We start from the raw sequence: 55102 nt of genomic DNA on the forward strand, positions 1-55102 counted from the left end.
ACCGCGCCCCCTGTTGATGAGGGCGCAATCCGATGTTGCCACCGGGGCGCCCGGCGTGCTTCATCCCGTTTCCATGACCCGGAAATTCGGTCCCCTTGGACAGCCCCTTTCGGATCGTGCATTTTGAGGCCGGTAACGCGAGGCGAGACACCGCATGTCGTCCTATTCTGATGATCTCCACCAGGCGGCGCTCGCCTACCATCGTCTGCCGCGCCCTGGAAAGCTCGAGATCCAGGCAAGCAAGCCGCTTGCCAACCAGCGCGACCTTGCGCTGGCCTATTCGCCGGGCGTTGCCGCGGCCTGCACCGAGATCGCCAAGAATCCGGCCGAAGCCGCCACGCTGACCACCCGCGCCAATCTGGTCGCCGTCGTCTCCAACGGTACCGCCGTGCTCGGCCTCGGCAATATCGGCCCGCTGGCCTCCAAGCCGGTGATGGAGGGCAAGGCCGTCCTGTTCAAGAAATTCGCCGGCATCGACGTGTTCGACATCGAGATCGCCGCCGACACCATCGAGCGCGTGGTCGAGACCGTGGCGGCGCTCGAGCCGACCTTCGGCGGCATCAATCTGGAAGACATCCGCGGGCCGGAATGTTTCGAGATCGAGGCGCAGCTGAAGGAGCGCATGAAGATCCCGGTCTTCCATGACGATCAGCACGGCACCGCCATCATCGTCGCCGCCGCCGTCACCAACGCCCTGCGGCTCAACGGCAAGAAGCTGTCCGACGTCAAGATCGTGGCGTCGGGGGCAGGGGCGGCCGCGATCGCGACGCTCAATCTGCTGGTGTCGATGGGCGCGCAGCGCAAGAACATCTGGGTCTGCGACATCGACGGCCTCGTGCATGAAGGCCGCAACACCACGATGGATCGCTGGAAGGCGGTCTATGCGCAGAAGACCGACAAGCGCACGCTCGGCGACGTCATCGGCGGCGCCGACATCTTCATCGGCCTCTCGGCGCCCGGCGTGCTCAAGCCCGAGATGGCCAAGGAGATGGGCGACAAGCCGCTGATCATGGCGCTCGCCAACCCGACCCCGGAGATCATGCCGGAGGAGGCGCGCAAGGTGCGCCCCGACGCGATGATCTGCACCGGCCGCTCCGACTATCCGAACCAGGTCAACAACGTCCTCTGTTTCCCCTTCATCTTCCGCGGCGCGCTCGATGTCGGTGCCAGCGCCATCAACGAGGAGATGAAGCTCGCCGCCGTCGAGGCCATCGCGCAGCTCGCGCGCGAGGCGCCCTCGGATGCGGTCGCGCAGGGCTTCGACACCGGCGAGACGCAGGGCTTCGGCCCGGGCTCGCTGATCCCGAGCCCGTTCGACCCGCGCCTGATCCTGCGCATATCGCCGGCCGTCGCCAAGGCGGCGATGGAGTCCGGCGTCGCGACGCGGCCCATCACCAATTTCGACGAATACACCGCGCTGCTCGAACGCTTCGCCTTCCGCTCCGGCCTCGTCATGAAGCCGATGTTCGCCAAGGCCAAGACTCAGCCAGTGCGCGTGATCTACGCCGAGGGCGAGGACGAGCGCGTGCTGCGCGCGACGCAAGTGGTGCTGGAGGAGAATTTGGCGCGGCCGATCCTGGTCGGACGTCCGTCGGTCGTGGAGGCGCGCATCAAGCGCTTCGGCCTCTCGATCCGTGCCGGCAAGGATTTCGACCTCGTCAATCCCGAGGACGATCCACGCTACCGCTCCTACGTGCAGTCCTATGTCGAGGTTGCCGGCCGCCGCGGCGTGACGCCGGACGCGGCGCGCACCGTGGTGCGCACCAACAACACGGTGATCGCCGCGCTCGCGGTGACGCGCGGCGAGGCGGACGCCATGCTCTGCGGCGTCGAAGGCCGCTACATGAGCCATCTGCGCCATGTCCGCGAGATCGTCGGCTTCTCGCCCGGGATCAGCGACTACGCGGCGCTGGCGCTGCTGATCACCAGCAAGGGCGCCTTCTTCATCGCCGACACGCAAGTTCGTCCCAATCCGAGCGCGGAGGAGCTCGCCGAGATCGCGTCCCTCGCCGCGGTCCACGTCCAGCGCTTCAACATCAAGCCGAAGATCGCCTTCATCTCGCATTCGGATTTCGGCAGCTACGACACCGACTCCTCGCGCAAGATGCGGCTGGCGACCCAACTGCTAAAGGACAAGCATCCGGAGATCGAGGCGGACGGCGAGATGCAGGGCGACACGGCGCTCTCCGCCGCTGCGCGAAAAATGGTGCTGCCGCATTCCAAGCTGGAGGGCGAGGCCAACATCCTGATCATGCCGACGCTGGACACTGCCAACGTCGCCTATCAGATGATCAAGTCGCTCGCGGACGCGCTTCCCGTCGGCCCGATCCTGATCGGCCCGGCGCGCACCGCTCACATCCTCACGCCCTCGGTGACGGCGCGCGGCATCCTCAACATGACGGCGGTGGCCGTCGTCGAAGCGCAGGAGCGCGCGGCCCGGCAACAGCCGACGCTGTTTACGTAAGCGACGGGCGGCTCTTCCCTCTCTCCTCGCGGGAGAGGGCGTCTCGCCGCATGGCGGCGAAACGGGTGAGGGTCTCTCTCCGCGAGTCCCATTCTGATTTGAGCGTGTGGAGAGAGACCCCTCATCCGGAGCTTCGCGCCACCTTTTCCCGCGAGGCGAGAAGGGGCCACCGTCTCCGCCGCCTCCTTTGAATTACTTTCAGTTCTCCATTTCCCCGTTTGTAAACCGGCCCGCGACTCTCCATAATCCGCCGGCGCGTTCCGTGCTTAGTGCTTGCCAAGAGGCCGATCATGCCAGCGTTCGTGACTTTCGGGCGGATCCTGTTCGCCGTGCTGTTCATCTACACGGGCGCGACCAAGCTCTTTGCCATCCAGGCGACGGCCGACTTCATCGCCACCAAGGTCGCGGTGCCCGATGTCGTCGCGCCTTATGCCAAGCAAATCGAGACGGCCACCGCTATGACCACGCCGCAGCTGCTGGCGATCGCGGTCGGCGGGCTCGAGATCATCGCAGGCCTGATGATCGCGCTGAATTTCGGCGCAAGGTTCTTCGCGATGCTGATGATCATCTACGTCGCGGTCGCGACGGTGCTGTTCGACGATTTCTGGAACCAGGCGCCGCCCGAGAACGCGAAGATGGTGGTCGACGCGCTGAAGAACCTCTCGATCATGGGTGCCTTGTTCATGATCATGGGATACGGCCGCACCACGCGCCCGGCCGAAGCGGCGTACGGCGACGTGTAGGACTCTGCGCGAGGCGTGACCTTCATGTAGTCACGTGCAAGATGAGTCGCGCGGGAGCGCGGGGCGAACCAGATGATCGCCGCGTGAACCTTCATTCACACATTATGGCTTCGAGACCACAGGGCTCCGTAAAACCGCAGCCGCTATGAGCTGCTTGCGCCTGTCCGCTTGTGAACCCGTACCGGCGCGGAATATGACCGGTCGTCCGGTTGCATGTGGGCGGCGGTGCGGGGCTATAGGGAGCGGGACTTGGTTCATTCGAAGCGACGGGCGGCGCGTACTCTCAAAATTCTCGGTGCAGCGCATGTCGCCGCCTTTGCAGCAACGGCCGTCCATGCCGCCGATTTGCCCGTGAAGGCGCGGCCCCTCGCGGCGCCGGTCGCCAACTGGACCCAATTCTATGTCGGCGGCGGACTGGGTTTCGATTTCTCGACCGGCCGCTCGCGCCTGGCGCCGGTTGGCGGTGGCCCCGACCTGTTCACGCTCGACGGCCTGCAAGGCGCCGATCTCGGACTGTCCGCCTTCGCCGGATTTGACGTGCAGGTCGCGCCGCGCGTCGTGGTCGGCGGCTTCGTCGATTACGACTGGTCGCGCCAGCGCACGACGGCCAGTGCGTCGAGCCCGCTCTTCTTCGGGCAGAGCCTGAGCGCCACGCTGCCGTCGCTGGACCAGAGCTGGACCATCGGCGGTCGTGCCGGATTTCTGGTAACGCCCGATATCCTGCTCTACGGCCTCGCCGGCTACAGCGAGACGCGGATCAACAACTGGAATCTGAACTACGTCATCTTCGGCGGTCCCTCGTTCACGGTGCAGGAGCCTGCACTGACGTCGCACGGCTATACGGTCGGCGCAGGCGCCGAATATCGCCTCGCCAACAACGTCTCGCTGCGCGGCGAATACCGCTATGTCGCGCTTGGCCAACATACGACGGTGGATCCGCTTGGCGCGGTCTGGACCACCGACCTGTCCCAGCATGTGGTCAGTATCGGCGCGGCCTATCGCTTCGGCCAGTTCGGCGGCCCTGCGACCGCAGCGGCGGCGCCGGCGTTGAATCCGACCTGGACAGGCGTCTATGTCGGCGCAGGCATCGGCGGCGATGTCATCACGCCCCATGTCGCCGGCACCTTCGCCGGCGTGCTGGACCTCAATGCGTCCGGTCTCGGCGGCGCCGATGTCGGCGGCACCTTCACACTCGGTTACGATCGCCAGGTCGCGCCGAAATGGGTCATCGGCGCATTCGGCCTGATCGATGCCGGGACCAACGGCGGCGCCAAAATCAAGGCCTCGGCCGCAGGAGCCGGTGCCGAGATCTCGTCGGATCTTGCTGCGGTGAAGTGGGGATGGACCGTCGGCGGACGCGTCGGCTATCTCGTCTCGCCGGAGACGATGGTCTATCTGCTCGGTGGCTACAGCGGAACGACGGCGCAGTCGATCTCGTACAATTTCCTCGGCTTTCCCGGCACCGCGCCGACGCGGGAATATCACGGCGCGACGTTCGGTGGCGGCTTCGAGCGCTTCTTCACCGACAGCATCTCCGCCCGTGCGGAATATCGCGTGACGCATCTGGGGACGAGAGACGATCTGGCATCCGATTCGATGACCAGCTTGAGCGCGGGCGGCACCGTGCACACGCTGCGCGGCGTGCTGGCCTATCATTTGCCCGCGCCGTAGCGTGGATCAGCTTCGGCGCCACGGGGTGACGGTCACGCCATGCGTCGCGTCCAGCAGATAGGGCGCGCCGGGCTTCATTCCATGGGATGTCAGCACCTGTTGCGGGGGCTGCGCCGGCACGCCGACGAAACAGCCTTCGCCGCCGGGCAGGCGCACATGCGGCGCTTCCGACAGCCAGAACGTGTCGTAGCTGTCCATGAAGATCTCGAACACGGCGGGGCCGCCGATGATGGCGACCATGCCGGAGGCGACGTCGGCAAACGCGCAGGCCTCCTCGAAGCTCGCATGGTCCGGATTCCACAGCGTCGCGTTCGGCATCTCGGGATCGACGGTGAGCGCCTCGATCTTGCGGGTGAGGATCAGCCGCTTGCGCTGCGGCGAGTTCGTCTGCTGTTCGTGCGAGTTGCGGCCGTGCACGATCAGCGCGGCGCGATCGAGCGCCTGCTCGAAGAACAGCTTGTCGCCCTCGAACTTCAGGCTGTCTGGCATGACGTGGCCGGCGTCGGCAAGCATGCCGTCCGCCGAGACGATGACGTAGCCTTCAATGCGGAAAGACAATGGCCGGCTATTCGTTGACCGTCGTGACGACGCTGTTGACCGGGCGCTGGCTCACCGTCGGCAGCTTGATGTCCTTGCCCAGCTCCTGGTCGTACTCCGGCAACGAGGACGCCGGGAATTTGGCGCGCATCGCCACCACCTTGTAGCCGCCGGCCTTCAGGCGCTTGAGCAACTCGGGCAGGGCCTCGGCCGTGTGCTTCTGGAAGTCGTGCATCAGGATGATGCCCTTGCCCTTGGTATCGAGCTTCTTCATCACGGTCTCGATGATCTTCTCGGGCTTGGAGGCCTTGAAGTCGAAGGAGTCGATGTCGCAGGAGAAGATCGCAGTGTTGCGGTTGCCGAGATAGGTGACCATCTCCGGCGGATGCTGCAGCGCCGGGAAGCGGAAGAACGGCGAGGGCGAGATACCGCCGAGCGCCCACTTCACCGCGGACAGGCCCTTCTCGATCTCTTCCTTGCGCTGCGCCTCGGTCAGCTTCTTGTTGTTGAGGTTGGCGTGCGACCAGGTGTGGGTGCCCACGGTGTGGCCGGCCGCATAGACCTGCTTCAGGATCTCCGGCTCGTAGGTCGCGTGCTTGCCGATCGAGAAGAAGATTCCGGTGGTGCATTCATCGGCGAGCGCCTTCAGCACCGCGGGCGTGTTCTTCGGCCAGGGGCCGTCGTCGAAGGTCAGCACGACCTCCTTGTCGCGCAGGAAATCGAGCTCCTTGAAATGCTCGAAGCCGAAGCCGGGACCGCCCGTGGTATCGATCTCGACGGTACGGGCAACGCCGAGCGCGCCCGGCGTGTTGCAGGCGGCGCGCGCCGGCTGTGGCGCCTGTTGCGGCGGGGGCGGATTGACGAAGCCTGCAGGCGCGGCGGCTGCCGCGGGAGCGGCTGCAGGAGTTGCAGCCGGCGTTGTGGCGGCCGGCGTCGCCGCCGGTGCGGCTTGCGTCGCGGCTGCGGGCTTCGCCGGAGTCTGCGACCATGCTGCGCCGGTCATTGCAACCGACATCGCGCTTGCCAAAATCAGTCCTGCCGCCACACGCATGGTGTTGTCCTCGAGATTGATCCCGTTGTTCCGCCGCGGCTTTTCGCCTCCGGCCAAACCGTCCTGCCCCAAACGATCCTAGCCTAGATGGTGGGCCATCGCCATTGCAACGGCTGTTTGGCACCTCGCCACAATTGTGCCCAGCCCGATGGGGCGGCATGTGAGCGTCAACTGTCGGCCAGCGCCCTCGCAATAGCCGTCTTGATCCGCGTGTCGGCCGGCTCGATCGCGGACGGAAAGACGTCGGCGATATAGCCGTCGCGGCCGATCAGGTATTTGTGGAAGTTCCAGCGCGGAACTTCCCGCGGTCGCGCCTCGGCGGCCCATTTGTAGAAGGGGTGCGCCTTCGCGCCGACCACGACCGCCTTGGCCGTGATCGGAAAGGTAACACCATATTGGTGGTGCGCCGTCTGCGTGATCTCGCTGCTGCCGCCCGGCTCCTGGCCGCCGAAATCATTCGAGGGCACGCCGATCACGGTGAGGCCGCGTTCGCGAAACTCGTTCCAGATCTCCTGGAGGCCGGCATATTGCGGCGTGTAGCCACACAGCGAGGCGGTGTTGACCACCAGCAGCGGCTTGCCGGTGAACGCGGCGAGGCGGATGTCGTCGCCGGACAAGGCGGGGAAGGAAAAGGCATAGGCCGGGATCCGGCTCATGCCGCCCTCGGCGAAAGCACGCGTTGCCGGCGCCAGCGTGCCGGCCAGCATCGCGGTGAGCATGATCCTGCGATTCATCATGACGGAGTCCCCCGAAATGATCCCGGGGGCATATTACTCCGTGGCCGCGCAGCGCCTCGTCAACACCGCGTTATCCGGCGCCGGTCAAGCGGCTAGTACAGGCGGACGATGAAGTCGGTGCCTTCGCCGGTCTCGCCCTGGTTGATGCCCTGGTCGGAGATGATGATGGAGCCGCCCGACGTCAACATCTCGTTGATCTTCGCCAGGGTGTCGGCGGGGATCGAGATGCGGTCGAGGGCTGCAGCCGGGCTGTCCGGCGTGACCACGGGCTTGGCAACAACGGGCTTGGCGGCCACGGGGATCACGACAGCGCCACCCTTGCGGCGCGTGAGGCGGTTGTCGTCCTCGCGTGCCGCGGAACGGGCGGAGACGGGCAGCGACACCACCGACCAACGCAGCGCATTGGAATCGGTCTTGTCGAGCTCGGCAGTGAAGATATGCGTGCCGAGCGGCCGGTCGCTCGTGGCGATCGTGACCGGGACCTCGAACAGCGGCGCAAAATTCTGCCGTACGTAGAGCTTGGAATCCTTGCGGCTGATGAAGACGGCGATCTGGCCGGCCCGCTTGGGCGCTTCCGGCTTTGCGGCCGGCGCCGGCTCGGCGAGGCGGCTCTCGTCCTTCTTCGACTCCGGCGCGGTGGCGAGGGCCGGTGCAGCCGGCTTCTTCGCGGCCTCGGCCGCTTCAGTCTTCGCAGCGTCGGGCTTTGCAGATTCGGACTTGGCAGTTTCGGACTTTGCAGCTTCGGTTTTTGCGGGCTCGGACTGCGCGGCTTCAGGTCTGGCCGGTTCAGTCTTGGCGGCTTCGAGCTTGTCGGCTTGAGCCGGGTTCGCCGCGTCGCTTGCCTCGGCAGTCTTTGTCTCGGACTTGGCCGGCGATTCAATCTTGTCGGTTGAAGCTGCCGCTTCCTCATGGGCCGCCGCGTTGCCCGTGGTCACGTCCGACATCACGGTGTGGCCGACGGAGGCGCGCAGCTCGAGCACGCCGTCGGCGCTGGCAGTCTTCGTTTCGATCGGCTTGGTTTCGATCGGCTTGGTTTCGGCGGCTTTGGTGTCCGCGGCGCCCTTGTCGGCCTTGTCGCCGACATTGCTCTGCGGCTCGAGGCTGGCGGCGGGCTGCGGCGGCACGCGCGTCGAGGCGAGCAGGGGATGGGAGAAGCTGTGCGGCGTCATCTCGCCGGGTGCGACGATGACGCGCGCGCCCATCTTGGTCCAATTCCACATCTTCATCGCGAACGATATCGGCATGCGGATGCAGCCGTGCGAGGCCGGATAGCCCGGGAGCACGCCGGCATGCATGGCAACGCCGGACCAGGTGATCCGCTGCATATACGGCATCGGCGCGCCGCTATAGATGTTGGAGTGGTGGAATTTGTGCTTCTGGATGACGCTGAACACACCCATCGGCGTCGAATGGCCCTTCATGCCCGTCGACACCGGCGATTCCGCGAACACGCCGTTGCTGTCGTAGACGGTGACCCTCTGCCGTTCGATCGAGACGACGATGACCAGCGGCCCCTGGGGCTTGGTGCCGGCTTCCTTCTCGGCGACGACCTCTTTCTTGCCGGTCGCGCTGCGCTTCTGCGGCTTCTGGCGCGGTATCTCGGGATGCCGGTCCTGCCGGGCGTAGTACGATCCGTCGGAATAATCCGTCCAATAATAGAATGCTGCGTCTGCCTGGCTCGTCGCGCCGATCGCACCCGCCGCCGTCAAAATGGCGACCTGCCAAAGCCGCGCCGGCTTGGCAGCAAAACCCGACCCGTTCACGCTGTTCATCCTCGAATCCATAATCCAAATCAGACGTTAGTGTCGCAGAGGGGATACGCGTTCACCAGCAGGGCGGTTCTGCGGTCAGCTACTTTTGTCCAACTCGTAACAAAAAAGCCTCACGGAGCGGTAAACGGCGGCCGCGCCCGCCTGCCGTCGTCTTCCTGAGTGGTCGGGCGATGCCTATGTTGTGGGGACTTGCTACCGGAGAACTTCATGTCATCTCGTTTCCTCGGTCTTTCCAGCATCCGCTTGAAAGGCTTTGCTTTCTTCCTCCTGGCTCTGGCCCTGCCGACGGCGTCCGCTCAGGCTGCCGACGAGCCCGATCTGATCTTCCGCCGCTCCACGGTGTTCAAATGGATGAGCCCGAACGACAAGCTCGCGACCTATGGTCTTGATGACCCCGAGGTCGAGGGCGTCGCCTGTCACTTCACGGTGCCGGAGAAGGGCGGCTTCAAGGGCTGGCTGGGCCTTGCCGAGGAGGTCTCGGACATCTCGCTGGCCTGCCGCCAGGTCGGGCCGATCAAGTTCAAGACCAAGATGGAGCAGGGCGACGACATGTTCCGCCGGCGCCGCTCGCTGTTCTTCAAGAAGATGCAGATCGTGCGCGGCTGTGACGCCAAGCGCAACGTGCTGGTCTACATGGTCTATTCGGACAGGCTGATCGAGGGCTCACCGAAGAACTCGACCTCGACCGTGCCGATCATGCCGTGGGGACCGGCGGACGCGAACGTTCAGAAATGCGGCGAGTTCTTCACGGATTGATGCGATTTCGGTTCACTCGATCACAACAGCGCGGCTGGCCTGCGGTTTGACAAGATGCGAGCCGGTCAGCCGCACGAATGCCTGTGGCGCCGCCTCGAAGCCGCGCCCGGACTGCAGCGACATCGCGCCGGCCGAGGCGACGTGGCTGGGTCGTTGAACTCTGCGGTCCGTCGGTTGGTCCGTCTCGCGCGGCGTTGCGCGATCCTGCGTTGTCATGGCCACCCCTCAACTGAATGCGTCCGGTGATTCCGGCGTCTCGGATTCGATGGCTTGGGTCGCAGCCGCAGCGCCCCCGGTTCGACAGGACCCAGCCTTCGTTCGTCACTCTCTTCAGCAGACAAACGTAAAATGCGTGTGAAGCACGCAAGGCGGGACCGTGACGGCGGCGACGGAGGAGGCGGTCGCGCAGCCGAACCGGAACCTGGCAGGCCGCGTTGAGCGGCGGCCAGACCGGATTGAAATGATTGGCAGTTTTCGAGAATTGTGTCGTCGGCTCGGACCGGACGAAACAATTCTCACGCAAGATGAAACCATTTTGCACTTTTGGCGCATCACGCGCGAAACCGCCCATGGTTATCAGCTTCACAACGACGACGGCGGCCTCGCCGGCCACGGAATTCGGAGACAAGACCATGCGCGCGCTCAGCTTCATCCTTGCTTTCGGCTTCGTGATCGTCGGCTCCTCGTTCGCGGGTGCGCCCGACGGCAATCTTCCCGGCGTCGGCACCTTCCAGTACAGCGGCTCGCCGATCACGACCGCGAGCTCGCAGCCGATCGTGGTTGCCGCGCGCTTCTGATCGACAACAAGAAAATCAGCCGATAAAGGCCGTCATGCTCGTCCGATCTTGCGCCGCTGCGTTCGTAACCCTTCTGACGATCAGTGCCGCCGAGGCGCAGGTGCGCGCGCCCTCGCGGTTACCGGATCCCCGCAGCGAGTTCGTGCGTCAGTGCGCGCCGCGGATGATTGGACGGTGGGAACATCCCGAGGAAGTCTGCGGCTGCCTGCACGATCACGCCGCAGCCGCGGTAGAGGATCGCGACCTGCGCGAGGCGCTGTTGCGCGGCATCAGCGAGACCGGTGTGCCCACGATCGAGACCGACTGGGTGCCGGCTTCCAAGCAAAGCGAGATCGGTCCGACCTTCACCAAGATCGCCAAGCCGACCCTGCAGTGCATGTTCGACCCGGCGAAGCAGTAGTTACTTCGTCTTCGGACCGTAGCGCTGCACGCAAGTGGCGGTGCGCACGACACCTTTGTCGGACATCCGCGCCCCACGCACTTCCTTGACCTGTCCGGCGGGACAGGTTCCGTCATCCACCTGAATGCGCTGCCCCAGCTTGAGGTCGACGATGTCCTGCTCGCGTCCGACCGTGGCGGCATGCGCCGTCGCGGCAAGCGCGAGGGTGATCAGGAACGTGAGGCAGGTCGTGCGGCGCAGCGGCATGGTGAGAGATCTCGGCGGTGATGCCGCAATGTAGGCATCGGCTCGCGATTCTCATAGTGAACGTTCGTTATGCCCGCCGCGCCGACTTGTTCCGGGTGCGCAAGGCTGCGCGCGATTCTCGCGCCAGCCGTTCCGCGGAAGCGACGAGCAGTGGAACCGCATGCCCGGAAAATCCCAGCACGTAGCCGGGCAGAGGGGGCGCGCGCGAATAGGTGTCGGCCAGGAGCCAGCCTTCCGCGCCGGCGGCCTGCCTGGCCCGCGCGGCCACCGACGGATCGACCGAGGGGGCGAACCGCGCGACCAGATGCAGGCCCTGTGACGGCACCGGCACAGACAGCGCGCCATCGGATGCAGCCTCCAGCGTTTCGGCCAGCGCGTCACGTGCCTCGCGATAGAGCTTTCGCACGCGCTTGAGATTTGCCGCGAACGCGCCCGAATTGAGCATGTCGGCCACCGCGCCTTCCATCAGCGTGCCGGGGAAGCGGTCGAGCGCTGCGCGCGCGGCCGTCACATCAGCAATGAGGCGTTCGGGCAGGGCGCAATAGCCGATGCGCAGGCCCGGAAACAGCGTCTTGGCGAATGTGCCGAGATAGATCACGCGCTGGAGACGGTCGATCCCCGCGAGCGACATCAGCGGTGCGCCGTCATAACGAAACTCGCTGTCGTAGTCGTCCTCCAGCACGAAGGCGCCGGCCTGCCTGGCCCAGTCCAGCAGCTCCAGCCGCCGCGGCATCGACATCTGCACGCCCAGCGGAAACTGGTGCGACGGCGTGACATAGGCCGCGCGTGCGTTGGGGGCTGCGGTGCGCCCTTTGGCGACGCGCATGCCGTGCTCGTCGACAGGAACGGGCACGGCGCGGTAGCCGCAATGCGCGATGGTTTTTCGCGCGATCGGATAGCCGGGATCTTCGCACCAGACCTGGTCGCCCGCCTTGAGGATCGCGCTCAGCACGAGACGCAGCGCGTGCAGTGTGCCTGACGTAATCACGATCTGATCGGGATCGCAGCGCAGCCCGCGCGCTGACAATAGATGATCGGCGATCGCCGCGCGCAGCTCGCGGCTGCCGCGCGGATCACCGTAATGCAGATGTTCGGCCCCGAAGGCGCGCATGCGCCGGCCGACGAAGGCGCGAAAGCGCTGCACGGCGCGTTCGTCGATATGGGTGCAGCCGAGCGCGAAAGCGCCCTGTCGCGGCGCATCGACCGCCACCTTCGGCTTGCCAGGCGCCGCCGTGCGCGCAGGGATACGCGCAGCGACGAAGGTGCCGGAGCCGACTTTGGCCTCGGCAAAGCCGTCGGCGATCAGGCGTTCATAGGCGATCACGACGGCGTTGCGCCGGAAGCCGGTCTGCTTCGCCAGCGTGCGCGACGGCGGCAGCGGTTCGCCAGGCTTGACCAGGCTGGAGACGATCATCTCGCATAGCGCCTGATAGAGCCGGTGCGCAGCGGAGGCGCCGGCGGTGACGTGCGGGCCCCTGAGATCGAGCGGCAGCTCGGTCTTTGCCGGCAAGGAAGCTTTGGCCGCTGAGGGCAGGGAATTGGTCGGAATTTTTCGCATGGAATTGGAACTATCGCAGACCAAAGACGAAGCTACAACTGCTCCGGATCTTTCCAATCCGATCAGGAGCAGCCGTGAGCCAGGCCGAGACCACCAATTCCTATCCGACCTCAGCGCGCAACCAGGTGAAGCGCCGGCACGACCGCGGCTTCTACGATCACGAGACCGTTCATCGCATCCTGGACTCCTCGATGCTTTGCCACGTCTCCTACGTGATCGACGGCCAGCCCTATTGCACGCCGACCTTCTTCTGGCGCGAGGGCACGAAACTGTACTGGCACGGCTCGAGCGCCAGCCGCATGCTGCGCAACCAGACCAAAGGCGAGCGGGTGTGCCTGACGGTTGCCCATCTCGACAGCCTCGTGCTGGCACGCTGCGGTTTCAATCACTCCGCCGACTACCGTGCGGTGATGGCGTTCGGCACCGCCTATCTCGTCACCGACCCCGAGGAGAAAGAGCGCGCGGTGATCGCGATGGTCGACCGCTTCTTTCCGGATCGCACCGCAAGCCTTCGGGCCAGCAACACGCAGGAGATCAAGGCGACCTCCTTCATCGCGATGGAGATCGAGGAGGCCTCGGCCAAGGTCCGCGCCAAGGGTGTGGCCGACGACGATGAGGACTACGAATTGCCGATCTATGCCGAGCGCATCCCGGTGCGCACGGTGCTCGGCGCGCCGGAGCCGTGTCCGCGCCTGCTCGACGGGGTGACGCGCCCTGCGACGCTGAATGGCTATTCGGAAGGCCGTCTGCTCGAAGATGCATTGCGGGATGCATATTTTGTGGAGTACCCGAACGGCTGAAATCGGTTAGCTTGCGCACTCCTTGGAAACCGTTGGAATGCCTGGAGTTGCCTGATGAATGCCGAAACGCAGCAGAGGATTCTCGACGCCGTCGATGCCGGCTTCGAGGCCCAGCTTGCCACCACACGCGATTTCGTCGCGATCCCTTCGACCCGCGGTGCCGAGGGGCCGTGCCAGGACATGATCGGCGACCTCCTGCGCGCGCGCGGCTATGAGGTCGACGACTGGCACATCGACGTCGACGATCTCAAGGATCTGCGCGGCTTCGGCCCGATCGAGCATGATTTCTCAAAGGCGCGCTCGGTGGTGGGCACCTATCGCCCGCAGACGGCTGCCGGCAAATCGCTGATCCTGCAGGGGCACTGTGACGTCGTGCCGGCCGGGCCGCTGGAATTATGGGACACGCCGCCGTTCTCGCCCGTCGTCAAGGACGGCAAGATGTTCGGCCGCGGCGCCTGCGACATGAAGTCGGGGACGATTGGCGCGCTCTATGCGCTGGATGCGATCAAGGCCGCCGGCTTCAAGCCGACGGCGCGGATCCACTTCCAGTCGGTGATCGAGGAGGAGAGCACCGGCGTCGGCGCCCTCTCGACGCTCCAGCGCGGCTACCGTGCCGACGCCTGCTTCATTCCGGAGCCGACCGGCGGCAAGATGGTGCGCTCGCAGGTCGGCGTGATCTGGTTTCGCCTGCGCGTGAAGGGGCACCCGACCCATGTGGCGTTCGCCGGCTCCGGGGCGAATGCGATCATGGCGGCCTATCATCTGATCCAGGCGCTGCAGAAACTCGAGATCGAGTGGAACGAGCGGGCCAAGGCTGACAGGCACTTCAAGACGCTGAACCATCCCATCAACTTCAACCCCGGCATCATCAAGGGCGGCGACTGGGCCTCCAGCGTGCCGGCCTGGTGCGACGTCGATTGCCGGATCGCTGTGTTGCCGGGCTGGTCGATCGCCGATCACCAGAAGGAGATCATGGCATGCGTCGCGGCCGCCGCGCGCAACCATCGCTTCCTCGCCAACAACCCGCCGGAGATCGAATGGTCGGGCTTCCTCTCGGAAGGCTATGAGTTGACCGACGCCGCCGCGCCGGAAGCCGCCTTCGCCAAGGCGTTTGGGAAAGTCTACGGCGGCACGCCCGAGGATCTCGTCTTCACCGCGCTCACCGACACCCGTTTCTATGGCCTCAACCACGGCATCCCGAGCCTGTGCTTCGGCGCCAGCGGCGGCGAGATGCATGGCTTCAACGAATATGTCGAGCTGGAGTCGCTGAAGAAGACCACAAAGGCGATGGCGCTGTTCATCGCGGAGTGGTGCGGGGTGGAGAAGGTGTAGCAGTCGCCTCAGTCGCAACTCTCGTCGGGTGGGGCAAAGGCGCCAGCGCCGTGCCCACGCGTTCTATGCGACGTGACGAAGTGCGTGGGCACGCCTCCGCCTTCGCTCGTCGAGCTACGGCGGACAAGCCGCTTGGCCCACCCTACGGCACCGTTTTTCGAGTAGAGATCTGCCATCGGCTCAGCGCCGAACAGGCGAGAGCAGAAATATCTTGCCTTCTCGCTGCCCGAAACACGGGCCGTCCGAAATCCTTTAAGCTTAAAAGAAAGACTAGGATGCGGGACGTCCCGGTGGCAGACTGGCGTCCGGTTGCTGGACGAGTCCCCGGGAGTGACAATGCGCGATTGGGATGATGCTTACGCCAATTCGGCCCATATCCCGGGCTCGGACAAGATTCCGGGGTTGTGGGCGGAGCGGGCGGCGGCTTACCGGGCCGGATTGAAGAATCTCCGCACCGACATCGCCTATGGCTCGGGTGAGCGTCAGAGGCTCGACCTGATCCTGCCCGATGGCGACAGCAAGGGTCTCGTCGTGTTCGTGCACGGCGGCTACTGGATGCGCTTCGACAAGTCGACCTGGACCGATCTCGCCGAAGGCGCGCGCCACCATGGCTGGACCGTGGCGCTGCCGAGCTACACGCTGGCGCCGGCTGCGCGCATCTCAGACATCACCGCCGAGATCGCCGCTGCGATCGCGAAAGCGGCTTCGCTTGTGGCCGGGCCGATCCGGCTCGCGGGTCATTCCGCCGGTGGTCATCTCGTGACACGCATGCTGTGCGACGACAGCCGGCTGGAGCCCGCTGTCTCCAGTCGCATCAATGGGACGCTCTCCATCAGCGGCCTGCATGATCTGCGCCCTCTCCTGAAGACCAAGATGAACGACACGCTGCGCATGACCATGGAGGAGGCGAGCCTCGAAAGTGCAGCGCTGCATCTGCCGCTTGGACATTCGCCCGTCACCGCCTGGGTCGGCGGCGGCGAGCGGCCCGAATTCATCCGCCAGTCCGATCTGATGGCCAATCTCTGGACCGGTTTCGACGTGCCGACGCGCCTCGTCGTCGAGCCCGGGCAGAACCATTTTACCGTGATCGACGGACTGAAGGATCCGTCATCGCCGATCACCGCGCGCCTGATCGGCCTCGACTGAGCGGAGCCGGGGAAGATCGATCGAAAGGGCCTGTCCATGACGTCCAGCGACTACGATCCCACCAGCGAAGGCGCCGAGACCGATTTCGCCCGGCGGATGTCCTACGGCGACTACCTCGCGCTGGATGCAATCCTCGGCGCGCAGCACCCGCTCTCGGAAGCACATGACGAGATGCTGTTCATCATCCAGCATCAGACCACGGAGCTGTGGATGCGCCTGGCCATTCACGAGCTCAGCGCTGCGCGCCGCTCCATCGCCAGGGACGAGGTGCAGCCTGCCATGAAGATGCTGGCGCGGATGTCGCGCATCTTCGAGCAGCTCAACAACGCCTGGGACGTGCTGCGCACGATGACGCCCAGCGAGTACACGCGCTTCCGCTCGCAGCTCGGACAGTCCTCGGGCTTCCAGTCGCGGCAATACCGGCTGATCGAGTTTCTGCTCGGAAATCGCAACCACGCCATGCTGAAGCCGCACGCGCACGACGCGGAGACGACAACGCTGCTCGAAGCCGAGCTCGCGACGCCAAGTCTCTATGACGAGGTGCTCAGGCTCGCCGATCGCAACGGGCTCAGGATGCCGCCGGCGGTGCTGGCGCGCGATGTTCGCGAGACCCACAGCTTCAACGAAGGCGTTCTGCAGGCCTGGCGCGTCGTCTACGAAGCGCCGGAGACGCATTGGATGCTGTACGAGCTCGCTGAAAAGCTGGTCGACTTCGAGGATTATTTCCGCCGCTGGCGCTTCAATCATGTGACGACGGTCGAGCGCGTGATCGGCTTCAAGCGCGGCACCGGTGGCACCGGCGGGGTCAGCTATCTCAAACGCATGCTGGAAGTGGAGCTCTTCCCCGAACTCTGGCGCGTCCGCACCATTCTGTAGAAATGCCCAAGAAAAATCCATGACCAGATATCGCGTCTATGACGACACCAAAGCGCTGTTTCAGCTGCCTGACGGCGTGATCTATCTCGACGGCAACTCGCTTGGCGCGCTGCCGCGGGGCGTTGCCGAGCGGGTCAACCGCGTGATCACGACCGAGTGGGGCAATGAGCTGATCCGCGCCTGGAACACCGCCGGCTGGTACGTCCAGCCGCGCCAGCTCGGCGATCGCATCGCACGGTTGATCGGTGCGGAAGCCGGCTCGGTGATGGTCGGAGACACGCTGTCACTCAAGGTCTATCAGGCGCTCGCCGCCGCGCTCGACATCAACGCATCCCGCAGGATTGTCCTGTCGGACACCGGCAACTTTCCGACCGACCTCTACATGGCCGAAGGCCTCATCGAGACGCTCGGGCGCGGCCATCAATTGCGTCTGGTCGCTCCGGAGGAAATCGAATCCGCGCTGTCGGAGGATGTCGCGGTGCTCTACATCACCGAGGTCGATTACCGCACCGGCCGCCGCCACGACATGGCGAATTTGACCGCGAAGGCGCATGCGCTCGGCATTGTTACCGTCTGGGATCTCGCCCATTCCGCCGGCGCGCTGCCGGTCGATCTTGCCGGGTGCGGCGCGGATTTCGCGGCGGGCTGCACCTACAAATATCTCAACGCCGGCCCGGGCGCGCCGGCCTTCCTCTACGTCGCCCCGCGCCACGCCGACACTGCGCGCGCGGCGCTGTCGGGCTGGATGGGGCACGCCAAGCCGTTTGCGTTCGAGCTGGCCTATGCCGCCGCCGGCGGCGTCGAGCGCATGCGCGTCGGCACGCCTCCGGTGCTCGCGATGGCGGCGCTGGAAGCCTCGCTCGACATCTGGGACCGCGTCGATATCGCGGAGGTCCGTGCCAAGTCGCTGGCGCTCGGTGATCTCCTGATCGCCGAGGTCGAACGCCGCTGCCCGTCCTTGAGGCTGGTCACTCCGCGCGCGCCTGAGCGGCGCGGTTCGCAGGTTTGCTTCGCCTTCGACGGCGGCTACGCCGCCATGCAGGCGCTGATCGCGCGCGGCCTTATCGGCGATTTCCGCGCCCCCGACATCATGAGGTTCGGGATCACGCCGCTGTATGTCGGCGAGAGCGACATCGTGCGAGCGGCGGAGATCATCGAGGAGGTGATCAATGGCGAGGTGTGGCGGCAGCCGGAATATCAGGTCGTGAACGCGGTGACGTGAGGACGGTTCGTGCCCCGGACGCAGCGCAGCGCTTCTTGGCGGCGCGTCCGGAACCACGAGCCGAGGAACAGAGCCTATTTAGGCACGCCCCACAACGCCGCCACGATCGCATCCAGCCCGTCCGTCAGCGCCGCGGGCCCCGGCTGCAGGATGATCGGCGACTTGATTTCGACGATACGGTGGTCGCGTACGGCGGGGATGTCGCTCCAGCCCTCGCGCTGCTTGATGCGGGCAGGGACGACCTTCTTGCCGCACCATGAAGCGAGGATGACGTCGGGCGCGGCCTCACGCACCGCCTCTGCCGAGACGATGCGATCCCTGGCCGCCTGCTGGCGTCGCAGGTCTGTAAAGACATCCGTACCGCCAGCGATCTCGATCAGCTCGGACACCCAGCCGATGCCGGAGATCAAGGGATCGTCCCATTCCTCGAAATAGACTTTTGGCGGCGGCGAGGGGCGGGGCGTCGCGGAAATCGCCGCCAGGCGCTGTTCCAGGCCTTGCGCGAGCCCCTCGGCGCGTTCCGCGGCGCCAACCAGCGCGCCGAGCGTGCGGATCATCGCAAGGATCCCCGCAATGTCGCGCTGGTTGAAAACGTGCACGTCCACGCCGGCGCGCACGAGGTCGGCGACGATGTTGGCCTGAAGGTCCGAGAACGCCAGCACCAGATCGGGTTCCAGGGCCAGGACCTTCGGGATATCGGCCGAGACGAAGGCCGACACGCGCGGCTTCTCGCGACGTACCCGCGGCGGACGAACCGCGTAGCCGGAGACGCCGACGATACGATCCTGCTCGCCGAGCAGGTACAGCGTCTCGACGGTCTCCTCGGTCAGGCACACGATGCGGCGGGGCGGGAAGTGGCGCATGGACCGAGCCTATGCACAATGTGCGCGCCGATGTCAGCCCGGCCACTACCTCGGACGTCATTGCTTTGGCGCATGAAGCAATTCACGTTGAAGCAACAAGGAATTGGGAGGAGATCTGATGACGCCGCTCGAGAAACTTAAAGCGATGAGGATGCCGTTCGCCGAGCTCAAGGGCGTCGAGTTCATCGAGGCCGGGAAGGAGCGCGTGGTGGCGCGGATGACGGTTCGGCCCGACCTCTGCACGCTGCATCACACGATCCATGGCGGCGCGGTGATGGCGCTGGCGGATTCGGTCGGCGCGGCCGCGACCGTGATCAATCTGCCTGAGGATGCCAAGGGCACGACCACGCTGGAGAGCAAGACCAATTTCATCGGCGGGGCCAAGGAGGGAACCACGGTCATTGCCACGGCGACTCCGGTCCATCGTGGCCGGCGGACCCAGGTCTGGACCACCCGGCTGGAAACCGAGGATGGCAAGCTGGTTGCCGTGGTCACCCAGACCCAGCTGGTCCTGTAAGACTACGGATCCTTGATTTTATTAACGAATTGGTCGTTCCCCGTGCCTTTAAGTTGGGCAGGTCCTCGTCTTGCAAAAGATGTTGCGATGCACAATATAGGGGGCCTAGGGATTCGAACGCCTCCTCGAGGGACACCAAGAGGAGTTTTGACGTGGTACTTGAAGAGACCGTCCGCACCGCCCCGGGCTACGTGCGGACCCTGATCCAGCAGGAAGAATTGCCGCTTCTGCGCGATCATCTGCTGAGGCTCGATGCCGAAAGCCGGCACGACCGTTTCAATGGCTTTCTCGACGACAGCTTCATCGAGCGCTACGCCGCGCGCTGCGCCGAGGACGGCACCGTCATCGTCGCCTATATCGTCGATGGCGTGGTCCGCGGTGCGGCCGAGCTGCATCCCGCGGAAGACGAGGCCTTGCCTGAAGTTGCCTTCAGCGTGGAGGCCTCCGCGCGACGCCAGGGTGTCGGCACCGTGCTGTTCCGCCGCCTGATCGCGGAGGCGCGCTGGAAGGGCTACAAATGCCTGCGCATCACAACGGGCGCTGAGAACCATGCGATGCGGGCGCTCGCCAGGAAGTTCGGGGCGCATCTGGCCTTCCGTCACGGCGAATCGACCGGCACGATCGATCTTGCCAAGACGCCCGAAGCCGAGCTCGCCGATCTCGCGGCCTCGCCCTTCACGGCCGGGCGCGCGCTTCTCAGTCTCAACTCGACCTGCTGGAAGATCATCTCCAGCATGTACGGCAATCGCGCCGCCTGATCCCAGATCGCGGCTGAATCAAAAAGCGGACCGGCGTGGCCGGTCCGCTTTCGTGTGTCTGGGATTGCGAAACGAGTGCTTCAGGTGCCGGTGCGCTTGTCGTTGCCGAAACGGCGGACGACGCGGCGTTCGACCACGACAGAGCGCTGCGCGCCCTGTTCGCCGGCGATCACGCGCGTTGCGGTGATGCGGCTGTTGGTGCGCGCCTGCTTCTTCACCTCGGCCTGCACGACGTCTAGCGGCATCCCCATCAAGGCTGCGGCGATCTCGGCCTGCTGCGCCTGATCGTCGGTGATGCCGATGGCGGCGAAGATCGCCTCGTCCAGGGTCGGCGGATCGTGGCGCACGCGCCGCGTGCCGTACTTGGTATTCCAGTCTGCGCTCATGGGGGCCTCGTTTCGATTCTGGATACCTAGTGCCGCCTATGTTGCATTGCAATATGAAATTGGTGTGGCATCTCAGCTATTCACCGGTTGCATCGATCAGCCCTCAGGGCGGAGACGGAGCACCTGTTTCCACCTCGGTCCGCAGCTGTGGCCAGCGTTTCAGGGCCGCGTGTCCGGCTTCGGTGAGCCCGTAGATTCCCCGGTCGGCCCGTTCGAACCAGCCATACACATTGTTAAGCAAGATCTTGCCCGCATCAGGACAGCGCTCGCGCAAGTCACGTACGCGCTGCGGCCCCTCCGCGAGCGCCGAGGCGCAGGCCAGCGCCTGCTGCCGATAGGCCGTCATGATCGGCGCGCGGGTGCTGCCGCCGAGCACGGGATCGCCGCGGCGGCGCTGGTGCTCGGTGACGAGGCGCGAGCGCAGCTTCGGCTCGCGGCGCGGCGCCGCCGTCGGCGGTTTCACCAGCACCTCGACCTGGCCGCGGTCGGTAACCCCAAGCATTCCGAAGCCGAGCCGGCGGCAGAGATTGCGATAGCGCGCATCGCTCTCGCGTCCCTTGCCCCGTATCGACATCTTTGCCGCGATCCAGACCTCGTCGGCTGCCGACGCGCGATCGACCGCCTGCAGGATCAGCTCGAGATTGAAGGCGAGCTTGAGCTCGCCGATCACCACGACCGGCGGATCGCCGGCGCTGAGCCCGACGAGATCGCAGCCGCCGATCTCGCCCTTGACCGTGAAGCCGAGCTCTTCGAGGAAGCGTTTGACGGGCAGGTAGAGCGCGGTTTCCACGGGGTGTCCGATCGGAGAATCAGTTGCGGCAGTCTAGCCCGGATCGCATCTCGGCCCCTGCGCCATTTGCCCGGGAGGGAACGGTGCGGCTATCCTGCAGCGGGTAGCCGGGCGCTTTGCGAACATGACGATCAGGAACGGGCTCTATCACATCCGCATCGAGATGCTGGATTCCGTGCAGGGCGGCAATCAGGGCGTGATGGTGCTGCGCGACGGCACCATGCGGGGCGGCGATTCATTCTTCTTTGCCTACGGCACCTACACCTCGGCCAACGGCAAGTGGAAGGGCGAGCTGACCAACGAGGAGCATTCGCCCTCGTTCGACGAGCGCCCGGTGTGGGGCCGCAAGGTCGTGACCATCGGCTTCAGCGGTACCTATACCGACGAGACCGCGTATGGCGAAGGCATTGCGCTCGCGGGCAAGCAGAGCATCCGTTTCAAGGGCAATCTGCGGCTGCTGGTGCCGGACTGATGCTCAGCTCACAAGGCGGTCGTAATCTGCATGAGAGCCGATCCAGAACCAGAGGTAGGTATCATCAGACTCGACAGCGAGGGCGCGATAGCGGAGTCCAACCCTGGCGGACCAAAATCGTCCGACCCGTTTGAACTGGAGCGAGGGATGAGCGGGGTCGCTCTTCAGCAGCTGGAAGTTGGCATCAGCCAACTCCCGGACCTTGAGGGGCGCATAGGCCTTCCAGAATCTGGGCGATGCGATGTGCTTCACAAGTCGCGAGTTTGGCCAGCACGATAAGCGCTCAGCGCCTCCTCGGCAAAGGCGTCGAGCTTGCCCGCTTTGGCACCTTGCTCCAGGGCCTGATCGAAGCGCTCGGCGTCGAACTGCTCGAACCATGCACGAAATCGTGCCAATTCGTCAGGCGTAAGTCGCTCGATTGCTTGCTCGATATCTTCCGTTGTCATCGATCGAATATAGCAAGGTAGCCCGCTTTGGAAAAGGTTCGCGCCAGGCGAGCTAAATCCGTCCACCTACTGGAATCAGCGCCCCGGTGATGCCGCTCGCGGCATCGCTGGCGAGGAACAGGATGACATCCGCAAGCTCCTGCGGCGTCACCCATTTGGAAAAATCCGCCTTCGGCATGTCGGCGCGATTGGCCTTGGTGTCGATGATCGACGGCAGCACCGCGTTCACCGTCACCTTGCCCTTCCACTCGTTCGCCAGAGCCTCGGTGAGCCGATGCACGCCCGCCTTCGACGCCGCATAAGGGCCCATTCCGGAGCCGGCCTGGAGCGCGCCCATGGCGCCGATATTGACGATGCGGCCGGCCGTGGACGCGGCCAGATGCGGCAGCGCCGCGCGCGAGGTGTTGAGCGCGGTCAGGACATTGAGCGCGTGCATGCGCTGCCAGGTCTTGCTGTCGCCGTCGCCGACCGTCTCGAACGCAAAGCCGCCGGCGATGTTGATCAGCGCATCGAGTCGGCCGAAATGCTTTGCCGCCGCATCAACCGCCGTCTTCGCCTGCGTTGCGTCCGACAGGTCGACGCCGCCGATCTCGATGCGCTCGGGCGTCGCCGACAGTTGCGAGGGCGCGTGGTCGATACCGGCGACGCGTGCGCCGCGCGCCTGCGCGACTTCGGCAACCACTTTGCCAAGCGCGCCGAGCGCGCCGGTGATGACCAGGACCTTGCCTTGCATTGTCGATCTCCCGGCGCTGCGGCCTATGATTGCAGATAGCGCGCCTTCAGCGCGTCGCGCTCGGTCGCGCCGAGCTCGAGCCCGTCGCGAAGATACGTTTCGAGGTCGCCGTATTCACGGCCGACGGCCTCGAACGCCGCGGCAAGATAGGAGGCTTCGACGCTGCCGATGGCGTTGCGGACGTCCTCGGGCAGGTCGGTGGCTGCCGTTGCATCGCGCCTGTAGTGCTGGTTGGTCAGCAAATAGTCCTCGGCGATGACGTCGTCGGGCACGCCGAGCGCATGCAGGATCAGCGCGCTGGCGAAGCCGGTGCGGTCCTTGCCCGCGGTGCAGTGGATCACGAGCGGCGCACTGTCTTCCAGGAGGTGGCCGAACAGGCTGCGAAAGCTGTGGGTGTTGTGGCGGACATAGTTGCGGTAGGACTCCCGCATCAGCTCGAGCGCCACCGGCGCGGTCAGCGTGCCCCTGGCGAGCTCGGCGCGCAGCGCAGCGACGACCGTCGGCTCGATCGGCAGCGAGTGCACCGTGATCTCGTCCACGACGCAGACGCCGGCCGCACGCTCCTCCAGTCCGCGGAAATCGAACGCGCTTCTGACCCCGAGCGCGCGCACGATCGCGACATCATCGGCGGTGAGCTGCCCGAGATGGTTGGAGCGGAAGATATGTCGCCAGCGCGTAATGCGGCCGTCTGAGGTCGGATAGCCGCCGAGATCGCGGAAATTGCTGGCGCCTTGCAAGGCGAGGTGGCGGGCGGGGGAGTCCGTGAGGGAGGAGTCTTGCATCGGATCAGCTTGGGCTATGGTTCCAGCGGGCGCACGGCGGGCGTCCTTGAGGTCTATTACAGGGGGCGAACATGGATCGGTACAAGGCCTTTGTTTTGGCGATCACCATGCCGTCGGTCGGAATTTTTGCTGCGCCGCAGGCCGATGCGCAGACCTTCCGGACCTATCGCTGCGCCGATGGTACGCAGTTCGTCGTTGGATTTTATGACGCCGACAAGCGGGCCTTTCTCCAGATCGACGGCGAGCCGGTCACGTTGGCGAAGCGGCTGTCGGTCTCGGGCGCGCGCTATTCCGGGGCGGGCGTCACCCTGAAGATCCCAAAGACCGGCCCCGCCACGGTGAGGCACCTGAGGCGGCCGGTCACCGCCTGCGCGGTGATCGAAAGGCCCGGAATCTAAAACTCAGCCGCGAGGCCAGCTGGAATCAAAAAGGGTCGAAACACTGCTGTTTCGACCCTTTTTCAACTGCCGCCGCCGGGCGCTTGTGCGAGCGCGGCGGTATCAAACCAAGCCCAGGCATCACCGATCCCATTTCGGCTTGGCCTCGTCGACCGCGTCCTGGTGATACCAGCTCTCGCTGCAGATCGAGACGTTCGCGGGAAGCGAGGCGTGATCGGCGGGAAGGCGGGTGTCGCCGGTGCGGCGTCCGGCAAGAGCTGCGCGGCCCCCGACCGGGAATTGATAGATCGTTGCCGACCCGTGACTCAGACCATTGTTCATCATTGCGATTCTCCTTGGTCGAAGCGCCTTGGCCCTCCATCGTGCGCCCGACTCGTTCGATTGTGGTTACCGAAATCCCCATATCGGCCGCGGCTCCCGGATTGGAAAGTGCTGAAAAGGAGATCAGTTGCCGCCCAATTTGTGGGCAGTCGGAGGTATGCATCCCCTAAGGCAGGCTCTCGGTGACCAACGCTTGGGCCATTCCAAAGGTTGCTGCGGTGGGGTGATAGACTTTGCGATTATTGCCGGCGGTTGATGCGTGTTTCATCGGCAACTTCAGGCACTGCGTCGTCTGCTTCAGAAACGGGCGATTTCCCCGGGGTTTTTGCGCTGCAGCTTCACGCGAAGGTGCGCGCCTATGACGCAGAGCGCGGGGCGCAATCAGCTTCCGGCGGAGAGCCTGCCGCTGCGGTGGAAAACCGCCCGCCCTGCGGCCTTTTGGCACGTAAAATGCTTGTAGAGCGCCGGCCGATGATGGCCGGGTACAAACGTGCGGGGCTCTCAACCCCACCTTTCGCATCATCTACAGAGAGGCTCAATGACCAAGTATAAGCTCGAGTACATCTGGCTCGACGGATATACGCCGACTCCGAACTTGCGCGGCAAAACTCAGATCAAGGAATTCGCGTCGTTCCCGACGCTCGAGCAGCTTCCGCTCTGGGGCTTCGATGGCTCCTCCACCCAGCAGGCCGAAGGCCACAGCTCCGATTGCGTGCTGAAGCCGGTCGCCGTCTTCCCGGATGGCGCGCGCACCAACGGCGTGCTCGTGATGTGCGAAGTCATGATGCCCGATGGCAAGACCCCGCATCCGTCCAACAAGCGCGCCACCATCCTCGACGACGCCGGCGCCTGGTTCGGCTTCGAGCAGGAGTACTTCTTCTACAAGGACGGCCGTCCGCTCGGCTTCCCCGAATACGGCTATCCCGCGCCGCAGGGCCCGTACTACACCGGCGTCGGCTACAAGTTCGTCGGCGACGTCGCCCGCAAGATCGTCGAGGAGCATCTCGACCTCTGCCTGGCTGCCGGCATCAACCACGAAGGCATCAACGCGGAAGTCGCGAAGGGCCAGTGGGAATTCCAGATCTTCGGCAAGGGCTCCAAGAAGGCCGCTGACGAAATGTGGATGGCCCGCTACCTGATGCTGCGCCTGACCGAGAAGTACGGCATCGACATCGAGTTCCACTGCAAGCCGCTCGGCGACACCGATTGGAACGGCTCGGGCATGCACGCCAACTTCTCCACCGAGTACATGCGCACCGTCGGCGGCAAGGAGTATTTCGAAGCGCTGATGGCGGCCTTCGACAAGAACCTGATGGACCACATCGCCGTCTACGGCCCGGACAACGACAAGCGTCTGACCGGCAAGCACGAGACCGCGCCGTGGAACAAGTTCAGCTATGGCGTGGCCGACCGCGGTGCCTCGATCCGCGTTCCGCACTCCTTCGTCAACAACGGCTACAAGGGCTATCTGGAAGACCGCCGTCCGAACTCGCAGGGCGACCCATACCAGATCGCTTCGCAGATCCTGAAGACGATCGCGTCCGTGCCGGCTGACAAGAAGGCCGCGGCCTAAGATCCTCCCGGCCCGGGCTGGGGGGCTGGCCCGGGTTGGTGCTCAATCCGCCGGAGCTGCAAGGCTCCGGCGGATTTTCATTTGGATCAACGCCATTCCTGTGGTTCGCCGGCCGTGCTCGCGCGAAGCTTGTCTATCGCCGCGGAAAGCGGGATAGAGTGGACCGGGATGCGCGCGAGGGCCGGGGACACGGCTGGTGTTTGAAGGCTTCTACAAGACGAGATTTCAGCTCGGCAACGCGGTCGGCAGGAGCGTGATGCATGTGGCGAACGGCAAGCTGCTGGGCGGCAATTCAGCCTTCGCCCATATCGGCAGCTATGAACGGACCGAAGCCGGCGTCGACATCGTCATCAAGACGGTCCGTCACAACCCCGACCCGAACTACCGCGCCATGGCCGGCACCGACGATGCGACCCTGATTGCAAAGGGCTGGGCCGACGGTGATCTCTATCGCTTGAAGGGCGAGTTGAAGGAGCTGCCGGGTGTGCCGTTCCAGTCGCTCATGACGCCGATCACCGAAGACGAGGTGCCAGTCGCCGCCGGCGTCGGCGAAGTCGGTATCACCGACGGCCTCTACTCCATTCATCTGCGGATGCTCGACGGTCTCGATGGCGGCCTCACCGGAGTGATGCTGCTCAACGGGGGACGTATTCTCGGCGGCGATGCCGCGTTCTACTATCTCGGCAGCTACACCGCCGCGAACGGCCGCTGGAAGGGCCAGATCCTCAACCAGGAGCATACGCCGGCCAAGGACGATCCGATCTTCGGCGGCCACGAGGTCGGCATCGGCTTCTCCGGCCGTTACGATGCGGAAGAGGCGGTGCTGGAGGCGACCGCGCTTGCCGGCAAGCGCTCCTTGCGTCTCACCGCCGCGCTCAAGCTGATGCATCGCGCCTGACCGTCATCCGGGAAGCTCCATGACAAACTCCATCCGCATGCTTTCGACGCTCGGCCTGATGGGCGCGATGCGCAGCCTGACCGCGGCCTTCGAGGCCGAAACGGGCATCCACGTCGACGCCGATTTCGCGCCGACCCTGGCGCTGCTCAAGCGCTTGCGCGCCGGCGAGGCTGCCGATCTCGTCATCCTCACGCGCGAGGGCCTCGACGACATGATCGGCGAAGGGCGTGTGCTCGCCGATGGCGCGGCCGATCTGGCGCGATCCTATGTCGGCATTGCCGTGCGGGCAGGGCAGGTGCATCCCGACATCGGCAGCGAAGCGGCGCTGCGCACGACGCTGCTTGCGGCGCGGTCCGTGGCCTATTCGCGGCTCGGCGCAAGCGGCGTCTATTTCGCCCAGCTGATCGTACGCATGGGGATTGCCGAGGCGATCAACGCCAGAGCCACCGTTGTCGAGCAGGGCTTTACCGCCGAGCGGCTGGTGACGGGCGAGGCCGATCTTGCCGTGCAGCAGATCAGCGAGCTGAAGCAGGTCGACGGCATCGAGGTGGTCGGACCGATCCCGCGGGAGCTGCAGACGCCGGCGGTCTTCTCCGCCGGCTGCATCGCAGGCGCTGGACATGCCGATGCCGCGGAGCGCCTGCTGCGTTATCTCGCCTCGCCGGACGTCATTCCCGTGCTGCGCCAATCGGGCCTGGAGCCCTGAGTTCGTCAGATCCGCCCGGGGCGAAACTCAATCGCGTGCAGACGCCGGACGAGCCCGCGGCCTGCAAGAAACGCGAAAACAACCCCATGCACAGTACCCAAGCCCTTGAAATTGCTGGCTGCGGATTAGGCGAAATGAGCGGGTTGTCCGGGACGCAGACAGGGGAGCGTGGCCGCTCAATGGGCCGCAAGGCCCCTGCGCGCAAAAGCCGGGTGGCCGAGCTGCGGCGGCAATGCTAGGTAGCCCACGATTCCTTTCCGATTTTGCGGGCTGATTGCGTTGCTGGACGGACTCTACAAGGTCGAATACGGCGTCAACGATGCGTTCGGGCGCAGCATCATGTGCCTGCATGACGGCAAGATGTTGGGCGGCAATTCCGGCTTTGCGCACCTTGGCACCTACACCGAGCGGGACGGCGAGGTCGTCGCCGAGGTCATCACCGAGCGGCACAACCTCGATCCCAACTACAAGCCGCTGATGGGGGCGGACGTCGCCGCGATCGGCGCGCGCGGGCGGCTGGTCGGCAACGAGATCCGTCTGCAGGGCGGTGCAGACACCATGCCGGGCGCCCATTTCTGGGCCAATCTCACGCGGCTCGATGACGGGGCGCTGCCGCCGCGTGGTACGATCGGGCAGGGCGGCATCGCCAACGGACTCTACGGGATGAGCCTGCGCGCGCTCGACGGCGTCGATGCCGGCCTTTCCGGTGTGATGCTCTTGATCGACGGCCGCATCCTCGGCGGCGACGCGTTCTTCTACTATCTCGGCTCCTATTCCTCGGCCGACGGCCGCTGGAAGGGCGAGATGCTGAACCAGGAGCACACGCCTGCGAAGGGCGAGAACCCGGTGTTCGGCGGCTTCGAGGTCGGGATCGGATTCTCAGGGACCTGCACGGAGGACAGCGGCGAGCTCGAAGGCATCGCGCTCGCGGGCAAACGCAGCCTGCGGCTGGCGGCATCGCTGAAGCTGATGCGAAGGGCGTGAAGCGGGCTAGAGGGGCCCATTCTCACCGATCAGAGCAAAAGGCCCCCAAAATGCTGGATAAGCATTCTCGGCTCTTGACCGGTCATTGAGATAATTGAGCATCGCTCGCCGGAGCGCTTCGGCGCGGGGGAGCTTTGAATTGGACTTGAGGATCTCGAAAGTTGATGTGGTAAGACGGGTCGCCGCTGAAGACTCGACAGCCCAATGCGAGACCAGCAGCGATTTCGCTCCGGCATAGAAGAACGACCGAGCCAAGCCTGACAGGGCCTCGGCCCCCGGTCGATCACCGGCAATGGTATTGCAGGCCGAAAGCACGACCCAGTCCGCATTCAGTTTGAGCTCCGCCACTTCACTCGCTGTCAGCAAGCCGTCGTCTAGCTCTGTCGGCGACGACGGAAGTGACAGCACCAGAGAAGGCTCAGCAACGCCTTTGATGTCGCCGGCGACGAGCGCGTGGGTAGCAAAGTATACGACGCGATAGTCAGAAAGAGGCAACTGCTTGACGGTTGCCTCGCTTGCATCGAGGCTCAAATGAATATCAGCAGAAGGGGCACCGAGTTTCCTTGCGATCGATTTGAGCTCGTCCGCTGTATCAGGCAACTCTGAGAGCGACTGTGACAGCATCTCGCGATCGATCGCCGCGCCACGCCAGAACTCGGTGTAGGCACGGGTGTTGAGGTTGCGGACTGCCACCGCACGTGCTTCAGCCAATGGACGTACGCCCGGCCTGAATACCGGATCGCCGAAGCCGACCAATGGTTTGCCTGCTCGGCCCTTGTTTCCAATCTCGCGAAGCACTTTCAGGCTTTGAAGCGAAGGAAGCACGGTCACCGCTTGACGTTTGATCAGCCAAGCGGCTTCACGATATCCGCCGAGATCGGCAGGCACAGCGGCTGCCGGCTTTTCCGTTACAAGCAGGTGGAATGGTAGCGCAGAGAGTGCGCCGGTCGGCACCACCAGCAATTCCTTCTTGTCCTTGATCAGGGGCTCGATGGAGCCGAACAAGCCCGAATAGAGGTCATTGGCGAAATTAAGATCGAACAATCGCGATGCGTTGGAAGGATCGGCGGGATTGGTGATCTGATTGAGGTCGAGACCGCGACGAAAAGCTGCAACCTTTTTCGACAAGGCGGTGGGGCTCAAAGGAATCTCTGTCCAGTCGAAACGGTCGCGATTTATGGCTAAAACGTAGGTCGAATTTGTGCCACCGGCAGCGAACAGCACCAACGCCTCGTCAACTGACAGAAGCAGCTGCGTCTCCCTCAGCGTCAGCGGTCGCGGATTTGACAGCGCTGCGTATGCGGGAAATCCCGACGTGATGGCCTTCTGTAAGGCCTCTCTCTCTGTCTCCACGTCAGAAATCCGGGTTCGAGTTTGGGATTCCGCCTCGGTACTGCGCTTCGCGGCGGGCTCCGTCACCATGGATACGATTTTCCGGTCCAGCCGTTCGGCCTCGCGGGCTAGATCTTGATCCTTGCGAATGAGTTCGGCCAGTCGGTCGCCCCCGGCGGCGAGCCGCACAGCAAGCTTCCCGACTGCCGCTGCGACTGAGGTTTGGTTCGCGCGCTGAGCAATGCTGAGCGCGTGATCCATCGCTTCTGCTTGGCTTATGATGGACTGGCCCTGAGCGTTGAGCAGGAACGAAAGAACTGGCGTCTCCCATGCCTTCCCAAGAGCGACGACGCGCCGGGTAAATGGCAGGCCTTCCGAGAAGCGTCCTTCCTTGAGATAGAGGCCGACCAATTTATTCAGCGGAAGGGAAACGTTGGAATGGTCCGCTCCAAAAGTCTTTTCGTTGATTTTGAGGGCGCGCAAGTAAAGTGGTTCCGCTTCCGCATATCGCCCTCGAGTTTCATGCTCATGGGCGATGTTCGAGAGCGTGTCAGCCAAGCGAGGATGGTCGGGGCCCAATACCTTCTCGAAGATGCCCCGCGACCGCTGGTACAGAGGTTCAGAATATTCGTATCGACCTTGTCTGGAATAGAGCTTGGCAAGGCTCTCAATCGAGGATGCCACGTTGCGATCTTCAGCGCCAAACGCCCTTTCCCGAATTTCCAGAGACTTTCTGAGTAGCGTTTCAGCCTGACGATACTGCTGTCGTCTCTCCACAAGCAACGTGGCCAGGCTATCCATAGAGATTGCGACATCGGGATGCCAAGGACCAAGCGCCTTCTCTCGAATTGACAACGACCGCTTGAGCAACCTTTCGGCATCTGAATATTGGCCCTTGTCGTAGTAAAGAATGGCAAGGCTGTGCAAGGAGTCTGCAACTTGAGGGTGGTCGGGACCGAGAATTTTTTCGCGAATCTCGAGCGCGCGCTTTTTCGACCGCTCGGCGTCGGAATGTCTGCCGACGATCGCATAGAGACTACCGAGATTGCCTAGAGCTATCGCCACCTTGGGATGGTCGGGACCAAGTGCTTTTTCCGAGACCATTGCGGAACGCTCGGACAGCGGTACGGCTTCAGCGTACCGCCCCTCCCGCCTGTAAAGCTCCGCAAGGTTATTGAGGGAGTTGCCAATATCGGAGTGATCGGGACCGAGCGCTTTCTCGCGTATCGCAAGCGAACGCAAATAAAGCGGTTCGGCGATCGCATATTTTCCTTGTTCCGAATAAGCGTTCGCCAAGCTGTCAAGGGAGTCCGCAATATCGGCGTGGTCGGGGCCGAGTACTTTCTCATAAATTGCGATCGCTCGTTGATATCCAGATTCGGCTTCGCCGTATCGTCCCAGATCTGCAAAGAGATTGGCCAGATTGTGCAAGGTATCCGCCACACTGCGATCGTCGGGACCGAGTGCTTTCTCGTAGATTGAGATGGATCGCCTATAGAGGCGCTCGGCATCGGCGTACCGCGTTTGGTTCCCGTAGATGATGGCAAGACGGGTCAACGAAGACGCAACGTCGGGACTGTCCGGACCGAGAGTCTTCTCTCTTATGTCCAGAGCGCGCTCCGCCAACGGCTTGGCTTCGGCATATCGCCCTTGCTTTTCGTACAAGTCGGAAAGTTGAACCAGAGCGCTTGCGGACTGGAGATGATCGGGACCCAGGGCCTTTTCCACGATAACGAGCGCCCGCTTGAGAAATGGCTCCCCATCGGAATAGCGCTGCTGCTTAATGTAAAGTAGCCCGAGATTTTGCTGCAGGATCGCGACGCGGGGATGATCCGGTCCGAGCGCCTGTTCACCGAGTGTTAACGCCTGTTGCGCAATCGGGATTGCCTCAGAATACTTCTGCGCGCGGTAAAGTTCATTCACCGTTACAATCAGCGAGGCCACGTCGTCGGCGGCTGCGATAGCAGGCAGCAGCGTGCCGACCACGACAGCACAAATGCCGGGGGCAAGAGGTAGAGTTGGATTCGAGACTCCCAGGGCGAGGCCAACCGCCACTACCAACTGTCGGGCCGACAATCGCCCTTGCATAGACTGTCCTAACAATTTCTCGAAGATTCGAGATTTCCTAGCAAGTGATCGATATCAGCAGAACCAAAGCAAATCTATGTGGCGTAGATCACGGTTGCCCCCGCTGCTTTGTCTCGTCAACTCAAGGCAAACAGCGACCCGACGGGCAGCAATGGGTGCTTCTGACGACTGAACTCTACAAACGATGACTTACCGCCCTTGCTTGGCCTGGGCTCTAGAAGGGGATGCGGCGCGCCTGACATCGAGGCCTATGACGGCGAGGACTACGATCCCGGTAAGGTTTCCCTGAATTGCTCGAGGCGGACACGCAAGGCGCACAAGCCAGTCCAGGCGGATTTTGGTCAGAACTGGAAGGGGCTTGCACCGACCACGGCGATAGCGGCCTGCTGAGACGAAACTAGTCAGCTTGGCGCCTTCATCGGGCGCATCCGTGGGCTTGGAAGGCCTGACCTCCGGGTCTCATCGGGCTTCCCCTGGCCGCCCGTATGCCCTAATGACGCTGCAACGCAAAAATCCCCCAAAAAGACCCCATGATCCGCCTCGACAACGTCAGCAAGCAAGCCGGCCACCAGATCCTGTTCATTGAAGCCTCCGCCGCCCTCAACAAGGGCGAGAAGATCGGGCTCGTCGGCCCCAACGGCGCCGGCAAGAGCACGCTGTTCCGGATGATCGCCGGCCAGGACCTGCCCGACGAGGGCCAGGTCTCGATCGACCGCGGCATCACCATCGGCTATTTCAACCAGGACGTCGGCGAGATGTCTGGCCGCAGCGCCGTTGCCGAGGTGATGGACGGCGCCGGTCCCGTCAGCGAGGTCGCGGCCGAGTTGCGCGAGCTCGAGGCCGCGATGGCCGACCCTGACAAGGCCGACCAGATGGACGAGATCATCGCCCGCTACGGCGAGGTGCAGCACCGGTTTGAGGAGCTGGACGGCTACGCGCTCGATGGCCGCGCACGCGAGGCGCTGTCGGGCCTCGGCTTCAGCCAGGAGATGATGGACGGCGACGTCGGTAAGCTCTCCGGCGGCTGGAAGATGCGCGTGGCGCTGGCGCGCATTCTGCTGATGCGGCCCGACGTCATGCTGCTCGACGAGCCCAGCAACCATCTGGACCTCGAAAGCCTGATCTGGCTGGAGAAGTTCTTGCACGACTACGAAGGCACGCTGCTGATGACCTCGCATGACCGCGAGTTCATCAACCGCGTGATCTCCAAGGTGATCGAGATCGATAGCGGCTCGCTCACCACCTACACCGGCGACTACGAATTCTACGAGCAGCAGCGCGCTCAGAACGAGAAGCAGCAGCAGGCGCAGTTCGAGCGCCAGCAGGCCATGCTCGCCAAGGAGATCAAGTTCATCGAGCGCTTCAAGGCGCGCGCCTCGCATGCCGCGCAGGTGCAGAGCCGGGTGAAGAAGCTCGACAAGATCGAGCGGGTCGAGCCGCCGCGCCGCCGCCAGACCGTGGCATTCGACTTCCCGCCGGCCCCGCGTTCGGGCGAGGACGTCGTCGCGCTGAAGAGCGTGCACAAGGGTTATGGCTCAAAGCGCATCTATGACGGCCTCGATTTCATGATCCGCCGGCGCGAGCGCTGGTGCGTGATGGGCGTCAACGGCGCCGGCAAATCGACGCTGCTCAAGCTGGTCGCCGGCGCGAGCGAGCCTGATGAAGGCACGGTGGCGCTCGGCGGCAGCGTCAAGATGGGCTATTTCGCCCAGCACGCGATGGACCTGCTCGATGGCGAGCAGACGGTGTTCGAGTCGCTCGAATACGCCTTTCCCACGGCGGGGCAGGGCTCCTTGCGCGCGCTCGCCGGCTGCTTCGGCTTCTCCGGCGACGACGTCGAGAAGCGCTGCCGCGTGCTCTCGGGCGGCGAGAAGGCGCGCCTCGTGATGGCCAAGATGCTGTTCGACCCGCCGAACTTCCTGGTGCTGGACGAGCCGACCAACCATCTCGATCTCGCCACCAAGGAGATGCTGATCACGGCCTTGGCGGATTTCGAAGGCACCATGCTGTTCGTGTCGCACGACCGGCATTTCCTGGCGACGCTCTCCAACCGCGTGCTGGAGCTGACCCCGGAAGGCATCCACCAGTTCGGCGGCGGCTACACGGAATATGTCGCGCGCACGGGGCAGGAAGCGCCGGGGCTGCGGAGCTAGTCCTTGCCCTTGCCCGCGATCTTGGCGATGGCCTCGATCTCGTTGGTCCAGATCCCGCCGGAATAACCTTGCGGGAGGCGGGCGAATGCGTCCGGCGTATCGATGCCGGTGGAGAATTCGCCGCCGCTGTAGGGACCGAGCACGAAGACCGCGCTGTTGGCGCCGGTCATCCGATTGAGGAAGCGATCAGGCCAGCCCCACAGCCAGGGAGCGACGTTGATCGGTACCAACACCATCGCGTTGTTGCAGGCGGACGGCGTCAGGCCGGTCCAGCCATAGCCGATATAGCGGATTAGACAGCTTCGGATGGCTGCGCGCGAGATGGTGCGGACGTCGGGGGCGAGGCGCCGGATCGTGTCGATCGGCTCGTCACCGCCATAGACCATGATGGTTCGCCGTCGCGCGGCCGGCAGTGCGTTCAGCACGGCGGCGAGCTTCTCGCCTTCGCCCGCGTCGCGACTCTTCACGTTGATGAGAAGTTTCTTGTCAGGGAAGGTGGCGAACACCTCTGACAATGTCGGCATCATTCCGACGGCCTTGCCGCGAAACGGGAACGTCTCCCCGCCGTCTGCGGTGTAGCCGTAGCCGATGTCGAGCATTTTCAGCTTTGCCATGCTCTGCTCGCGCGTGACGCCCCGGCCGTCTGTGCGGCAGTCGACGGTCCAATCGTGGAAGACCGCGAACTCGCCGTCGGTGGTCGGGTGCACGTCGAGCTCGACCACGTCGGCGCCGGCCTCGAAGCTGGCGCGCATCGAGCGCAGCGTGTTCTCCAAATAGTCGTGCGTCGGCGGCAACATCCGCGCGGCGGTGCAGGTATCGTTCTTCAGGTCGCGCTCGTCGAAGCGTTGCGCCTTGCCGCGATGGGCCAGCAGCACCGGCTTGCCGTTCTGATACGGCGCCAACAGACTGGTGTTGTTGATGTAGATTCCGGCCGCGACGGCAATCGTGATTGCCGCGGCCAATCTTAGTTTCCTGCCCACCAGCCATGCCTCATTCCGAGATCATCTTCGTGCGCGTTTGAGGTTGATTTGCGGCACTCCAGGCCTGCGGGGTCGGTGCGCCGAACGACTTGAAGGCCCTGATCGCGTTCGCTACGCTTCTCTAAAAAGGGAGCGAACAACCATGAGGCAACTGCGGATCGGCGACATCACCATCGATGCGGTGATCGAGCGGGAAGGGCCGTGGCGGCGGCCGCAGGATTTCTTCCCGGCCTATGACGAGGGCGTGTTCAAGCGCCATCTGCCGACGATGGAGCCGGAGGTGTTCGATGCCGCGCGCGGCATGATGGTGATCACCTACCAGACCTTCGTGGTGCGCACGCCGCGCCACACCATTCTGGTCGACACCTGCACCGGCGAGGACAAGGGCCATCCGCCGCCGTTCGATTTCCCCGGCAAGGAGCGCTGGCGCAACGAATTGTTCGCGCTCGGCGTCTCTTTCGAGCAGATCGACTACGTGTTCTGCACCCATCTGCATATCGACCACACCGGCTGGAACACGACCTTGCGCGACGGCCGCTGGGTGCCGACCTTCCCCAACGCAAAATACGTCTTTCACAAGGGCGAATATGCGGCTTGGGAGGCCGAGAACGCCAAGGGCAACAATCCGCCCGGCACCGTGTTTCGCGACAATTGCCTGCCGATCGTCGAGGCCGGGCAGGCGCTCCTCGTGGACGACGATTACGCGCTCGACGACACCGTCACGCTGACGCCGACGCCGGGGCATTCGCCCTGCCATTGCTGCGTGAACATCTTCTCGAAGGGCCAGCGCGCGGTGGTCGCGGGCGACCTCATGCATCACCAGATCCAGTGCCGCGAGCCCGACTGGTCGGCGCGACCGGACTGGGATCCGAAGCAGTCGGCGGTGTCGCGGCGGAAATTCTTTGCGTCGGTTGTTGATACTGACACGCTGATCCTGCCGGTCCATTTTCCGGCGCCGACGGTGGGGTGGATCAAGCCGCTCGGCGACGCGTTCGACTTTCGGTTCAGACGGGAGTGAAGTGTACCCGCTTCGTCATGGCCGGGCTTGTCCCGGCCATCCACGAAGTTTCACGCGCCACGAAAAACGTGGATGCCCGGGACAAGCCCGGGCATGACGGAATTCGCGGAGCGATTGATCGCTAACGTGGCCGCGAATGCACAGCGCTTTACGCGCTGACTTCACACTTCTTCATGAAGCTGTTCTTGGCTGCGCCGGCGAGCGGCTTGCCATCGGCGCTGACGGCCTTGGGGGTGCAGGCATCGGCCTTGCACTTCTTCAGGAACGAGGTTTTGGCGGCGCCGGCCAGCGGCTTGCCGTCCTTGCCGACCGCCTTGCTCTCGCAGGTGTCCTCCGCGAAGGCCGAGCCCGCTGCAAAGGTGGCAACGATCGCAGCCAGGAAAATCCGCTTCATCATTTGTGTCTCCCTAAACCAGAAATGGCGGCGGGATTGGAGCCGGGAATCGTGGCGCAATCAAGCTGGATAAGGGCCTTGGGCCTGACCGCGCGGCGATTTTTGCGGTGGACGTTCGGCCGGCACGGCACGCGATCTGTTGCACTGCTCGCTGACCCCGGCAGGCAACCCTGCTAGGGTTGCCAGCTTGACTGGACGGAGCATCGACATGGACGCCGTAACCCCGAAGCACCAGGAAGCCGCCGATCAGCATTCTCACCTGGTTCGACCCCAAGACATGGAATGGCAGACCACGCGCTTCCCGGGCTGCGAGGCCAAGACGCTGTTGTTCGATCGCCGCACGGGGCTGATGACCGCCCTGATGCGGTTCGCGCCGGGATCGGTGTTGCCGGATCACGAGCATGTCGGCATCGAGCAGAGCTGGGTCATCGAGGGCGCGCTGGTCGACAAGGAGGGGCCGGCGGAGGGGATCGCCTGCAAGGCCGGCGAATTCATCTGGCGCGAGGCGGGCAGCCGGCACGCCGCCTGGTGTCCCGACGGGGCGTTGATCCTCGCCATCTTCCAGGTGCCGAATAAGTTCTTCGAAGCCGACGGCCGCGTCGTCGACGCCGCCGGTCAGGATTGGGACGAAACCTGGGGGCACACAGGCGCGCAGCAGGCGCGGAGCGCCTGATCGTCCTCATGCGCCTCGCATCAGCAGGGCCTTGAAATCGGCCCGCGCGCGCTGCGCTTCGGCCCGCGCGACCTCCGAGGCGTCGCCCATGCCGAAATAGCCGTGGATCAGCCCAGGGCCCTCATGGTGCTTGACCCGTACGCCTGCCGCCTCCAGCGCTCGCGCATAGGCCGCGCCCTCATCGCGCAGGGGATCGAACCAGGCGGTGGTCACGATCGCCGGTGCAAGGCCGGCCAGCGAGGCCGCCCGTAGCGGCGAAACGCGCCAGTCCAGGGCATGGCCGGGCTCGGCGAGATAATGGCCGCAAAACCATTCCATGGTGGCACGCGTCAGGAAGTAGCCGTCGGCATTCTCGGCGCGTGAGGGATAGCGCGCGTTCTCGCACGCATCGGCGTACGCGCCGAGGACGTCGGTCACGGGATAGACCAGCAGTTGAGCGGCGAGCTCGATGCCGGCATCGCGGCAGGCGATCGCGGTGGTCGCGGCAAGATTGCCGCCGGCACTGTCGCCGGCAACGCCGAGGCGTTTTGCATCGCCGCCAAATTCCGCGACGCGGGTGAATACGTCGCTCACCGCCGCGAATGCGTCCTCGAAGGCGCCGGGAAAGCGCGTCTCGGGCGGGCGGCGATAGTCGACGGAGACGACGACTGCGCCGGTCTCGATCGCAAGATTGCGTGCCTGCCTGTCGTGGGTCTCGAGGTCGCCTGCAACCCAGCCACCGCCATGGAAGAACACCACGGTCGGGGCGGGTGTCGTGCCGATCCGATAGACGCGCGCGGCAAGCGGACCAGCGCCTCCTTTCACATTGATGTCGGCGACGCTGTCGACGGGGGGCGGCGGGATGGCGGCGCGCGCGGCAGCCAGTGCGCGCAAGGAATCGCGGGCGCTCTGCGGCGTCATCACCGTGGGATCGCGCATCGGCATGAGTGGAATGATCTGGGCGATGACGGGATCGAGCGGCGCGGCCATGGCAGGTCCTCCAGGGTTCTTGGTCTTGCTTGCCGCTTAGCATAGATTTTGCGCGCCGCATCGGCAACCGGCCTCGTGTTCGTGTCGCTGCGCGGGCGGATGAAGGGCAGGGAGGTCTCTAGCAGTGGAGTTCGAAGCGCTGGTCGGGTCGCGCCGCAGCGCGCGTGGCTTCAAGAACGAGCAGGTGCCGCGCGCGCTGATCGAGGCGATCATCGACAGCGCCAAGCGTGCGCCGTCGTCGATGAACACCCAGCCCTGGCACGTCCACGTGCTCACCGGCGCGCCGCGCGCGGAGGTGCGCCGCCGCAACATGGAAGAGATGGTCGGCTGAGCCAAGGTCAAGCGCGGCCTCATCAGCCACGGCGAGTATCAGGACGTGCATCGTACGCGGCAGGTCGATATCGCCAAGAACTGTTCGGCGCGATGGGATATCCCGACAACGGCTTTGCCGCGAACGCGGTGCGATCGGATCGCGAGCACATTGATGAGTCGTGCGTTTCGTCGACTTCGCGGATTGACGCTGACGCGCGCAGGACCGGCGCTGGACACGTGGAAACGTGCTTCCACGTCGCTCTGATTCCTTGCGATACGAAAGTTTGATCTAGATCAAGCGCGGTGACGTGATCGGTATCATGAACCCGTACGACCATGCGGCGCCGTAGTCCTACGGTGCTGATCCGCTGCACAAACGCAACGATGCGGCGGGTTTCCTAACCGAATGGCAATTTCGAATCCGTAATTCAATCCTTTGAGAGTTCGCTCGCGTTGAACAAGGATATTGCCATGCTCTCCTTCTTTTCTCAGGCAAGACATAAGCAAGCATCGCCTTCGATCGTTCCGGACGTTCCAGACGAGACGCCGGCCAACCGCGAGCCTTGCGCGATCCGCGTGTTGGAGAGCGATGACCGGCTGCAGAATATTTCCGAGAGCGACTTCGTCGTTGCGGGTGCGCGCGCGCCGCTCGCCCTCGCGTTCATCTCGCCGCATTGCGACTTCGCGCGCGTGGTGTCGTCGTTGCAGAGGCTGGCGGGCTCGACGCCGGTGATCGCAATGTCGACCGCCGGCGAATTGTGCTCGGCGGGCCAATCGCTCTACAAGGCGACGGGCGCAAGCTGGTCTTCGGTCGTCGTGGAGATCTTCCCCGCCGATCTCTTTCAGTCGATCAGCATCCACAGCGTTCGCCTCCACAACGAGGACATTCGCAAGGGAGAGCCGTCCAAGGCCCATGATGCGCGCATCGAGGCGGTCGCCCGGGAGCTCGGAACGATCCGCACGCCTTTCGTGATCGACGTGCGCGACACCATCGCCTTCGCGCTCGTGGACGGCGTCTCCGCCTCGGAGAACTATTTCATGGAGGCGGTTTACAGGAGCGGCAAGTTTCCGTGCGCTTTCGTCGGAGGTTCCGCCGGCGGCAAGCTCGACTTCAAGAATACCTATCTCTACGACGGCAGGCAGATTCTCGAAAATCATGCCCTCGTCGCCTTCATGAAGCTGGCGCCGGGCCGGGCCTACAGCATCTTCAAGACCCAGAACTTCAAGAAGACCGGCAAGTCCTTCGTCGTCATGGGGGCTGATCCGGATCGGCGTACAGCCTCGGGTGTCCTGGAGGCGGGCGAGATCAAGCCGTTCGCGTCTGTGGTCGCGAAGGCGCTGAACACAACGCCGGCCAATCTGATGTCGATGATGACGAAGCACTCCTTCGGCATCGAGGTCGGCGGCGATCTGTTCGTGCGCTCGGTCGCCGGCATCGACGCGCAGACCGGCGTCGTCTCGTTCTTCTGCGACGTCAATTCGGGCGATAGGCTCGAACTTCTGGAAGCGACCGATTTCGTCGACCAGACGCGGCGCGACCTCGCAGCCTTCCTGCGCGACAAGCCGCCGGCGCTCGGCGCGATCCTCAACGACTGTATCCTGCGACGCCTCAACAACGAGAGCCAGCTCCGCAACATGGGCGGGATGTGGCCGATGCCGGTCGCGGGATTTTCGACCTTCGGCGAGCTGTTCGGAATCAACATCAATCAGACGCTGACGGCGATCGTGTTCTTCGACGTCAGTGAAAAGCCCTTGATCGATCCGTTCATCGAGCTGTTCCCGATCCACTATGCGCATTTCGTCGAGTATTTCACGCGCACCCATCTCAACCGCATGGTCCTGCTCAACCAGATCAAGGACGGCATCGTCCAGCGCCTGACGGAATATCTGAGCGCGAGTGCCACGTTGAGCGGGAAGGTGGAGGGCGCGCTGCAGCAGACCGCGTCGATCAATACGATCGTGGAAGAGATCCGTTCGGTCATCATGGCGAGCGCGCAATCGGCGGCAAAGGCGACCGACACAACGGCATTGTCGCAGGAATTCGCCGGCCTCACTCAGGCCATGAACGGGCTGCGCGACATCCTCAAGATCATCGACACGATCGCGGGTCAGACCAACCTGCTCGCGCTCAACGCGACGATCGAGTCGGCGCGTGCGGGCGAAGCGGGACGCGGCTTCTCGGTGGTGGCGACCGAGGTGAAGAAGCTCGCGCAGGATACCAGGAGCAGCCTCACGCGCACCCACGCGTCGATCGGAGGCATGGAAACCTCGATCGAGTCGCTTGGAGCCAACATCAACGACACCCGGGGCCAGCTGATCCAGACCCAGGAAGGCTACAACAGCATCGTGACCCAGATCGAGGACATGTTCAAGAATCTTCAGATGATCAATACGGTGCTCTCGGACCTCGAAAGCTTCGTGCGCGACCGCAACGGGGCATTGACGAGCGCGATGAACGACATCGCGACGTTGAAGCGGATCGGCTAGGGGCAGGATCTGCCCCGGCGCAAAATTTGGTGACGACCATCCAGTTGGCTCTTGCAATCTCACCGCGCTAGCAGGAACAATGTGCCTCGTGAGAGGTTTGTTGCTGGCGCGAGGGAATTGACATGCGGCGGCTGGCTAGCCTGGTTCTGCGGTTCTTCGGCCCGCGGCTGCGGCGCCCGATCGATAGTGACCCATCTCTTCCTTTCACATCAGAGGAGTTCGGCCGGCTAATACGCAGCGGCCGGCATGAGGACATGAAGGTGTTGGCCGAAGGGCTGGCCTGCCGGTCCATCCCGCGCCGCGCCAGCTATCGCGCCACGCATTGAAGACGCCGCGGCAAAGCAGATCGTTCTTCGCTCCTGTTTCGTGGTAGCATGCGGCCGTCATGAGCAATCGCATTCTCGTCCTCTACGGTTCCTACCGTTCCGACCGCATGGGCATCCGCCTTGCGAATTTCGTCATCGACCGGCTGCTCGCCCGCGGCGAGGACGTCGAGTTCATCGACGCCAAGGCGGTCGGCCTGCCGATGCTGGACCGCATGTACAAGGAATACCCCAAGGGCTCGGCGCCCGAGGCGTTGGAAAAGCTGGCCGGACAGATCCGCGGCGCAGATGGCTTCATCTTCGTCACCGGCGAATACAATTGGGGCATCCAGCCCGGCCTGAAGAATCTGACCGACCACTTCCTCGAAGAATGGTTCTGGCGCCCGGCTGCGATCGTGAGCTATTCGGCCGGCCGGCTCTCGGGCGCGCGTGCTGCGACCGCATGGCACGGCACGCTGTCGGAGATGGGCATGGTGGTGGTGTCGAGCACCATCGGCGTCGGCCCGATCGCGCAGACCTTGTCGGCGGACGCCGAGCCGATCGGCGAGGGCGGCAAGGCGCTGGAACGCTCGTTCCCGCGCTTTGCGGATGATCTCGCCTGGTGGATCGAGGCGGCGAAAGCCCAGCGGGCGCGGAAAGCGCCGCCTTATTGAACTTGCTTACGCGGCCCTGACCTCGCCGAGGAAGCGGTCGAACTGGCCGGCGAGATCGCGCGACTGCGTCGAGAGCTGCTCGGCGGCGCCGAGCACTTCCCTGGCGGCGGCTCCCGTGTCGTCGGCGGCACGCTGCACGCCTGAGATGTTGGTGTTGACCTCCTGGGTGCCGCGGGCGGCCTCCTGGACGCTGCGGGCGATTTCCTTGGTGGCCGAGCCCTGTTCCTCGATCGCCGCGGCAATCGCGGTGCCGATCTGGTCGATCTCGCCGATGACGTCGGCGACGTTGCGGATCGCGGCCACGGTCTCGTCGCTGGCGGTCTGGATCGCCGTGATCTGCTCGGAGATTTCAGTCGTCGCCTTGGCGGTCTGCCCCGCCAGCGACTTCACTTCGGAGGCGACCACGGCGAAGCCGCGGCCGGCATCGCCGGCGCGGGCGGCCTCGATGGTCGCGTTCAGTGCCAGCAAATTGGTCTGCTCGGCGATGCTCTGGATCAGCGTGACGACGTCGCCGATCTTCTGTGCGCCCTCGGCGAGCGTGCGTGCGGTGTCGCCGGTGCGGCGGGCGTTCTCGACGGCGCGCGCCGCGATCTCGGTGCTCTGCGCGACCTGGCGGCCGATCTCGGAGATCGAGGAGGTCAGCTCCTCGGTGGCGCTGGCGACCGTCTGCACGTTGGTCGAGGTCTGCTCGGAGGCGGCAGCGACGACCGCGGCCTGGCTGTTGGTCTGGGCGGCCGTCGAGGTCATCGACTGCGCGGTGCTTTCCATGGTCGAGGACGCCTGGGACAGGCCGCCGACGAGCTCGGTGACCTTGGCCTCGAACGCGCGGGTGAGCTCGTCGAGGGCTTGCGCGCGGCGCATCTTGCCGTCGTTCTCCGCCTGCTTCTCGGCCGCGAGCCGGTCGGCCCGGATCATGTTGTCCTTGAACACCTGGACGGCCGCGGCCATCGCCCCGATCTCATCGGAGCGCTCGGCACCGGGGATGCTGTCCGCGACCTCGCCCTCGGCAAGCCGCGACATCCGGCCCGTCAGGTTGACGATCGGCGCGCAGACGCGGCGGCGAACCATCGTGATGAGGCCAACGCTCGCGATCAGGACCGCGGCAAGGCCTGCAAGCGCGATGATGAAGCTGGTGCGTGCGGCGGAGGAGGCGCCGGCGAGGATCTGCTCGGCATTGTCGTAGAACGCGTCGCGAACCTCGATGATGGTGCTGAGGCCACGCTGGGTGGCGGCGTAATAGGTCTCCATGTCGTGCTCGTATTTGCCGGTGACCGCACCGTCCTTGACGAGCTTGAGTTCGCGGCCGAATTCCTCGACATAGATCGAATTGAACTTCTCGAGCGCCGCGGCGACGTTCGCCGGAGTCGCCGGATTGCCGCGCAACTCGAGCAGCGCCATCACGAGCTGGTCGTTGCGGCCCTGCGAGCGGCCGATGTCGGCCTTCTCGGCGTCGGTCGCCGGCTTCTTACCGCCGACGAGATTCTTGTGCAGGCTGGAGTTGAAGCCGCCGACGTCGCGGAGCGTCATGGCCATGTTGGCGTAGCTGGCCTGCCGGTAGGCGTCACCGTTCAGGATCGCCATGCGGCGCACCTGCTCGTTGAGCAGCGCGGTCACGCCGCTGTTGAGCACGGCGTTGTCGGCGACGATCTTCTTGGCGGCGTCCTTGCGCGCCTCGGCAGGTCCGGTGAGCGCCTTGTCGATGGCGACGCGCAGCGCGGCGAATTTCGAATCGATGCCGTCGATGTTGCCGCCGATAGCGTTGCCGTCATCCAGGGAGCCCGGCAGCTCCTTGCGCAGTGCATTCATCTTGGCGCGCGCGCCGTCGGTCTGCTTGCGCAGCTTGTCTTGCTCGGCCAGCAGCGCAGGGTCGATGGTCGCAGGTCCATAGAGGATGTTGGTCGAAAAGCCGCGCTCGGGGTTGAGATATCGCGGGATGTCGCTGGCGGCACGGACGATCGCGAGCCGGCCCTGAGCCTCGCTGATCCGGTCCATTGTCTGGTACTTCGTCACGGCGACGTAGACGGCGAGGCCGCCGCCCACGGTCGAGAGGGAGACGATGGCGGTGGTCAGGAGCGTACCGATTTTCATGATCTGTCCGGCAATTGGCGCGGGGGAGAAGGATATTCTCCTGAACCTAGGATGCCCGTGTTAATCCCGGGTTTACGCTGCGGGACAGCAGCCTCTCAGCTGCCGGTTGCCATCTTCCGGGGGCGTTGATCACCCGCGCGCGGCATGCCCGTCCAGCCTGGCCAGGATCTCCAGCGTCGCGCTGTCGCGCTCGCCTGCGAAATAGCGGGTGAGCGCCTGATCGAACACGGGCTCGTCGGACACCGCTTCGAACAGCGTCATCGACGAGCGGAATTTGGCGTCGTCGGGCGCGCCGAGGATCGCGTTGATGCTCCGCCCCTGAACCGCGAGCACGAGCTTCGTGCATTCGACGAGGCGCGCCCCCAGCACGGGATGGGCGAGGTAGGCCCTGGCCTCGGCACGGGAGCCGATGGCGTAGCGCTGCGACATGGCGCTGAAGCCGAGACCGGCGATTTGCGGGAAGACGAACCACATCCAGTGAGTCTGCTTTCGGCCCCGGCCCAGCTCCCCCTGGACGTCGCGATAAACCGGGGTTTGGGCCTGAACGAAGCGTTCTAGGTCGAAAGGATCGGTCATTGGATACCCCCAGGGGTGCCTGTTCGGAGGTCGGCGGCCGCGATTATGCCTAACTTTTGGCTCCCAATGTGGTAGCTGGTATAGAGTCTCCGGGTGGGGGTTGGGCCCCCCGGGGGTCGATTTGGGGATCTGATGGTTTCCGACGCAGCACACGCCGAGAGGCTGTTGTCGCGCCGCCGTGTCGGGCGGGCCGAGCGCGTTTTGCTGTCTCTGGCTGCCGTCGCGCTGGCGCTGGGTGCTGCTGCCTGGATCGCTGATATCGGGGGGGCGCAGCTGGGCGTTTCGCCCCCGCCGGCCTCCGCCGCGTTGCCGCCTGCCAATACCCCGTCCTTTGAAGACCGTTTCGCTTCGGCGTCCGGCAATCCGCCGGCCCGGGACCTTGGCCTCAGGACGCTTGAACGGTCCGCCCTGAGCGCGGTCCAGCTCAAGCTCCGCGACGCCAAGGCGATGCTCGCCCAGAGACTCCAGGGCGATGATTGGCGCTCGACCCTGACCGATGACGACCGGCACGTGGTCGACGAGACGAGGCCCTCGCAACGTGCCGACGGCGTTCCGTTGCCGCGCTCGCGCCCGGCGCAGGCGGACTTCTCCGCACAGATCGCCTCGAGCCAGGCTTATGCCGAGACCAACCCCAGGGTCGACAACCGCAACTTCTTCGAAAAATTCACCGACAAGATCAGGTTGGCCTCGCTGACGCCCGGCGACGGCTTGTTCGGCAAGGCGCCGGATCTCGCCGCGCTCGGCTACGATTCGCGCACGGCGGTCTATGACATCAAGGCCAAGGCGCTTTACCTGCCGAGCGGCGTCGCGCTGGAAGCCCATTCCGGCATGGGCGCGCTGATGGACGACCCCGACCATGTCGATCAGCGCATGGTCGGTGCGACCCCGCCCGCGATCTACGATCTGAAGCCGCGCGAAAAGCTGTTCCACGGCGTCCGGGCGCTGCGCTTGACGCCAACCGAGGGCACCAGCGCCCTTGGCCGGGTCGGCCTGCTGACCCACAGCTACATGCTGGGCCCGCGTGGCGATTCCAACGGCTGCGTCTCGATCAAGGACTATGATCGTTTCCTCAAGGCCTGGGACAATGGCGAGTTCAACCGTCTTGTCGTGGTGCCGAGTCTGAGCGGAGCGGCAACCGCCTCGCAGCGTGCGAGCACCGACTCCTGATATTTGCCTGTCACGGCGGGGCTGCCGTTTCCCCTTCGTTAAGCCGTCATCGTCCAGAAGCAGCCCATGAGTGATCCATCAAGTTCTGCGACCCCGCTGCGTACGACGTTCAAGATCAAGCTGAACGGTGACACGCTGGCGATCGCGACTGTCGGCCAGGCCTACCAATTCCTCACCAACTTCAAGTCGGTCGAGTGGATGGAATTCCGCTCCCTGCACGATGAAGCCGTCACCGCCCTGGAAGGAGCTGCTGGTAACGCGATGCTGGCGGTGCAGGCCACCAACGCGGTGCGTGCGCTGTTCGTGAGCGCGAAGCTGCTCTGACGGGCCTTCAGCTCGCAGGCTCCCGGCTACAGGCCGTTCTGTCGCATCTTGAACTCTGCTTTAGGAACGGGCAAACGGTCCGCGAAGACCATCGTCGCAAAACCCATATGTTTGAAAACTGAATTCAACGGAGATTGCCATCATGAAACGCCGTACATTCTTGAAGGGCGGTGTAGTCGCTGGTGCGACGACGCTGGTTGCTGCGCCTGCGATCGCGCAGAGCGCGCCCGAGATCAAATGGCGCCTGACGTCGAGCTTCCCGAAGTCGCTCGACACCATCTACGGCACGGCGCAGACCTTCGCGAAATATGTTGCCGAGGCCACCGACAACAAATTCCAGATCCAGACCTTCGCCGCCGGCGAGATCGTCCCGGGCCTGCAGGCGCTCGACGCCGTCAACACCGCGACGGTGGAGATCGCGCAGACCCCGCTGTATTTCTACATCGGCAAGGAGCCGGCGCTGGCCTATGCCACCGGCGCGCCCTTCGGCATGAACCATCGCCACCAGGAATCCTGGTGGCACTTCGGCGGCGGCGCCGATCTCACCAACGAGGCGCTCAAGCCGTTCAAGGCGCATGCGATCCTCTGCGGCAATTCCGGCACCCAGATGGGCGGCTGGTTCCGCAAGGAGATCAAGACCGTCGACGACCTCAAGGGCCTGAAATTCCGCATCGCGGGCATGGGCGGTCATGTGCTGGCCAGGCTCGGTGTCGTGCCGCAGCAGATCGCGGGCGGCGACATCTATCCGGCGCTGGAGAAGGGCACGATCGACGCGGTCGAGTTCGTCGGCCCCTATGACGACGAGAAGCTCGGCTTCCAGAAGGTCGCCAAATATTACTACTTTCCGGGCTGGTGGGAAGGCGGCGCCATGCTGCACATGGTCGTCAACGACGACAGATGGGCCTCGCTGCCGAAGCAATACCAGGCCATCGTCAACCAGGCCGCGTCGGCGGCCGGGGCCTGGATGCTCGAGAAATACGACAGCGTGAATCCGGCCGCGCTGAAGCGGCTGATCGCCAATGGTGCCGAGCTGAAGGCATTCCCGCAGCCCGTGCTGGAGGCCTGCTACAACGCGACCCAGGACCATCTGAACGAGCTCGCCGCCAAGAGCGACCTGTTCAAGCGGACCAAGGACAGCCACGACGCGTATATGAAGGAATTGCTGTTCTATACGCGGATCGCGGAAAACTTCTACGACAACTACCTGCTCAGCAAGACGCGGAGCAAGAGCTGACGGTGAGGGGCGCGGTGTTCACGCCGCGCCCGGCTGTCGTAGAGTGGGCAAAGGCGCGCTTGTGCCGTGCCCCCGTTCTCTCACTTCATCGGCAATGGTGGGCACGATTGCGCTTTGACCACCTTACAAGGCTTATCGTGTGGTGTCTTACGTCGCCACCAGCCCCAGCTTGGCGTAGATGCGCCTCGCATAGGCACCGAAGGCGTCGGTGGTCTTGAGCGGAAGATCACGTGGGAAGGGCAGGTCGATCGGGAAATAGTCGGCCATCTTGGCTGGGCCCGCGGTCAGCACGGCGCAATGCGACGACAGGAACACCGCTTCCTGGATCGAGTGCGTGACGAAGATGATGGTCTTGCCGCTCTGGCGCCAGATCCGCAGCATCTCCAGGTTCATCTGCTCGCGCGTCAGCGCGTCCAGTGCGCCGAACGGCTCGTCCATCAGGATCAACTTGGGATCGTGAATGAAGGCGCGCGCGATGGCGGTGCGCTGCTGCATGCCGCCGGAGAGCTCTCGCGGATATTTCTGCTCGAAGCCGGCAAGCCCGACCAATTTGAGCAAATCGCGCGCCCGCTCGCGCGCGGCCTTCATCGGCAGTCCCACGATCTCGGCCGGCAGCAGCACGTTGTCCAGGATGGTGCGCCATTTCAGCAGCAGCGCCTGCTGGAACACCATGCCGATATCGCGGGTCGGATCGAACGGGCTGGTGGCGTTGCCGATCTTCACCGTGCCGCCGTCGGCGCCGTGCAGGCCGGCCAGGATCTTCATCACGGTGGTCTTGCCGCAGCCGGAGGGGCCGACCAGCGAGACCAACTCGCCTTCCTGCACGTCCATGGTGACGTCGGACACGGCCAGAAACTCGGCGCCACCGCTGCGATAGACCTTTCGGACGCCTTGCAGGCTGATGAACGGTTCTGAGCTCATGCCAGCCATTTGTTCAAGTTGTCGGCGACGAAGCCATCGTCGCTGAGGTCGGCGTGCTCGCGGCAGACGCGGTCGATCTCGTCCCTCTGGCCGGGGCTGAGGCCCTCGTTCGGGTCGAGGCACCACAAGCCTTTCATCAGGCCCTGGCGCCGCAACACCTCGTGGCAACCGGCGATACAGCCGTGGAAATTGTTGGCGACATCGAAGAAGGCGCTGTTGCAATCGGTGACGCGGGCATCGAGCGCCAAAAGGTCCGCGGGCACGTTGTCCTTGTGCCGCGCCGCCTTGCAGCGCTCGAACTGCTTGATCGCACTCGCCGTCCACACCGACCAGTGGCCGAGCAGACCGCCCTTGAAATAGGTGCGCGTCGTGACGCCCTTGTCGCGCAGGTCGAACGGCAGCATCAGGTCGAGCAGGATGTGATCGTCGTTGCCGGTGTAGAGCGCGACACGGTCGAGCGCACCCGCCGCAGCGACGCCGCGCAGCACGTCGAGCGTCCGATAGCGGTTGAACGGCGCAATCTTGATGGCGATGACGTTGTCGATCGCGGCAAAGCGCTGCCAGAAGCGGCTCGACAGGACGACGCCGCCAACGGCCGGCTGGAGATAGAAGCCGACCAGCGGGATTTCGGCCGCCACCGCCGTGCAATGGGCGATGATCGCGTCCTCGGAGGCGCTCTTCATCGCGGCGAGGCTGAGCAGACCGGCGTGATAGCCGATGTCGCGGGCGGTGCGGGCCTCCGTGGTTGCCTGTGCGGTCGGTCCCGCAAGGCCTGCGACCATCGCCAGCGGGCGCTTGGTCCAGTCGGCTGCGGTCTCGGCGGCAAGCTCCAGCACCGGACGATAGAGGCCGACATCGCGGATCGCGAACTGCGTCGTGTGCACGCCGACGGCGAGGCCGCCCGCGCCGGCGTCGATGTAATAGCGCGTCAGCGCGCGCTGGTGTTGCTTGTCGAGCTGGCGCTCGGCGGTGAGCGCGAGGGGATGCGCGGGCAGCACGGTGCCCTCAGCGATCAGCTTGCGGATGTCGGCGTTGATCTGACTGTGGTGCATGATGTCCTATCCGAATTCAGGGCCGGCGACGGCGAATGGCAGTTCCTCGGCCGCGACAGTGGCGGGCCCGAACCGCATACGCTGGAACGGCCGCTCGATGGTCCAGCCGGAGGCAGTCAGTCCGTCGAGGAACGCGCTTTGCGGGGCGACGGCGTCGAGCAGCAGCAGGTTCGTCTCGGAGCGCGTGATCTCGTCAACCAGGACCAGAGCTGCCGCGGCATTGTCGGCCAACAGAGGGCCAATATGACGAGCGGTGCGGCCGTCGCGCACCAGCGCAATGGCACCGTTCGCAGTAACGATGCGCGAGCCGGCGCGCTGGGCGAAGGCGGAGAGGAGGGCGGTTCGGTCGAAGCCGGTGGCTCGCCGGTCCCGCGCGGCAAGCGCTTCGAGCGTTGCGGATGGCGATGGCGGCGCTTCCGCCCGTCCAGGCCGCGCCAGCTTCAGGCGGCGCAATTGCAGCGTCGGCGTGAAGCCGAGCGGCCCGTAGACGGCAGCGCCGTCCGGCGTGGCGTCGAGCCAGCTCGTCAGGCCGTTCTGGCGTGCCGTCTCGAGGCAGGTATCCACGAGACGGGTGGCAAGGCCGCGGCGGCGGTGCGTGCCTGAGACCAGCACCATGCTGATCCAGGCGTTGTTGCCGGAATAGGGCAGCAGTGCTGCAGTTGCGACCAGCCGCATGTGGTCACGAATGCCGAACACGATTCCCTCGCGCAGGAAGATGCGCCAGTCCTCGTCGGTCTGGTTCCAGTGCGCCTCCGTCGACAGCGCGAGCCCCGCGATCGCATCGTCAGTGCCGAGCTTGAGAATGGGCGCACCGTCAGTACCGGCCATCGCGCACCTCATATTTGGTGGGCTTGCCGAGGCTCGGCATGGCGCGGGAGACCCAGTCGGCGGTCCAGGCGATCAACTGCTCGGTATCGACGACCGGAAGGCCGAACAGCGCGACCGCCTTTGACGTGTCGGTCAGCCACGCCGTCGGCTCCTCCTTGCCCGTCAGCACCGGGGCCCGACCGAACCTTGCGCCGAACTTCTGGGCGAGATCGCGCACCGCCAGGATCTCGTGGCCGCTGACATTGATCGGTGAGGTCGGCGACGTGCAATGGGCGAGGCAGCGCAGCGCCTGCGCCGACGCATCGCCCTGCCAGATGAAATTGACGTGGCCAAGGCTGACGTCGATCGGCGCGCCCGTCAGCACTTTCGTCGCGATGTCGTGCAGCACGCCGTAGCGCATGTCGATCGCGTAGTTGAGGCGGAACAGGCGGCCGGGCGTGCCGAACTTGCGCGAAAAATACTCGAACATGCGCTCGCGGCCGACGCAGGACTGGGCGTATTCACCGGGCGGGTCAGGCGCCATGTCCTCGGTCGAGCCTTTGCCGTCGACGCGGACGAACGGATAGACGCAGCCGGTCGAGAACGCCACGATGCGCGAGGACGGGAAGGCCTGCGCGACCAGCGCCGGCACGTGCGCGTTCATCGCCCAGGTCAGCGACAGATCGCCCTCGGCGCCGAACTTGCGGCCGGCCATGAAGACGATGTTCGGCGCCTTGGGCAGCGCCTGGATGGCCTTTTCGTCCATCAGGTCGCAATTGATCGTCTCGACGCCGCGCGTATGCAACCAGTCCTTCACGCCGGCCTCGCTGAAGCGGGCGACGCCGATGACGCGGCGGTCCGGCGCGGCCGCCTTCGCAAGTCCCGCCAGCGTCGGGCCCATCTTGCCGCCGACGCCGAGGATCATGATGTCGCCCTCGACCTTTTTGAGGTCGTCGATGAGGGCCTGGGTTGGCCGGCACAGCAGCTCGTCGAGGGTCGCGATATCGGGGATGGTCTTCGGCAGGGTCTCGCGGGCAAGCAGCATGGATTGGGTCCTTGGGTCTGCCGTTGTCAGGTCTGTCTGGCGTCGCCGACGACGAACATGCGTTCGAGGGCGAGCACCAGGCCATAGAGAGTGACCCCAAGCAGCGTCAGCAGCACGACCGCCATTACCATGGCGGGTGTGTCGAGGGCCGACTGCACCTGGATCATGAGGTAGCCGAGCCCGCGCTCGGAGGCGATGAACTCGCCGACGATGGCGCCGGCGACCGCCAGGATGGCGCCGACCTTCATGCCGGAGAACACGTAAGGCAGCGATCCCGGCAGCTGGATCTTGCGGAACAGCGTCCAGCGCGAGCCGCGCAGCGATTTGACGAGATCGAGCAGGTCAGGCTCGACCTCGCGCAGGCCGCGCGCGGTGGTGAGCAGGATCGGGAAGAAGCAGATGCTGAAGGCGATCAGGATGTTCGGCACGATGCCGTAGGAGAACCAGACGATGAAGAGCGGGCCGAGCGCGACCTTCGGGATCATGTTCAGCGTCACGAACAGCGGCAGCAGCACGAGGCTCAGCAGCGGCGCCCAGCTGAAGATCACCGCGAGCGCGACGCCGACGACGGCGCCGAGCGCGAAGCCGCCGAGGATCTCGACCGCGGTCACCAGCGTGTTGGCGCCCCAGGCATAGCTCGCGGTCCCCAGCGTCTGCACGGTCGCCAGCGGGGAGGGCAGGATGAATTTCGGCACATGGAAGGCATCGACCGCGACCTGCCACAGCACGAGCACGGCGAGGTGCACGACCAGGATGATCGCAAAGCCGCGCCAGCTGCGTGCCCTGTCTGCTGCCACCGATTGCTCCCTGTTGGCGCGGCTGCGATGCCGCAAATCTTCAGCCCAAGCAGTCGCAAGCCTAGCCGGCCTCGGGGCAAGTTTCAACCAGTTGGTTGATTATGGCCGGAGCGACTGCAGCACCAGGTCGGCGACGTGCCGGCGGCGGGTGCGCCGCTGGGTGCGGCTCGACAGGTCCTTGCCGAAGATCGCCGACAGCGTCGGCGTGTTGGAGAAGAAGAAATAGCTGAGGCCGGCAATGGAGATATAGAGCTGGACCGGGTCGATCCCCTTGCGGAACACGCCCGCGCGCACGCCTTCCTTGAGGATGTGCGAGACGCTCTTCACCAGCGGGGAATGCATCGCTTCCAGCCGCGTCGAGCCCCGGACGTGGCGGGCGCCGCCGCGGTTTTCGTCGTTCAAAAGCACGATGAAATCAGGGTTTGCGGCCAGATGGTCGAACGAGGCCTCGATCAGCCGGCGGATCGCCTTCTCCGGCGGCAGGCCTTCGAGATTGAGCTTTCGCTCCTGCTCGCGAATGTCCTCATAGACCCATTCGAGCACGGCGAGGTAGAGCGCGTCCTTGTCGCCGAAATAGTGGTAGACCAGCTGCTTGTTGACGCCGGCGCGCATCGCGATCTCGTCGACGCGGGCGCCGGCAAAGCCGTGCCGGGCGAACTCCTGGCGGGCCGCGGTGAGGAGTTTCTTGCGGGTGGCAACGGGGTCGCGCCGCTGCGGCACGGTGTCGCCAGATCGTTTTGCGGGCATTTCCAACCAAACAGTTGACAAGTTGAGGGCGGGCTTGTTGCATTGGTATCCTCACACGGGGAGAGCGACAAGCCGGGTCGCGGCAATGAGGAGAGATGCGATGAAGCGTTTGCAGGCGGCGGGCTCGGCCCTTGTCTTGACCCTGATGCTCGGCATGGCCGCGGTGCCCGCGCAGGCGGGGGAGGCCGTCAACCTGATCCTGAACTGGACGCCCACGGCCGATCACTCGCCGTACTATTACGCCAAGGCGCAGGGCTGGTACGAGAAATCAGGCATCGATCTCACCATCGAGATCGGCAAGGGCTCCGGCGTCTCCGCCGCCAAGGTCGGCTCCGGCGGCTCGCCCTTCGGCGTCGCCGATCTCGCCACCATGCTGGTGGCCAAGAGCAAGGGCGCCGACACGGTCGCGGTGATGAGCGTCTATGCCAATACCGGGCAGACCTTCTACTGGCTGAAGAGCCATGGCGTGAACGGGGTCAAGGATTTCGCCGGCCACAAGATCGGCAATCCTCCAGGCGATGCCTCGCGCGTGATGTGGCCGGCCTTCGCCAAGGCCGCAGGGCTTGCGCCCGACTCCGTCGGCTTCGTCAATGTCGGGCCGACGGCGAAGATCGCGGCGCTGAAGAGCCACACCGTCGACATCATCAGCGACTTCTACAACGAGCACGATCTGAAGGTGATCGAGTTCGGCCAGGACCTCGGCTACGTCAACTGGAAGGACATCGGGCTCAACCCTTACGGCAACTCGCTGATCGTCAACGGCGCCTATTTGCAGAAGAATCCGAAGGTGGTCGAGGACTTCGTGCGCGTCACCCAGAAGGCCTTTGCGGCCTGCGTCGCCGACGCCACGCCGTGCCTGAAGGCGTTGCTCGACCAGGTCTCGGGTCTCGACAAGGAAAACCAGGAGCGCCAGTGGGAACGCATCAAGTTCCTGATGACGGACGAGTTCACGACGACCAAGGGGCTAGGCTGGATCGACGGCGAGCGGATGAAAAAGGACTACGAGCTGGTCCAGACCTATCTCGGCATGGAGAAGCCGTTCGATGTCACGACGGCGTTTACGACCAAGATGCTGGATCCCGCGATCAAGATGGATGCGAGCAAGGTGAAGAAGTAGGGGACCTTTAGCCCCACGCGCGGTGTCATGCCCCGGCTCGATCGGGGCATCCAGTACGCCGCGGCCTGTCGATCGACTCGCGAGCGTCTCGGAGCACTGGATCGCCCGGTCAAGCCGGGCGACGACGGCGGTGTGCCGGGCGAGAGCGAGCGTCCAAAGGGCGCTTGGCCACCATCCTGCCACGTAATCCCACGGAGAATTAACTCGCCGTTAACCATATCCGCCGCATCGTTAACCATTCAATAACAGGGAACGAGTCGGCCGCTATGGAGGCTGCAGTCAAACCTCAACGCCAAATGGTGCGCCTGCGCGGGCGCTCCTATGTGGCATTCGTGTTTACGCCGACGGTTCCGGTCCAGGACTGGCTGCACGAGATCGACGCCACCATCGCGCGCTCGCCGGGCTTCTTTGCCGGCCGGCCCGTGGTGATCGATTTATCCTCGGTCGATCTCAGCCAGTCCGGCATCGGCCATCTGCTCACCAGCCTGCAGGACCGCAATATCCGCGTGCTCGGCATCGAGGGCGTGGAGGAGGCGAGGCTGACCCCGATGATGCCGCCGCTGCTCTCGGGGGGGCGCAGCTGCGTGGTCGAGCCGACCGCGCCGAAGAAGCCCGAATCGAAGTCCGAGACCAAGCCGACCTCGCTGCTGTTGGAAAACCCGGTGCGCTCGGGCCAGACCGTGATCTTCCCGGAAGGCGACGTCACCATCCTGGGCTCGGTCGGGTCCGGCGCGGAAGTCGTCGCCGGTGGCTCGATCCACATCTACGGCGCCTTGCGCGGCCGCGCGATGGCTGGCGTGAACGGTCACACCAGCGCGCGCATCTATTGCCAGAAGATCGAAGCCGAGCTGCTTGCGATCGATGGGTTTTATCAGACCGCCGACGATATCGACGCCGCGCTTCGCGGGCGGCCTGCCCAGGCCTTCCTGCAGGGCAACACCATGCGAATTACCGCGCTGAACTGACCAGAAGGAGATTTCAGAAATGGCCAAGGTACTGGTCGTGACATCAGGCAAGGGCGGGGTCGGCAAGACCACGACGACCGCCGCCCTGGGAGCAGCGCTGGCGCAGCGCGGCGACAAGGTCGTCGTCGTCGATTTCGACGTCGGC

At 64.6% G+C, this 55102-nt stretch carries 58 protein-coding genes (1 of these 58 running past the window's edge); 31 read left to right on the forward strand and 27 right to left on the reverse strand.

Annotation, left to right across the window (positions count from 1 at the left end; translation table 11 throughout):
• The first annotated feature begins 154 nt into the window (after nt 1–154).
• From CO669_RS16065 to CO669_RS16075, 3 genes are all read left to right on the forward strand, one after another.
• Nucleotides 155–2464 carry an NADP-dependent malic enzyme gene (locus CO669_RS16065; protein WP_097660778.1) on the forward strand — a complete coding sequence of 770 codons (2310 nt, stop codon included), beginning with the start codon at nt 155–157 and terminating at the stop codon, nt 2462–2464.
• Nucleotides 2465–2754: 290 nt separating this feature from the next.
• Nucleotides 2755–3207: a DoxX family protein gene (locus tag CO669_RS16070; RefSeq protein WP_097660964.1), complete on the forward strand. Its 453-nt coding sequence runs from the start codon at nt 2755–2757 to the stop codon at nt 3205–3207.
• A 213-nt stretch (nt 3208–3420) separates the two neighbouring features.
• Nucleotides 3421–4878 (forward strand): outer membrane protein, encoded by a 1458-nt coding sequence (locus CO669_RS16075; RefSeq protein ID WP_097660779.1) that lies wholly within the window; start codon nt 3421–3423, stop codon nt 4876–4878.
• Between the two features lie 6 nt (nt 4879–4884).
• Here the strand turns inward: CO669_RS16075 and CO669_RS16080 are convergent, their stop codons facing one another.
• The 4 genes from CO669_RS16080 to CO669_RS16095 form a co-directional block, all read right to left on the reverse strand.
• A complete protein-coding gene (locus tag CO669_RS16080; protein ID WP_198964054.1) occupies nt 4885–5436 on the reverse strand; it encodes a dihydrofolate reductase family protein in 552 nt (183 codons plus the stop codon).
• Between the two features lie 7 nt (nt 5437–5443).
• Entirely contained in the window at nt 5444–6466 is a 1023-nt protein-coding gene (locus CO669_RS16085) for a polysaccharide deacetylase family protein (protein ID WP_097660966.1), read from the reverse strand.
• Nucleotides 6467–6633: 167 nt separating this feature from the next.
• Complete coding sequence (locus CO669_RS16090) at nt 6634–7203, reverse strand: glutathione peroxidase (protein WP_097660780.1); 570 nt, start codon at nt 7201–7203, stop codon at nt 6634–6636.
• A gap of 92 nt (nt 7204–7295) precedes the next feature.
• A complete protein-coding gene (locus CO669_RS16095; RefSeq protein WP_198964055.1) occupies nt 7296–8975 on the reverse strand; it encodes a L,D-transpeptidase family protein in 1680 nt (559 codons plus the stop codon).
• Between the two features lie 207 nt (nt 8976–9182).
• Between CO669_RS16095 and CO669_RS16100 the strand changes: the two genes are divergently transcribed.
• Nucleotides 9183–9731, forward strand: a complete 549-nt coding sequence (locus tag CO669_RS16100; RefSeq protein WP_097660782.1) for a CreA family protein — start codon at nt 9183–9185, stop codon at nt 9729–9731.
• A gap of 12 nt (nt 9732–9743) precedes the next feature.
• Here the strand turns inward: CO669_RS16100 and CO669_RS16105 are convergent, their stop codons facing one another.
• The gene (locus CO669_RS16105) at nt 9744–9947 is read right to left on the reverse strand and encodes a hypothetical protein (RefSeq protein WP_097660783.1); all 204 of its coding nucleotides are present in this window, start codon (nt 9945–9947) and stop codon (nt 9744–9746) included.
• Nucleotides 9948–10300: 353 nt separating this feature from the next.
• Here CO669_RS16105 and CO669_RS16110 point away from each other — a divergent pair, with 353 nt between their 5' ends.
• Together CO669_RS16110 and CO669_RS16115 are read left to right on the forward strand one after the other, a co-directional pair.
• Nucleotides 10301–10528 carry a hypothetical protein gene (locus CO669_RS16110; RefSeq protein ID WP_097660784.1) on the forward strand — a complete coding sequence of 76 codons (228 nt, stop codon included), beginning with the start codon at nt 10301–10303 and terminating at the stop codon, nt 10526–10528.
• A 34-nt stretch (nt 10529–10562) separates the two neighbouring features.
• Nucleotides 10563–10928: a hypothetical protein gene (locus CO669_RS16115; protein WP_097660785.1), complete on the forward strand. Its 366-nt coding sequence runs from the start codon at nt 10563–10565 to the stop codon at nt 10926–10928.
• Here the strand turns inward: CO669_RS16115 and CO669_RS16120 are convergent, their stop codons facing one another.
• Together CO669_RS16120 and pdxR are read right to left on the reverse strand one after the other, a co-directional pair.
• Nucleotides 10929–11174 (reverse strand): DUF6719 family protein, encoded by a 246-nt coding sequence (locus CO669_RS16120; RefSeq protein WP_097660786.1) that lies wholly within the window; start codon nt 11172–11174, stop codon nt 10929–10931.
• 67 nt (nt 11175–11241) lie between these two features.
• On the reverse strand, nt 11242–12732 hold the full coding sequence (pdxR, locus tag CO669_RS16125) for a MocR-like pyridoxine biosynthesis transcription factor PdxR (RefSeq protein WP_097660787.1): 1491 nt from the start codon (nt 12730–12732) through the stop codon (nt 11242–11244).
• A gap of 74 nt (nt 12733–12806) precedes the next feature.
• On the opposite strand from pdxR, the gene CO669_RS16130 reads away from it, so the two are divergent.
• The 5 genes from CO669_RS16130 to kynU all read left to right on the forward strand — a co-directional run bounded on the left by CO669_RS16130 (nt 12807) and on the right by kynU (nt 18108).
• Nucleotides 12807–13532 (forward strand): pyridoxamine 5'-phosphate oxidase family protein, encoded by a 726-nt coding sequence (locus CO669_RS16130; protein ID WP_097660788.1) that lies wholly within the window; start codon nt 12807–12809, stop codon nt 13530–13532.
• A gap of 54 nt (nt 13533–13586) precedes the next feature.
• A complete protein-coding gene (locus CO669_RS16135) occupies nt 13587–14864 on the forward strand; it encodes an ArgE/DapE family deacylase (protein ID WP_097660789.1) in 1278 nt (425 codons plus the stop codon).
• Nucleotides 14865–15200: 336 nt separating this feature from the next.
• Nucleotides 15201–16010 carry a hormone-sensitive lipase gene (locus CO669_RS16140; protein ID WP_097660790.1) on the forward strand — a complete coding sequence of 270 codons (810 nt, stop codon included), beginning with the start codon at nt 15201–15203 and terminating at the stop codon, nt 16008–16010.
• Between the two features lie 36 nt (nt 16011–16046).
• The gene (gene kynA / locus CO669_RS16145; protein ID WP_097660791.1) at nt 16047–16886 is read left to right on the forward strand and encodes a tryptophan 2,3-dioxygenase; all 840 of its coding nucleotides are present in this window, start codon (nt 16047–16049) and stop codon (nt 16884–16886) included.
• Nucleotides 16887–16905: 19 nt separating this feature from the next.
• A complete protein-coding gene (gene kynU, locus CO669_RS16150; protein WP_097660792.1) occupies nt 16906–18108 on the forward strand; it encodes a kynureninase in 1203 nt (400 codons plus the stop codon).
• Nucleotides 18109–18182: 74 nt separating this feature from the next.
• Here kynU and CO669_RS16155 read toward each other — a convergent pair whose 3' ends face one another.
• Nucleotides 18183–18971 (reverse strand): cobalamin-binding protein, encoded by a 789-nt coding sequence (locus tag CO669_RS16155; protein WP_097660793.1) that lies wholly within the window; start codon nt 18969–18971, stop codon nt 18183–18185.
• A 118-nt stretch (nt 18972–19089) separates the two neighbouring features.
• Between CO669_RS16155 and CO669_RS16160 the strand changes: the two genes are divergently transcribed.
• On the forward strand, nt 19090–19488 hold the full coding sequence (locus tag CO669_RS16160; RefSeq protein ID WP_097660794.1) for a PaaI family thioesterase: 399 nt from the start codon (nt 19090–19092) through the stop codon (nt 19486–19488).
• A gap of 152 nt (nt 19489–19640) precedes the next feature.
• The gene (locus CO669_RS16165) at nt 19641–20246 is read left to right on the forward strand and encodes a GNAT family N-acetyltransferase (RefSeq protein ID WP_097660795.1); all 606 of its coding nucleotides are present in this window, start codon (nt 19641–19643) and stop codon (nt 20244–20246) included.
• A gap of 80 nt (nt 20247–20326) precedes the next feature.
• Here CO669_RS16165 and CO669_RS16170 read toward each other — a convergent pair whose 3' ends face one another.
• Both CO669_RS16170 and CO669_RS16175 read right to left on the reverse strand, forming a co-directional pair.
• The gene (locus CO669_RS16170) at nt 20327–20632 is read right to left on the reverse strand and encodes a hypothetical protein (RefSeq protein ID WP_097660796.1); all 306 of its coding nucleotides are present in this window, start codon (nt 20630–20632) and stop codon (nt 20327–20329) included.
• A gap of 103 nt (nt 20633–20735) precedes the next feature.
• The gene (locus CO669_RS16175) at nt 20736–21422 is read right to left on the reverse strand and encodes a DUF2161 domain-containing phosphodiesterase (protein ID WP_097660797.1); all 687 of its coding nucleotides are present in this window, start codon (nt 21420–21422) and stop codon (nt 20736–20738) included.
• 124 nt (nt 21423–21546) lie between these two features.
• Between CO669_RS16175 and CO669_RS16180 the strand changes: the two genes are divergently transcribed.
• A complete protein-coding gene (locus CO669_RS16180) occupies nt 21547–21894 on the forward strand; it encodes a GrlR family regulatory protein (protein WP_097660798.1) in 348 nt (115 codons plus the stop codon).
• 3 nt (nt 21895–21897) lie between these two features.
• Here CO669_RS16180 and CO669_RS36345 read toward each other — a convergent pair whose 3' ends face one another.
• The 4 genes from CO669_RS36345 to CO669_RS16200 are packed head-to-tail and all read right to left on the reverse strand — an operon-like array spanning nt 21898 to nt 23855.
• Nucleotides 21898–22146, reverse strand: a complete 249-nt coding sequence (locus CO669_RS36345) for a ParE family toxin-like protein (protein ID WP_097660799.1) — start codon at nt 22144–22146, stop codon at nt 21898–21900.
• Entirely contained in the window at nt 22143–22340 is a 198-nt protein-coding gene (locus tag CO669_RS16190) for a hypothetical protein (protein WP_097660800.1), read from the reverse strand. The genes CO669_RS36345 and CO669_RS16190 overlap by 4 nt, the downstream gene beginning before the upstream one ends.
• Before the next feature lie 52 nt (nt 22341–22392).
• Nucleotides 22393–23073, reverse strand: a complete 681-nt coding sequence (locus tag CO669_RS16195) for an SDR family oxidoreductase (protein ID WP_097660801.1) — start codon at nt 23071–23073, stop codon at nt 22393–22395.
• Nucleotides 23074–23096: 23 nt separating this feature from the next.
• The gene (locus tag CO669_RS16200; protein WP_097660802.1) at nt 23097–23855 is read right to left on the reverse strand and encodes a tyrosine-protein phosphatase; all 759 of its coding nucleotides are present in this window, start codon (nt 23853–23855) and stop codon (nt 23097–23099) included.
• 71 nt (nt 23856–23926) lie between these two features.
• Here CO669_RS16200 and CO669_RS16205 point away from each other — a divergent pair, with 71 nt between their 5' ends.
• Nucleotides 23927–24253, forward strand: a complete 327-nt coding sequence (locus CO669_RS16205) for an MliC family protein (protein ID WP_097660803.1) — start codon at nt 23927–23929, stop codon at nt 24251–24253.
• Nucleotides 24254–24373: 120 nt separating this feature from the next.
• Here CO669_RS16205 and CO669_RS16210 read toward each other — a convergent pair whose 3' ends face one another.
• Nucleotides 24374–24577 (reverse strand): DUF2735 domain-containing protein, encoded by a 204-nt coding sequence (locus CO669_RS16210; RefSeq protein WP_097660804.1) that lies wholly within the window; start codon nt 24575–24577, stop codon nt 24374–24376.
• A 535-nt stretch (nt 24578–25112) separates the two neighbouring features.
• Between CO669_RS16210 and CO669_RS16220 the strand changes: the two genes are divergently transcribed.
• From CO669_RS16220 to CO669_RS16235, 4 genes are all read left to right on the forward strand, one after another.
• Nucleotides 25113–26147, forward strand: coding sequence for a glutamine synthetase beta-grasp domain-containing protein (locus CO669_RS16220; RefSeq protein ID WP_097660805.1), 1035 nt, complete (start codon nt 25113–25115; stop codon nt 26145–26147).
• 196 nt (nt 26148–26343) lie between these two features.
• Complete coding sequence (locus tag CO669_RS16225; RefSeq protein ID WP_097660806.1) at nt 26344–27045, forward strand: GrlR family regulatory protein; 702 nt, start codon at nt 26344–26346, stop codon at nt 27043–27045.
• Between the two features lie 19 nt (nt 27046–27064).
• Nucleotides 27065–27751 (forward strand): substrate-binding domain-containing protein, encoded by a 687-nt coding sequence (locus CO669_RS16230; RefSeq protein WP_097660807.1) that lies wholly within the window; start codon nt 27065–27067, stop codon nt 27749–27751.
• Between the two features lie 279 nt (nt 27752–28030).
• A complete protein-coding gene (locus CO669_RS16235) occupies nt 28031–28735 on the forward strand; it encodes a hypothetical protein (RefSeq protein WP_097660808.1) in 705 nt (234 codons plus the stop codon).
• Between the two features lie 6 nt (nt 28736–28741).
• Here CO669_RS16235 and CO669_RS16240 read toward each other — a convergent pair whose 3' ends face one another.
• Nucleotides 28742–32155, reverse strand: a complete 3414-nt coding sequence (locus CO669_RS16240) for a CHAT domain-containing tetratricopeptide repeat protein (protein ID WP_097660809.1) — start codon at nt 32153–32155, stop codon at nt 28742–28744.
• Between the two features lie 530 nt (nt 32156–32685).
• Here CO669_RS16240 and CO669_RS16245 point away from each other — a divergent pair.
• Nucleotides 32686–34308 carry an ABC-F family ATP-binding cassette domain-containing protein gene (locus CO669_RS16245; RefSeq protein ID WP_097660810.1) on the forward strand — a complete coding sequence of 541 codons (1623 nt, stop codon included), beginning with the start codon at nt 32686–32688 and terminating at the stop codon, nt 34306–34308.
• Here CO669_RS16245 and CO669_RS16250 read toward each other — a convergent pair.
• A complete protein-coding gene (locus tag CO669_RS16250) occupies nt 34305–35288 on the reverse strand; it encodes a glycerophosphodiester phosphodiesterase family protein (protein ID WP_097660811.1) in 984 nt (327 codons plus the stop codon). The two genes, CO669_RS16245 and CO669_RS16250, sit on opposite strands and share 4 nt — an antisense overlap.
• Before the next feature lie 142 nt (nt 35289–35430).
• Here CO669_RS16250 and CO669_RS16255 point away from each other — a divergent pair, with 142 nt between their 5' ends.
• On the forward strand, nt 35431–36306 hold the full coding sequence (locus tag CO669_RS16255; RefSeq protein ID WP_097660812.1) for an MBL fold metallo-hydrolase: 876 nt from the start codon (nt 35431–35433) through the stop codon (nt 36304–36306).
• Nucleotides 36307–36454: 148 nt separating this feature from the next.
• Here the strand turns inward: CO669_RS16255 and CO669_RS16260 are convergent, their stop codons facing one another.
• A complete protein-coding gene (locus tag CO669_RS16260) occupies nt 36455–36703 on the reverse strand; it encodes a hypothetical protein (RefSeq protein ID WP_097660813.1) in 249 nt (82 codons plus the stop codon).
• A 205-nt stretch (nt 36704–36908) separates the two neighbouring features.
• Here CO669_RS16260 and CO669_RS16265 point away from each other — a divergent pair, with 205 nt between their 5' ends.
• Nucleotides 36909–37373 (forward strand): cupin domain-containing protein, encoded by a 465-nt coding sequence (locus CO669_RS16265; protein ID WP_097660814.1) that lies wholly within the window; start codon nt 36909–36911, stop codon nt 37371–37373.
• 6 nt (nt 37374–37379) lie between these two features.
• Here CO669_RS16265 and CO669_RS16270 read toward each other — a convergent pair whose 3' ends face one another.
• Nucleotides 37380–38342 carry an alpha/beta hydrolase gene (locus CO669_RS16270; RefSeq protein WP_097660815.1) on the reverse strand — a complete coding sequence of 321 codons (963 nt, stop codon included), beginning with the start codon at nt 38340–38342 and terminating at the stop codon, nt 37380–37382.
• Between the two features lie 124 nt (nt 38343–38466).
• On the opposite strand from CO669_RS16270, the gene CO669_RS16275 reads away from it, so the two are divergent.
• The 3 genes from CO669_RS16275 (at nt 38467) to CO669_RS16290 (ending at nt 42117) form a co-directional block, all read left to right on the forward strand.
• Entirely contained in the window at nt 38467–38673 is a 207-nt protein-coding gene (locus CO669_RS16275) for a nitroreductase family protein (RefSeq protein WP_502694483.1), read from the forward strand.
• A gap of 452 nt (nt 38674–39125) precedes the next feature.
• Nucleotides 39126–41141, forward strand: coding sequence for an FIST N-terminal domain-containing protein (locus CO669_RS16280; RefSeq protein ID WP_097660967.1), 2016 nt, complete (start codon nt 39126–39128; stop codon nt 41139–41141).
• 385 nt (nt 41142–41526) lie between these two features.
• Entirely contained in the window at nt 41527–42117 is a 591-nt protein-coding gene (locus CO669_RS16290; RefSeq protein ID WP_097660817.1) for an NADPH-dependent FMN reductase, read from the forward strand.
• Between the two features lie 6 nt (nt 42118–42123).
• Here the strand turns inward: CO669_RS16290 and CO669_RS16295 are convergent, their stop codons facing one another.
• Both CO669_RS16295 and CO669_RS16300 read right to left on the reverse strand, forming a co-directional pair.
• Nucleotides 42124–44205, reverse strand: a complete 2082-nt coding sequence (locus CO669_RS16295; protein WP_097660818.1) for a methyl-accepting chemotaxis protein — start codon at nt 44203–44205, stop codon at nt 42124–42126.
• Between the two features lie 129 nt (nt 44206–44334).
• Entirely contained in the window at nt 44335–44781 is a 447-nt protein-coding gene (locus tag CO669_RS16300; protein WP_097660819.1) for a DUF1810 domain-containing protein, read from the reverse strand.
• Between the two features lie 201 nt (nt 44782–44982).
• Here CO669_RS16300 and CO669_RS16305 point away from each other — a divergent pair, with 201 nt between their 5' ends.
• The 3 genes from CO669_RS16305 (at nt 44983) to CO669_RS16315 (ending at nt 47506) form a co-directional block, all read left to right on the forward strand.
• Nucleotides 44983–45948: a DUF2778 domain-containing protein gene (locus tag CO669_RS16305; protein WP_198964069.1), complete on the forward strand. Its 966-nt coding sequence runs from the start codon at nt 44983–44985 to the stop codon at nt 45946–45948.
• Between the two features lie 66 nt (nt 45949–46014).
• The gene (locus CO669_RS16310; RefSeq protein WP_097660821.1) at nt 46015–46272 is read left to right on the forward strand and encodes a hypothetical protein; all 258 of its coding nucleotides are present in this window, start codon (nt 46015–46017) and stop codon (nt 46270–46272) included.
• A gap of 142 nt (nt 46273–46414) precedes the next feature.
• A complete protein-coding gene (locus tag CO669_RS16315; protein ID WP_097660822.1) occupies nt 46415–47506 on the forward strand; it encodes a TRAP transporter substrate-binding protein in 1092 nt (363 codons plus the stop codon).
• A 147-nt stretch (nt 47507–47653) separates the two neighbouring features.
• On the opposite strand, the gene CO669_RS16320 is transcribed toward CO669_RS16315, so the two are convergent.
• The 6 genes from CO669_RS16320 to CO669_RS16345 all read right to left on the reverse strand — a co-directional run bounded on the left by CO669_RS16320 (nt 47654) and on the right by CO669_RS16345 (nt 52875).
• Nucleotides 47654–48436 carry an ABC transporter ATP-binding protein gene (locus tag CO669_RS16320; protein ID WP_097660823.1) on the reverse strand — a complete coding sequence of 261 codons (783 nt, stop codon included), beginning with the start codon at nt 48434–48436 and terminating at the stop codon, nt 47654–47656.
• Nucleotides 48424–49479 carry a dihydrodipicolinate synthase family protein gene (locus CO669_RS16325; protein WP_097660824.1) on the reverse strand — a complete coding sequence of 352 codons (1056 nt, stop codon included), beginning with the start codon at nt 49477–49479 and terminating at the stop codon, nt 48424–48426. The genes CO669_RS16320 and CO669_RS16325 overlap by 13 nt, the downstream gene beginning before the upstream one ends.
• Nucleotides 49480–49485: 6 nt before the next feature.
• Nucleotides 49486–50307 (reverse strand): GNAT family N-acetyltransferase, encoded by an 822-nt coding sequence (locus CO669_RS16330; RefSeq protein WP_097660825.1) that lies wholly within the window; start codon nt 50305–50307, stop codon nt 49486–49488.
• Nucleotides 50294–51331, reverse strand: a complete 1038-nt coding sequence (locus CO669_RS16335; RefSeq protein WP_097660826.1) for an NAD-dependent epimerase/dehydratase family protein — start codon at nt 51329–51331, stop codon at nt 50294–50296. Before CO669_RS16335 ends, CO669_RS16330 begins: the two co-directional genes overlap by 14 nt.
• A gap of 26 nt (nt 51332–51357) precedes the next feature.
• Nucleotides 51358–52128 (reverse strand): ABC transporter permease, encoded by a 771-nt coding sequence (locus tag CO669_RS16340; protein ID WP_097660827.1) that lies wholly within the window; start codon nt 52126–52128, stop codon nt 51358–51360.
• Between the two features lie 99 nt (nt 52129–52227).
• Entirely contained in the window at nt 52228–52875 is a 648-nt protein-coding gene (locus CO669_RS16345; protein WP_097660828.1) for a TetR/AcrR family transcriptional regulator, read from the reverse strand.
• A gap of 100 nt (nt 52876–52975) precedes the next feature.
• Here CO669_RS16345 and CO669_RS16350 point away from each other — a divergent pair, with 100 nt between their 5' ends.
• From CO669_RS16350 to minD, 3 genes are all read left to right on the forward strand, one after another.
• Entirely contained in the window at nt 52976–53992 is a 1017-nt protein-coding gene (locus CO669_RS16350; RefSeq protein ID WP_097660829.1) for an ABC transporter substrate-binding protein, read from the forward strand.
• Between the two features lie 266 nt (nt 53993–54258).
• Entirely contained in the window at nt 54259–54957 is a 699-nt protein-coding gene (gene minC / locus CO669_RS16360; RefSeq protein WP_097660831.1) for a septum site-determining protein MinC, read from the forward strand.
• Between the two features lie 19 nt (nt 54958–54976).
• Nucleotides 54977–55102: the 5' portion of a septum site-determining protein MinD gene (gene minD, locus CO669_RS16365; RefSeq protein WP_097660832.1), read on the forward strand. The gene runs 690 nt beyond the window's last position; only the first 126 of its 816 coding nucleotides appear in the window; its start codon is at nt 54977–54979; its stop codon lies off the right edge, out of view.

It is taken from the genome of Bradyrhizobium sp. Y36 (assembly GCF_002531575.1).
Lineage (GTDB): Bacteria > Pseudomonadota > Alphaproteobacteria > Rhizobiales > Xanthobacteraceae > Bradyrhizobium.

What these genes read in the sequence shown, in the direction of transcription:
- CO669_RS16065 (WP_097660778.1), top strand. Translation starts at nt 155, where the DNA reads ATGTCGTCCTATTCTGATGATCTCCACCAGGCGGCGCTCGCCTACCAT.
- CO669_RS16070 (WP_097660964.1), top strand. Translation starts at nt 2,755, where the DNA reads ATGCCAGCGTTCGTGACTTTCGGGCGGATCCTGTTCGCCGTGCTGTTC.
- CO669_RS16075 (WP_097660779.1), top strand. Translation starts at nt 3,421, where the DNA reads ATGTGGGCGGCGGTGCGGGGCTATAGGGAGCGGGACTTGGTTCATTCG.
- CO669_RS16085 (WP_097660966.1), bottom strand. Translation starts at nt 6,466, where the DNA reads ATGCGTGTGGCGGCAGGACTGATTTTGGCAAGCGCGATGTCGGTTGCA.
- CO669_RS16090 (WP_097660780.1), bottom strand. Translation starts at nt 7,203, where the DNA reads ATGATGAATCGCAGGATCATGCTCACCGCGATGCTGGCCGGCACGCTG.
- CO669_RS16095 (WP_198964055.1), bottom strand. Translation starts at nt 8,975, where the DNA reads ATGAACAGCGTGAACGGGTCGGGTTTTGCTGCCAAGCCGGCGCGGCTT.
- CO669_RS16100 (WP_097660782.1), top strand. Translation starts at nt 9,183, where the DNA reads ATGTCATCTCGTTTCCTCGGTCTTTCCAGCATCCGCTTGAAAGGCTTT.
- CO669_RS16105 (WP_097660783.1), bottom strand. Translation starts at nt 9,947, where the DNA reads ATGACAACGCAGGATCGCGCAACGCCGCGCGAGACGGACCAACCGACG.
- CO669_RS16110 (WP_097660784.1), top strand. Translation starts at nt 10,301, where the DNA reads ATGGTTATCAGCTTCACAACGACGACGGCGGCCTCGCCGGCCACGGAA.
- CO669_RS16115 (WP_097660785.1), top strand. Translation starts at nt 10,563, where the DNA reads ATGCTCGTCCGATCTTGCGCCGCTGCGTTCGTAACCCTTCTGACGATC.
- CO669_RS16120 (WP_097660786.1), bottom strand. Translation starts at nt 11,174, where the DNA reads ATGCCGCTGCGCCGCACGACCTGCCTCACGTTCCTGATCACCCTCGCG.
- pdxR (WP_097660787.1), bottom strand. Translation starts at nt 12,732, where the DNA reads ATGCGAAAAATTCCGACCAATTCCCTGCCCTCAGCGGCCAAAGCTTCC.
- CO669_RS16135 (WP_097660789.1), top strand. Translation starts at nt 13,587, where the DNA reads ATGAATGCCGAAACGCAGCAGAGGATTCTCGACGCCGTCGATGCCGGC.
- CO669_RS16140 (WP_097660790.1), top strand. Translation starts at nt 15,201, where the DNA reads ATGCGCGATTGGGATGATGCTTACGCCAATTCGGCCCATATCCCGGGC.
- kynA (WP_097660791.1), top strand. Translation starts at nt 16,047, where the DNA reads ATGACGTCCAGCGACTACGATCCCACCAGCGAAGGCGCCGAGACCGAT.
- kynU (WP_097660792.1), top strand. Translation starts at nt 16,906, where the DNA reads ATGACCAGATATCGCGTCTATGACGACACCAAAGCGCTGTTTCAGCTG.
- CO669_RS16155 (WP_097660793.1), bottom strand. Translation starts at nt 18,971, where the DNA reads ATGCGCCACTTCCCGCCCCGCCGCATCGTGTGCCTGACCGAGGAGACC.
- CO669_RS16160 (WP_097660794.1), top strand. Translation starts at nt 19,090, where the DNA reads ATGACGCCGCTCGAGAAACTTAAAGCGATGAGGATGCCGTTCGCCGAG.
- CO669_RS16170 (WP_097660796.1), bottom strand. Translation starts at nt 20,632, where the DNA reads ATGAGCGCAGACTGGAATACCAAGTACGGCACGCGGCGCGTGCGCCAC.
- CO669_RS16180 (WP_097660798.1), top strand. Translation starts at nt 21,547, where the DNA reads ATGACGATCAGGAACGGGCTCTATCACATCCGCATCGAGATGCTGGAT.
- CO669_RS16190 (WP_097660800.1), bottom strand. Translation starts at nt 22,340, where the DNA reads ATGACAACGGAAGATATCGAGCAAGCAATCGAGCGACTTACGCCTGAC.
- CO669_RS16195 (WP_097660801.1), bottom strand. Translation starts at nt 23,073, where the DNA reads ATGCAAGGCAAGGTCCTGGTCATCACCGGCGCGCTCGGCGCGCTTGGC.
- CO669_RS16200 (WP_097660802.1), bottom strand. Translation starts at nt 23,855, where the DNA reads ATGCAAGACTCCTCCCTCACGGACTCCCCCGCCCGCCACCTCGCCTTG.
- CO669_RS16205 (WP_097660803.1), top strand. Translation starts at nt 23,927, where the DNA reads ATGGATCGGTACAAGGCCTTTGTTTTGGCGATCACCATGCCGTCGGTC.
- CO669_RS16210 (WP_097660804.1), bottom strand. Translation starts at nt 24,577, where the DNA reads ATGATGAACAATGGTCTGAGTCACGGGTCGGCAACGATCTATCAATTC.
- CO669_RS16220 (WP_097660805.1), top strand. Translation starts at nt 25,113, where the DNA reads ATGACCAAGTATAAGCTCGAGTACATCTGGCTCGACGGATATACGCCG.
- CO669_RS16230 (WP_097660807.1), top strand. Translation starts at nt 27,065, where the DNA reads ATGACAAACTCCATCCGCATGCTTTCGACGCTCGGCCTGATGGGCGCG.
- CO669_RS16240 (WP_097660809.1), bottom strand. Translation starts at nt 32,155, where the DNA reads ATGCAAGGGCGATTGTCGGCCCGACAGTTGGTAGTGGCGGTTGGCCTC.
- CO669_RS16245 (WP_097660810.1), top strand. Translation starts at nt 32,686, where the DNA reads ATGATCCGCCTCGACAACGTCAGCAAGCAAGCCGGCCACCAGATCCTG.
- CO669_RS16255 (WP_097660812.1), top strand. Translation starts at nt 35,431, where the DNA reads ATGAGGCAACTGCGGATCGGCGACATCACCATCGATGCGGTGATCGAG.
- CO669_RS16260 (WP_097660813.1), bottom strand. Translation starts at nt 36,703, where the DNA reads ATGATGAAGCGGATTTTCCTGGCTGCGATCGTTGCCACCTTTGCAGCG.
- CO669_RS16265 (WP_097660814.1), top strand. Translation starts at nt 36,909, where the DNA reads ATGGACGCCGTAACCCCGAAGCACCAGGAAGCCGCCGATCAGCATTCT.
- CO669_RS16270 (WP_097660815.1), bottom strand. Translation starts at nt 38,342, where the DNA reads ATGGCCGCGCCGCTCGATCCCGTCATCGCCCAGATCATTCCACTCATG.
- CO669_RS16280 (WP_097660967.1), top strand. Translation starts at nt 39,126, where the DNA reads ATGCTCTCCTTCTTTTCTCAGGCAAGACATAAGCAAGCATCGCCTTCG.
- CO669_RS16290 (WP_097660817.1), top strand. Translation starts at nt 41,527, where the DNA reads ATGAGCAATCGCATTCTCGTCCTCTACGGTTCCTACCGTTCCGACCGC.
- CO669_RS16295 (WP_097660818.1), bottom strand. Translation starts at nt 44,205, where the DNA reads ATGAAAATCGGTACGCTCCTGACCACCGCCATCGTCTCCCTCTCGACC.
- CO669_RS16300 (WP_097660819.1), bottom strand. Translation starts at nt 44,781, where the DNA reads ATGACCGATCCTTTCGACCTAGAACGCTTCGTTCAGGCCCAAACCCCG.
- CO669_RS16310 (WP_097660821.1), top strand. Translation starts at nt 46,015, where the DNA reads ATGAGTGATCCATCAAGTTCTGCGACCCCGCTGCGTACGACGTTCAAG.
- CO669_RS16315 (WP_097660822.1), top strand. Translation starts at nt 46,415, where the DNA reads ATGAAACGCCGTACATTCTTGAAGGGCGGTGTAGTCGCTGGTGCGACG.
- CO669_RS16320 (WP_097660823.1), bottom strand. Translation starts at nt 48,436, where the DNA reads ATGGCTGGCATGAGCTCAGAACCGTTCATCAGCCTGCAAGGCGTCCGA.
- CO669_RS16325 (WP_097660824.1), bottom strand. Translation starts at nt 49,479, where the DNA reads ATGCACCACAGTCAGATCAACGCCGACATCCGCAAGCTGATCGCTGAG.
- CO669_RS16330 (WP_097660825.1), bottom strand. Translation starts at nt 50,307, where the DNA reads ATGGCCGGTACTGACGGTGCGCCCATTCTCAAGCTCGGCACTGACGAT.
- CO669_RS16335 (WP_097660826.1), bottom strand. Translation starts at nt 51,331, where the DNA reads ATGCTGCTTGCCCGCGAGACCCTGCCGAAGACCATCCCCGATATCGCG.
- CO669_RS16345 (WP_097660828.1), bottom strand. Translation starts at nt 52,875, where the DNA reads ATGCCCGCAAAACGATCTGGCGACACCGTGCCGCAGCGGCGCGACCCC.
- CO669_RS16350 (WP_097660829.1), top strand. Translation starts at nt 52,976, where the DNA reads ATGAAGCGTTTGCAGGCGGCGGGCTCGGCCCTTGTCTTGACCCTGATG.
- minC (WP_097660831.1), top strand. Translation starts at nt 54,259, where the DNA reads ATGGAGGCTGCAGTCAAACCTCAACGCCAAATGGTGCGCCTGCGCGGG.